This is a genomic window from Cupriavidus sp. 22TCCZM04-2, assembly GCF_057798895.1.
Genome location: NZ_JBYOJS010000020.1, coordinates 56,052 through 109,060, shown reverse-complemented (window position 1 = coordinate 109,060; position 53,009 = coordinate 56,052). Strand labels below are relative to the sequence as shown.

The window sequence follows — 53,009 nt, the reverse complement described above, 5'->3', positions numbered from 1 at the left end:
AAATGGCAAAGGAAAAGTTCGAGCGGACCAAGCCGCACGTGAACGTTGGTACGATTGGTCACGTTGACCATGGCAAGACCACGCTGACCGCAGCGATCGCCACGGTGCTGGCAGCGAAGTTTGGCGGTGCCGCCAAGAAGTACGACGAAATCGACGCAGCGCCGGAAGAAAAGGCACGCGGTATTACCATCAATACCGCCCACGTCGAGTACGAAACGGCCAACCGCCACTACGCGCACGTTGACTGCCCGGGCCACGCCGACTACGTGAAGAACATGATCACGGGTGCCGCCCAGATGGACGGCGCGATCCTGGTTTGCTCGGCCGCTGACGGCCCGATGCCGCAAACGCGCGAGCACATCCTGCTGGCCCGCCAGGTTGGCGTGCCGTACATCATCGTGTTCCTGAACAAGTGCGACATGGTGGACGACGCGGAACTGCTCGAGCTGGTCGAGATGGAAGTTCGCGAGCTGCTGTCGAAGTACGAGTTCCCCGGCGACGACACCCCGATCATCAAGGGTTCGGCCAAGCTGGCGCTGGAAGGCGACAAGGGCGAGCTGGGCGAAGTGGCCATCATGAACCTGGCCGACGCGCTGGACACCTACATCCCGACGCCGGAGCGCGCCGTGGACGGTACGTTCCTGATGCCGGTGGAAGACGTGTTCTCGATCTCGGGTCGCGGCACCGTGGTGACCGGCCGTATCGAGCGTGGCGTGATCAAGGTCGGCGAAGAAATCGAAATCGTTGGTATCAAGCCGACGGTCAAGACCACCTGCACCGGCGTGGAAATGTTCCGCAAGCTGCTGGACCAGGGCCAGGCTGGCGACAACGTCGGTCTGCTGCTGCGCGGCACCAAGCGTGAAGACGTCGAGCGCGGCCAGGTGCTGTGCAAGCCGGGTTCGATCAAGCCGCACACCCACTTCACCGGCGAGGTGTACATTCTGTCGAAGGACGAAGGCGGCCGTCACACCCCGTTCTTCAACAACTACCGCCCGCAGTTCTACTTCCGTACCACCGACGTGACCGGCTCGATCGAGCTGCCGGCGGACAAGGAAATGGTGATGCCGGGTGACAACGTGTCGATCACCGTCAAGCTGATCGCCCCGATCGCCATGGAAGAAGGCCTGCGCTTCGCAATCCGCGAAGGTGGCCGTACCGTCGGCGCCGGCGTCGTGGCAAAGATCCTCGACTAAGCACGCAGCATCAGGCGAACGCGGTACCAACCGGCCGCGTTCGTTGCCAGAGGGATTGGCTTCATTGCTGATCCCAAAGTAGTTTTAGGGGTATAGCTCAACTGGCAGAGCGTCGGTCTCCAAAACCGAAGGTTGGGGGTTCGATTCCCTCTGCCCCTGCCAAATCAATCAGCCGCGTCGCGAAGATCCTTCGTGACGCGGCTTAGTCTCGTTTGCGAAACATGGCCAATCCCAATGTCGAAACCGTAAACGCCAATAGCGGCAAGTGGTTGCTTGGCGTCGCGGTCCTGCTTGTGGTTGCCGGCGTCATCGGTTTCTATGCACTCGCGCAGCAACCGTCTTATGTACGTGGCGCCGCGCTGTTCGCGGGTATCGCGCTGGGCGTTGTCGTGGCGCTGGTGTCGGTGCCGGGCAAGGATTTCATCGGCTTCGCCAAGGAATCGTACCGGGAAGTTCGCAAGGTCGTCTGGCCGACGCGCAAGGAAGCTGGACAGATGACGGGCCTGGTGTTCGCCTTCGTCGTTGTGATGGCCTTGTTCCTGTGGTCGGCAGACAAGCTCATCGAGTGGGTCATCTTTTCGCTCGTACTGGGCTGGAAATAAGAGGTAGCGCATGACGGATAACGTCCAGCAGGAAACCACCGCCGCGGAATCGCCTTCCTCGAAGAAGCGCTGGTATGTCGTGCACGCATACTCCGGTATGGAGAAGAGCGTGCAGCGCGCGCTGCAGGAACGCATCGAGCGCGCCGAGATGCAGGACAAGTTTGGCCGCATCCTGGTGCCTTCGGAAGAAGTCGTGGAAATCAAGGGTGGCCATAAGTCGGTCACCGAGCGTCGTTTCTTCCCGGGCTATGTCCTGGTCGAGATGGAAATGACCGACGAAACGTGGCACCTGGTGAAGAACACCAGCAAGGTGACTGGTTTCGTGGGCGGCGCCCGCAACCGCCCGAGCCCGATCTCGCAGCGCGAAGTCGACAAGATCATGACCCAGATGCAGGAAGGGGTCGAGAAGCCGCGTCCCAAGACGCTGTTCGAAGTGGGCGAAATGGTGCGCGTCAAGGACGGCCCGTTCACCGACTTCAACGGCAACGTGGAAGAAGTGAATTACGAGAAATCGCGCCTGCGCGTCTCGGTCACGATCTTTGGACGTGCAACGCCGGTCGAGCTGGAGTTCGGCCAGGTCGAGAAGGTGTAAGGAATTTGCCGGTTGCCTGCTGCAAGGCGAGCAACCGGCAAAGGCGCAGCCAAACGGCTGAGCCAAGAGGAGCGTGAGGCCGCGCGACAGTGCGGCGACAGCGCGTTACGACTCAACAGGATCATCTCCGTGAAACGGAGTGATCTGGATTGGAGTAGAAATGGCCAAGAAGATTATTGGCTTTATCAAGCTGCAGATTCCGGCTGGTAAGGCAAATCCCTCCCCGCCCGTTGGTCCCGCACTGGGTCAGCGTGGTCTGAACATCATGGAGTTCTGCAAGGCGTTCAACGCCCAGACCCAGGGCATGGAACCCGGTCTGCCGGTGCCGGTGGTGATTACCGCCTTCGCCGACAAGAGCTTCACCTTCGTGATGAAGTCGCCGCCCGCGACCGTGCTGATCAAGAAGGCCGCCGGCATCACCAAGGGTTCGCCGAAGCCGCACACCGACAAGGTTGGCAAGATCACCCGCGCCCAGGCTGAAGAAATCGCCAAGGCCAAGAACGCTGACCTGACCGCTGCCGATCTGGACGCCGCCGTGCGTACCATCGCCGGTTCGGCTCGCTCGATGGGCATCACCGTGGAGGGTCTGTAAATGGCTAAGGTTTCCAAGCGCGTCGCTGCCAACAAGGCAAAGATCGAGCGCACCAAGTTCTACCCGATCGACGAGGCCCTCGGCCTGGTGAAGGGCTGCGCCTCGGCGAAGTTCGACGAGTCGATCGACGTGGCCGTGCAACTGGGCATCGATGCCAAGAAGTCGGACCAGGTTGTTCGTGGCTCCGTGGTGCTGCCTGCCGGTACCGGCAAGTCGGTGCGCGTGGCTGTGTTCGCTCAGGGCGACAAGGCCGAGGCCGCCAAGGCCGCTGGTGCCGACATCGTTGGCATGGAAGACCTGGCTGAGCAAGTCAAGGCCGGCAACCTGAACTTCGACGTCGTGATCGCTTCGCCGGACACGATGCGTATCGTCGGTACGCTGGGTCAGATCCTGGGCCCGCGCGGCCTGATGCCGAACCCGAAGGTTGGCACCGTGACCCCGGACGTCGCCCAGGCAGTGAAGAACGCCAAGGCCGGTCAGGTTCAGTTCCGCGTCGACAAGGCCGGTATTATCCACGCCACCATCGGTCGTCGTTCGTTTGAAGATACCGCCCTGAAGAGCAACCTGGCAGCACTGCTGGAAGCTCTGGTCAAGGCCAAGCCGGCTACGAGCAAGGGTGTGTACCTGCGCAAGATCGCCGTGTCGTCGACCATGGGCGTTGGCGTGCGGGTCGAGCAGGCTTCGCTGTCGGCCTGAGCTGACGGCACTCGGCTGACCGGAGCCCGATAACGCCGGTCAGCAAAAAGAATTGAAGGTTCCTGCCGACGGCAGGAACTGTCTCCGGACCGCAAGGGATGGAGCAAGGCTTTGGGCAGTGATGCCCGTCGCAGGCGCAAGCCGCGGCAGGCATCACTGGTTATCAAAGACCGCTGGTGTCCGCGTTGCTGCAGTCAGGGAACGCGGGCTTAATCGGACGGTACGTACGCGACGGGGCAACCCGCTGCGACGGCTTCCGGCCCGCCAGCGCAGATGGCGCACCCGAAGGGATTGATGAAGCCGGGCCAGACCCGGATGATTCGGGCCAATCGGTCGCCGTTCGTATGGACTGATGTGCGTCGCAAGACAAGCATCGTTTTGGAGCTAAACCGTGCCACTCAATATTGAAGATAAGAAGGCCGTCGTTGCTGAGGTTTCGGCGCAAGTCGCCAAAGCCCAGACCATCGTCGTCGCCGAATATCGCGGCATCGCGGTTGGCGATCTGACCAAGCTGCGCGCGACCGCCCGCCAGCAAGGCGTCTACCTGCGCGTTCTGAAGAACACGCTGGCCCGCCGCGCTGTGGAAGGTACGCCGTTTGCTGGCCTCGCAGAGCAAATGACCGGTCCGCTGATCTACGGTATTTCCGAAGATGCAGTGGCCTCGGCCAAGGTTCTCAACGACTTTGCCAAGACCAACGACAAGCTGGTCCTGCGCGCTGGGTCGTATGACGGCCGTGTGCTCGATGCTGCCGCCGTCAAGGCGCTGGCCTCGATCCCGAGCCGCGACGAACTGATTGCTCAGCTGCTTGGCGTGATGCAGGCACCGGTGTCGGGCTTTGCCCGTCTGCTGGCCGCCCTGGCTGCCAAGAATAGCGAAGGCGCTCCCGCAGAAGCGGAAGCCCCGGCTGCTTAAGGCTGCGTACAGATCGGGCATACCGATCGCAATACCGATACCGAATCAAATTTAGGAGTAATCCAAATGGCAATCACTAAAGACGACATCCTGGAAGCCGTTGGCGCGATGTCCGTGATGGAACTGAACGACCTGGTCAAGGCGTTCGAAGAAAAGTTTGGCGTGTCCGCCGCTGCTATGGCCGTGGCTGCTGCCCCGGGCGCTGGCGGTGCTGCCGCTGCTGAAGAGCAGACCGAGTTCAACGTGATCCTGGCCGAAGTCGGCGCTAACAAGGTTGGCGTGATTAAGGCTGTTCGCGAAATCACCGGCCTGGGCCTGAAGGAAGCCAAGGACCTGGTCGATGGCGCACCGAAGGCTGTCAAGGAAGGCGTGGACAAGGCTGCTGCTGCCGAAGCCAAGAAGAAGCTGGAAGACGCTGGCGCGAAGGTCGACGTCAAGTAATGCATCGCTCGCGTGCCTTTTCGGCACGCGAATGGGGCTGGCAAAGGGAAACTCCCGGCGCCAGCCTTTTTGCGCTTGTGCGAGTGTGTTTGATTGGCCACTCGCGGCAGCCCAATGTGATGAAAAAGGTGTGTGAGGCGGGTTAAAAGCCCGATGTCTCAGCAGACGCCAAACATCAGTGGCAAACTACCGTGTTGCTGCTGATGTTTGTCTTCTGAACCGACTGCAGAAGACAAGTTTGGTCGGGTGTCCCCCGGGCGAGTGCAGGCTTTGCGCTAATGCATTGACCACACCGCCCGCAGCGTGCGGACACCGTCAGCCAGAGGTTGGTAGCGGCCAACCGCCAAATCCCCTCCCAGTCGCTGAACACCTCAGGCGCGGCCAGGTCCAGCTGCCCTGCGATGATTCGGAGATCCCATGGCGTACAGCTTCACCGAAAAGAAGCGCATTCGCAAATCCTTTGCGAAGCGCGCGACGGTTCATCAGGTTCCATTCCTGCTTGCAACCCAGATTGAATCCTACACCCAGTTCTTGCAAGCGGAAACGCCGACCGCGCGTCGCAAGACCGAAGGCCTGCAGGCCGCTTTCAACGCGATTTTCCCGATTGCCTCCCATAACGGGCTTGCCCGTATGGAGTTTGTCTCGTATCACCTGTCCAATCCGCCGTTCGACGTCAAGGAATGCCAGCAGCGTGGCCTGACGTTCCATTCGGCCCTGCGCGCCAAGGTTCGCCTGATCATCAACGATCGCGAGAACCCGGGCAAGGTGAAGGAAGTGAAGGAGCAGGAAGTCTACATGGGCGAGATTCCGCTCATGACTTCCACCGGTTCGTTTGTGATCAACGGCACCGAGCGTGTCATCGTGTCGCAGCTGCACCGCTCGCCGGGCGTGTTCTTCGAGCACGACAAGGGCAAGACCCACAGCTCGGGCAAGCTGCTGTTCTCGGCACGTATCATTCCCTACCGCGGTTCGTGGCTGGACTTCGAGTTCGACCCGAAGGACATCCTGTACTTCCGCGTCGACCGCCGCCGCAAGATGCCGGTGACGATCCTGCTGAAGTCGATCGGCCTGACGCCGGAGCAGATCCTGGCGCACTTCTTCGTGTTCGACAACTTCACGCTGCAGTCGGAAGGTGCGCAGCTCGAGTTCGTGCCCGAGCGCCTGCGCGGTGAAGTCGCGCGCTTTGACATCGCCGACAAGAACGGCCGTGTCGTGGTCGAGAAGGACAAGCGGATCAACGCCAAGCATATCCGTGACCTGGATTCGGCTGGCACCAAGCTGATCAGCGTGCCCGAAGACTACCTGGTGGGCCGCGTGCTGGCGAAGAACATCATCGACCCGGATACCGGCGAGGTGATTGCCAACGCCAACGACGAGCTGACCGAGACCGTCCTCGAAAACCTGCGTGAAGCCGGCGTCAAGCAGATCCAGACGCTGTACACCAACGACCTGGACCAGGGCCCGTACATGTCGCAGACCCTGCGCGTGGACGAGACCGCCGACCAGACCGCTGCGCGTATCGCGATCTACCGCATGATGCGCCCCGGCGAGCCGCCGACCGAAGACGCCGTGGAAGCGCTGTTCCAGCGCCTGTTCTACAGCGAAGAGTCGTATGACCTGTCGCGCGTTGGCCGCATGAAGGTCAACAGCCGTCTGTCGCGCCCGACCGGCGAGGGCAGCATGGTGCTGCAGGACGAGGACATCCTCGAGACCATCAAGATCCTGGTCAACCTGCGCAACGGCAAGGGCGAGGTCGATGACATCGACCACCTGGGGAATCGTCGCGTGCGCTGCGTCGGCGAACTGGCCGAGAACCAGTTCCGTGCCGGCCTGTCGCGCGTGGAGCGCGCCGTCAAGGAACGTCTGGGCCAGGCCGAGACCGAGAACCTGATGCCGCACGACCTGATCAACTCGAAGCCGATTTCGTCGGCGATCCGCGAGTTCTTCGGTTCGTCGCAGCTGTCGCAGTTCATGGACCAGACCAATCCGCTGTCGGAAATCACCCACAAGCGCCGTGTTTCGGCTCTTGGCCCGGGCGGTCTGACGCGCGAGCGCGCCGGCTTTGAAGTCCGCGACGTGCACCCGACCCACTACGGCCGCGTGTGTCCGATCGAAACGCCGGAAGGCCCGAACATTGGCCTGATCAACTCGCTGGCACTGTATGCCCGCCTGAACGAGTACGGCTTCCTGGAAACCCCGTACCGCAAGGTCGAGAACAGCAAGCTGACCGACCAGGTCGACTACCTGTCGGCGATCGAGGAAGGCAAGTACGTGGTGGCCCAGGCCAATGCGACCGTCGACGCCGAAGGCAACCTGACCGACGAACTGGTGTCGGCGCGTGAAGGCTCCGAGCGTGAAACCCGTATGGTGACGCCGGACCGCGTGCAGTACATCGACGTGGCGCCGTCGCAGATCGTGTCGGCCGCTGCGTCGCTGGTGCCGTTCCTGGAACACGATGACGCGAACCGTGCACTGATGGGCGCGAACATGCAGCGTCAGGCCGTGCCTTGCCTGCGTCCGGACAAGCCGCTGGTCGGTACCGGCATTGAGCGCACCGTTGCGGTCGACTCGGGCACCGCCGTGCAGGCGATGCGCGGCGGCGTGGTCGACTATGTCGACGCGATGCGTATCGTGATCCGCGTGAACGACGACGAAGCCGTGGCCGGTGAAGTCGGCGTGGACATCTACAACCTGATCAAGTACACGCGTTCGAACCAGAACACGAACATCAACCAGCGTCCGATGGTCAAGGTGGGCGACCACGTGGCCCGCGGCGACGTCGTGGCCGATGGCGCCTCGACCGACCTGGGCGAGCTCGCGCTCGGCCAGAACATGCTGGTCGCGTTCATGCCCTGGAACGGCTACAACTTCGAGGATTCGATCCTGATCTCGGAGCGCGTGGTGGCCGAAGACCGCTACACCTCGATCCACATTGAGGAACTGTCGGTCGTTGCCCGCGACACCAAGCTCGGACCGGAAGAAATCACGCGCGACATCTCGAACCTGGCCGAAGCCCAGCTGGCTCGCCTGGACGAGTCGGGCATCACCTACATCGGCGCCGAAGTCGAAGCCGGCGACGTGCTGGTGGGCAAGGTCACGCCGAAGGGCGAGACCCAGCTGACGCCGGAAGAGAAGCTGCTGCGCGCGATCTTCGGCGAGAAGGCTTCGGATGTGAAGGACACCTCGCTGCGCGTGCCGTCGGGCATGAGCGGCATCGTGATCGACGTCCAGGTCTTCACCCGCGAAGGCGTGACCCGTGACAAGCGTGCCCAGTCGATCATCGACGACGAACTGAAGCGCTACCGCCTGGACCTGAACGACCAGCTGCGTATCGTGGAAGGCGACGCGTTCCAGCGTCTGGAGCGTCTGCTCGTCGACAAGACCGTCAATGGCGGTCCGAAGAAGCTGGCCAAGGGCGCGAAGCTGACCAAGGAATACCTGGCGGAAATCGACAAGTACCACTGGTTCGACATCCGTCCGGCCGACGAGGAAGTGGCTGCCCAGCTGGAAGCCGTCAAGGAAGCCATCGAGCAGAAGCGCCACGAGTTCGACCTGGCCTTCGAAGAGAAGCGCAAGAAGCTCACGCAGGGCGACGAACTGCCGCCGGGCGTGATCAAGATGGTCAAGGTTTACCTGGCCGTCAAGCGCCGCCTGCAGCCTGGCGACAAGATGGCAGGCCGTCACGGCAACAAGGGCGTCGTGTCCAAGATCACGCCGATCGAAGACATGCCCTACATGGCCGACGGTACGCCTGCCGACATCGTGCTGAACCCGCTGGGCGTGCCTTCGCGGATGAACGTGGGTCAGATTCTCGAGACCCACCTGGGCTGGGCTGCGCGCGGTCTGGGCGAACGCATCGGCAACATGCTCAAGGCGCAAGCCAAGGCAGCCGAACTGCGCAAGCTGCTCACGCAGATCTACAACGAGAGCGGCAAGGTCGAAGACCTCGACAGCCTGTCGGACTCGGAAGTCCTGGAACTGGCCGAGAACCTGAAGAAGGGCGTGCCGTTCGCGACGCCGGTGTTCGATGGTGCGCATGAGGATGAAATCCGCCGCATGCTGGACCTCGCTTATCCGGAAGAGATCGCGAAGGAGAAGGGCCTGACCGCTTCCAAGCAACAGGTCACGCTGTTCGACGGCCGCACCGGTGAGGCGTTCGAGCGTCCGGTTACGCTGGGTGTGATGCACATGCTGAAGCTGCACCACCTGGTCGACGACAAGATGCACGCGCGTTCGACCGGCCCGTACTCGCTCGTCACGCAGCAGCCGCTGGGTGGTAAGGCGCAGTTCGGTGGCCAGCGTTTCGGTGAGATGGAAGTGTGGGCGCTGGAAGCCTACGGCGCATCGTACGTGCTGCAGGAAATGCTGACCGTCAAGTCCGATGACGTGAACGGCCGTACCAAGGTGTACGAAAACATCGTCAAGGGCGAGCACTCGATCGATGCCGGCATGCCGGAATCGTTCAACGTGCTGGTGAAGGAAATCCGCTCGCTGGGTATCGACATCGACCTCGATCGCTACTGATCGAGACGATCGGGCGCCGGCCACGGCGGGCGCCCACCAGCGCAGGATTTCCCACAGGATTGAATGCCGCTGCACCGGACAGACTCCGGGGCGGCGGCGAAACAAGGAGTTGCAATGAAAGCATTGCTCGATCTCTTTAAGCAGGTACAGCAGGAAGAGCAGTTCGACGCGATCAAGATCGGCCTGGCATCGCCCGACAAGATCCGTTCGTGGTCGTATGGCGAAGTAAAGAAGCCGGAAACGATCAACTACCGTACGTTCAAGCCGGAACGCGACGGCCTGTTCTGCGCCAAGATCTTTGGACCGATCAAGGACTACGAGTGCCTGTGCGGCAAGTACAAGCGCCTGAAGCACCGCGGCGTCATCTGCGAGAAGTGCGGCGTTGAAGTGACGCTGGCCAAGGTGCGCCGCGAGCGCATGGGCCACATCGAACTGGCCGCGCCGACCGCGCACATCTGGTTCCTGAAGTCGCTGCCGTCGCGTCTGGGCATGGTCCTGGACATGACGCTGCGCGATATCGAGCGCGTGCTGTACTTCGAGGCATTCGTGGTGCTCGAACCCGGCATGACTCCGCTCAAGAAGAGCCAGATCATGTCGGAAGACGACTACCTGGCGAAGTGCGACGAGTACGGCGAGGGCGAGTTCGTCGCCATGATGGGTGCCGAGGGCATCCGTGAATTGCTGCGCGGCATCGACATCGAGAAGCAGATCGAACAGATCCGCGCCGAACTGCAGGCCACCGGCTCCGAAGCCAAGATCAAGAAGTTCGCCAAGCGCCTGAAGGTGCTCGAGGCCTTCCAGCGTTCGGGCATCAAGCCCGAGTGGATGATCCTCGAAGTGCTGCCGGTGCTCCCGCCCGAGCTGCGCCCGCTGGTGCCGCTGGACGGCGGCCGCTTCGCGACCTCGGACCTGAACGACCTGTATCGCCGCGTCATCAACCGTAACAACCGCCTGAAGCGCCTGCTGGAACTGAAGGCGCCCGAGATCATCGTGCGCAACGAAAAGCGCATGCTGCAGGAAGCGGTTGACTCGCTGCTGGACAACGGCCGTCGCGGCAAGGCGATGACCGGCGCCAACAAGCGTCCCCTGAAGTCCCTGGCCGAAATGATCAAGGGCAAGGGCGGCCGTTTCCGTCAGAACCTGCTGGGCAAGCGCGTCGACTACTCGGGCCGTTCGGTCATCGTGGTGGGCCCGACGCTCAAGCTGCACCAGTGCGGCCTGCCCAAGCTGATGGCGCTCGAGCTGTTCAAGCCGTTCATCTTCCACAAGCTGGAAACGATGGGCATCGCCACCACCATCAAGGCGGCGAAGAAGGAAGTGGAAAGCCAGACGCCGGTGGTGTGGGACATCCTCGAAGAGGTGATCCGCGAGCACCCGGTGATGCTGAACCGCGCGCCGACGCTGCACCGCCTGGGCATTCAGGCGTTCGAGCCGGTGCTGATCGAAGGCAAGGCCATCCAGCTGCACCCGCTGGTCTGCGCAGCGTTCAACGCTGACTTCGACGGTGACCAGATGGCTGTTCACGTCCCGCTGTCGCTGGAAGCGCAGATGGAAGCCCGCACGCTGATGCTGGCCTCCAACAACGTGCTGTTCCCGGCCAACGGCGACCCGTCGATCGTGCCGTCGCAAGACGTGGTGCTGGGTCTGTACTACACGACCCGCGACAAGATCAACGGCAAGGGCGAAGGCATGACCTTCGCCGACATCAGCGAAGTGATCCGCGCCTACGAGAACAAGGAAGTCGAACTGGCTTCCCGCGTGAACGTGCGTATCACCGAGTATGAGCTGGTCGACAAGGACGCCGAAGGCGACGCGCGTTTCGCACCGAAGATCACGCTGCAGGCGACCACGGTTGGCCGCTCGATCCTGTCCGAGATCCTGCCGAAGGGCCTGCCGTTCTCGGTGCTGAACAAGCCGCTGAAGAAGAAGGAAATCTCGCGCCTGATCAACACCGCGTTCCGCAAGTGCGGCCTGCGCGAGACCGTGATCTTCGCCGACAAGCTGCTGCAGTCGGGCTTCCGCCTGGCGACGCGCGCCGGTATCTCGATCGCGATCGACGACATGCTGGTGCCGCCGCTGAAGGAGAAGATCATCTCCGAGGCCTCGGCCAAGGTGAAGGAATACGACAAGCAGTACATGTCGGGTCTGGTGACGGACCAGGAGCGTTACAACAACGTCGTGGACATCTGGGGCGCCGCCGGCGACCAGGTGGGCAAGGCGATGATGGAGCAGCTCCAGCACGAAGACGTGGTCGACCGCAACGGCAACACCGTCAAGCAAGAGTCGTTCAACTCCATCTACATGATGGCCGACTCGGGCGCACGGGGTTCCGCAGCGCAGATCCGCCAGCTGGCCGGTATGCGTGGCCTGATGGCAAAGCCGGATGGCTCGATCATTGAAACGCCGATTACGGCGAACTTCCGTGAAGGCCTGAACGTTCTGCAGTACTTCATCTCGACCCACGGCGCCCGTAAGGGCCTGGCCGATACGGCACTGAAGACCGCGAACTCGGGTTACCTGACCCGTCGTCTGGTCGACGTGACGCAGGACCTGGTCGTGGTGGAAGACGATTGCGGCACCTCCAACGGCGTGGCCATGAAGGCCCTGGTCGAAGGCGGTGAAGTGATCGAAGCCCTGCGCGACCGAATTCTGGGTCGTGTGACAGTGGCCGACGTGGTGAACCCTGAAACCCAGGAGACCGCGATCGAGACCGGCACGCTGCTGGACGAAGACCTGGTCGACCTGATCGACGCGATCGGCGTGGATGAAGTCAAGGTGCGCACGCCGCTGTCGTGCGATACGCGCTACGGCCTGTGCGCCAAGTGCTATGGCCGTGACCTCGGCCGCGGCGTGATGGTGAACTCCGGCGAAGCGGTGGGCGTGATTGCCGCCCAGTCGATCGGTGAGCCGGGCACGCAGCTGACCATGCGTACGTTCCACATCGGTGGTGCGGCATCGCGTGCGGCCGTGGCATCGAGCGTGGAAGCGAAGGCAACCGGTACCGTGCGTTTCACGGCGACCATGCGCTATGTCACCAATGCGAAGGGCGAGCTGATCGTCATCTCGCGTTCGGGCGAAGCGCTGATCACCGACGACCACGGCCGCGAGCGCGAGCGCCACAAGATCCCGTACGGCGCCACGCTGCTGGTGCAGGACGGCCAGGCCATCAAGGCTGGCACGCAGCTGGCTACCTGGGATGCACTGACTCGACCGATCGTTTCGGAATACACCGGCACGACCAAGTTCGAGAACGTGGAAGAAGGCGTGACCGTCGCCAAGCAGATGGACGAAGTCACCGGCCTGTCGACCCTCGTGGTGATCGACGCCAAGCGCCGCACGGCTGCCACCAAGGGCATTCGCCCGCAGGTGAAACTGCTCGACGCGAACGGCCAGGAAGTGAAGATCCCGGGCACGGACCACTCCGTGACCATCGGCTTCCAGGTTGGCGCGCTGATTACCGTGAAGGACGGCCAGCAGGTTCACGTCGGTGAAGTGCTCGCACGTATCCCGACCGAATCGCAGAAGACCCGTGACATTACCGGTGGTCTGCCGCGTGTGGCCGAACTGTTCGAAGCGCGTTCGCCGAAGGACGCCGCCGTGCTGGCGGAAGTCACCGGCACGACCTCGTTCGGCAAGGACACGAAGGGCAAGCAGCGCCTGGTCATCACCGACCTGGACGGCAATGCCCACGAGTTCCTGATCGCGAAGGAAAAGCAGGTGCTGGTGCACGACGGCCAGGTGGTGAACAAGGGCGAAATGATCGTGGAAGGTCCGGCGGATCCGCACGACATCCTGCGCCTGAAGGGCATCGAAGAGCTGGCGCACTACATCGTCGACGAAGTCCAGGACGTGTACCGTCTGCAGGGCGTGAAGATCAACGACAAGCACATCGAGGTGATCGTTCGCCAGATGCTGCGTCGTGTTCAGGTCGCTGACGTGGGCGACACCAAGTTCATCCCGGGTGAACAGGTGGAGCGTTCGGAGCTGCTCGACGAGAACGATCGCGTGATCGCCGAAGGCAAGCGTCCGGCGACCTACGAGAACCTGCTGCTGGGTATTACCAAGGCGTCGCTGTCGACCGACAGCTTCATCTCGGCGGCATCGTTCCAGGAAACCACGCGCGTGCTGACCGAAGCCGCGATCATGGGCAAGACCGACGACCTGCGTGGTCTGAAGGAAAACGTGATCGTTGGCCGTCTGATCCCGGCCGGTACCGGCCTGGCCTACCACCGTGCCCGCAAGGCACGCGAATCGGCCGAACGCGAACGCGCCCAGGCGATCTCCGAAGAAGAGCAGTCGCTCTTCATCGAGCCGCCGCCGGTGGTGCAGGCGACGGAGGGTGAAGGCGACAACGCCTGATCCATGCAGTAGCGCTCCGCCGCCAAGGCGGACCAGAAGCCCGGCTGATCCAGCCGGGCTTTTTTTTCGTCTGGGATATCGCCCCTACGGCCGGTGCTTGCCGGCAGCCTTGTATTGCAGTGCTGACATGGCAGTAAGAAACCTCCGACAGTTGGTCCTGCAAGGGCGGTGCGCCGCGTTCTTAGTGTATGGTTACGGCTTTTCCGGCTACCGCTATTCCGTTGTCCATGTCGCAAGCACTGGCGATCCTCAAGGATGTCTTCGGCTACCACGCCTTCCGCGGACGCCAGGGCGAAATCATCGATCACGTCGCGTCGGGTGGCGATTGCCTCGTCCTGATGCCGACCGGCGGCGGCAAGTCGCTTTGCTACCAGATCCCGGCGCTGCTACGGCAACGCGCCGGCCAGGGCGTCGGTATCGTGGTGTCGCCGCTGATCGCGCTGATGCAGGACCAGGTTGCCGCGCTGACCGAAGCCGGGGTGCGTGCCTCCGCACTCAATTCCACGCTGACCGGGTCAGAGGCTTCCGCGCTCGAGCGCGACCTGCTGGCAGGCCGCCTCGAAGTTCTCTACGTCGCGCCGGAACGTCTCATGACGCCGCGCTTTCTCGATCTGCTTGAACGCACGCGTGTCGGTCTGTTCGCGATCGACGAGGCGCACTGCGTGTCGCAGTGGGGCCATGATTTCCGGCCCGAATACATCCAGCTGTCGGTGCTGCACGAGCGTTTCCCGCACGTGCCGCGCATCGCACTGACCGCCACGGCGGACGCGGTAACGCGCGACGAGATCATCGAGCGCCTGGCGCTGGATGACGCGCGAGTCTTCGTCTCCAGCTTCGACCGCCCGAATATCCGCTACCGGATCGTCGAGAAGGACAATGCCCGGCAGCAGTTGCTGGCCTTCATCAAGGCCGAGCACACCGCCGCAGATGGCACGCATGACAGCGGCATCGTCTATTGCCTGTCGCGCAAGAAGGTGGAGGACACTGCCGAGTGGCTGCAGGGGCATGGCATCAATGCGCTGCCGTATCACGCCGGCATGGAGGCAGCCACGCGACAGCGCCACCAGGCGCGCTTTCGCGAAGAGGAAGGCCTGGTGATGGTCGCTACGATCGCCTTCGGCATGGGCATCGACAAGCCTGACGTACGCTTCGTCGCTCACCTGGACCTGCCCAAGAGCATGGAGGGCTACTACCAGGAGACCGGCCGCGCCGGCCGTGATGGTCTGCCGGCCAATGCCTGGATGGCCTACGGTCTCGGCGACGTGGTGCAGCAGAAGCGCATGATCGACGAATCCGAGGCCGACGACGCCTTCAAGCGCGTGTCATCGTCGAAGCTCGATGCGTTGCTGGGATTGTGCGAGACGGCGGGCTGCCGGCGTGTGCGCATCCTGGCCTACTTCGACGAGGCCAGCGAACCTTGCGGCAACTGCGATACCTGTCTGGAGCCGCCCGCCACCTGGGACGGCACGCGCGAAGCGCAGATGGCGCTGTCCTGCGTCTACCGCACGGCGCAGGCCAGCCGGCTGCATTTCGGCGCTACCCACCTGATCGATGTGCTGCGTGGCAATGCCTCGGAAAAGATCAGGCAGTGGGGCCACGACAAGGTCTCGACCTTCGGCATCGGCAAGGACCGCACCGTCCACGAATGGCACACCGTCTTTCGCCAGCTGATTGCCCAGGGTTTGCTCGTGATCGACCATGGCGGCCACGGCGCGCTGCTGCTGGGCGAGGGCGCGCGCGAAGTGCTCAAGGGTGGGCGGCAGATCATCCTGCGCCGGCAGGCGACGAAACCCGGCAAGTCCGGGGAGCGTGCCGCACGTGGCGCCCGCACCGACCATACCGCCGACATGGACGCCGGCACGCTGGCCAACTGGGAAGCCCTGCGCCGCTGGCGCACCGATGCTGCGCGCGAGCATGGCGTGCCGGCCTACGTCATCTTCCACGACGCCACGCTGGCCGAACTGGCCCGCACCGCGCCGGATTCCCTGTCGGCCATGGAGGGCATTCCCGGGATTGGTGCATCGAAGCTCGAACGCTACGGCCAGGCCATCGTCGATACGCTGAACCGCGTTTAGGCGCGTCGGACAGCATCGGGTATACGGCTTGACCGTATACGATTCCGCTGCTACCATGCCAGATTCGAGTTTTTGGCTTTGGATTTCGCTCGCCCGTCGGCTATGTGGACTTTGATCCGCTGCCCGGCAAGCCTTCCGGATCGCTTCGGCAGTCCGGCGGCGGCAGATGCGGGATCCGGGTGCCGGCTCGCGCTCTTTGGAATGCTGTTACCGCACAGTCCCCTCCCTTGAGCGCCCGCTCACCTCTCCCGCCCAAAACCCGTAGTTGCCTCTTTCCCGGTTCTGCCGGGCGTAAGAGGTGTTTTTCGTAAAACCAAGCTGGATTGAACAATGCCAACTATCAACCAACTGGTTCGCAAGCCGCGCGTCTCTGAAGTCATCAAGAGCAAGAGCCCGGCACTTGAGAACTGCCCGCAGCGTCGCGGCGTGTGCACCCGCGTGTACACCACGACGCCGAAGAAGCCGAACTCGGCACTGCGTAAGGTCGCCAAGGTGCGCCTGACCAACGGTTTCGAAGTTATTTCGTACATCGGCGGTGAAGGCCACAACCTGCAGGAACACTCGGTCGTGCTGATCCGCGGCGGTCGTGTGAAGGACTTGCCGGGTGTGCGTTACCACATCGTCCGTGGCTCGCTGGACCTGCAAGGCGTGAAGGACCGCAAGCAGGCCCGTTCGAAGTACGGTGCGAAGCGTCCGAAGGCTGCCTAAGCTTTTATCGCAAGCAACAAGCGACAGTCGGTGGCAAGTGTCACGGAACTGTCAAAAGGCGGCGGTACAACGGAGCGTTTTTGTGCGCCGTGCCGTCGAGTAAGTGGTCACCCGGCGAATTTGCTGTTCATGCATGCAAGCTAGTTGGTGGCCGGAGAGCGGAGACAACAAACCGCGCTCTCAACTGAATCTAAAGGAAAGAAGATGCCACGTCGTCGTGAAGTCCCCAAGCGGGACGTTCTGCCTGATCCGAAGTTCGGTAACGTTGAAGTTGCCAAGTTCATGAACGTGCTGATGCTGGACGGCAAGAAGTCGGTTGCCGAACGTATCGTGTACGGCGCGTTCGACCAGATCGAAAAGAAGGCAGGCAAGGCCCCCATCGAAGTGTTCTCCGTTGCGATCAACAACGTGAAGCCGGTGGTGGAAGTGAAGAGCCGTCGCGTGGGCGGCGCCAACTATCAGGTTCCGGTCGAAGTCCGTCCGTCGCGTCGTTTGGCATTGGCGATGCGTTGGCTGCGCGAGGCCGCGAAGAAACGCAGCGAGAAGTCGATGGCGCTGCGCCTGGCAGGTGAGCTGCTGGAAGCATCGGAAGGCCGTGGCGGCGCGATGAAGAAGCGCGACGAAGTGCACCGCATGGCCGAAGCCAACAAGGCGTTCTCGCACTTCCGCTTCTAAGGCGCGCGAAAACACTGTTGGTTGCCGGGCGGGCTGTGTTTTTACACATCTCGCCCGTTTGTGTTAAGGGCGCGCGGCATGAGATGCCGGCGCCTCACGAACGAATAGAGGATTAAAGTGGCTCGTAAGACTCCTATTGAGCGCTACCGCAATATCGGTATTTCCGCTCACATTGACGCGGGTAAAACCACCACGACCGAACGTATCCTGTTCTACACCGGTGTGAACCACAAGATCGGTGAAGTGCACGACGGCGCGGCCACCATGGACTGGATGGAGCAGGAGCAGGAGCGTGGCATCACGATCACCTCGGCTGCGACGACTGCCTTCTGGAAGGGCATGGCGGGTAACTACCCGGAGCACCGCTTCAACATCATCGACACCCCGGGACACGTGGACTTCACCATCGAGGTGGAGCGTTCCATGCGCGTGCTGGACGGTGCCTGCATGGTGTACTGCGCCGTGGGTGGTGTGCAGCCCCAGTCGGAAACCGTGTGGCGCCAGGCCAACAAGTACAAGGTGCCGCGTCTGGCGTTCGTCAACAAGATGGACCGTACCGGCGCGAACTTCTTCAAGGTCTACGACCAGCTGAAGACCCGCCTGAAGGCCAACCCGGTGCCCGTCGTGGTGCCGATCGGCGCTGAAGACGGCTTCCAGGGCGTTGTCGATCTGCTGGAAATGAAGGCGATCGTCTGGGACGAAGCCAGCCAGGGCGTGAAGTTCGAATACCAGGACATCCCGGCCGAACTGCAGGACACCGCTGCCGAATGGCGCGAGAAGATGGTCGAGTCCGCCGCCGAAGCCAGCGAAGAGCTGATGGAAAAGTACCTGGGCGGCGAAGAGCTGACCCGCGCCGAGATCGTCAAGGCGCTGCGTGACCGTACCATCGCCTGCGAAATCCAGCCGATGCTGTGCGGCACCGCGTTCAAGAACAAGGGCGTGCAGCGTATGCTGGACGCCGTGATCGACTTCCTGCCGTCGCCGGTCGACATTCCGCCGGTTACGGGTACGGACGAAGACGACAGCGAGAAGAAGCTCGAGCGCAAGGCTGACGACACCGAAAAGTTCTCGGCACTGGCGTTCAAGATCATGACCGACCCGTTCGTGGGCCAGCTGATCTTCTTCCGCGTCTACTCGGGCAAGATCAACTCGGGCGACACCGTCTACAACCCGGTCAAGGGCAAGAAGGAACGCCTGGGCCGTATTCTGCAGATGCACGCCAACCAGCGCGAAGAAATCAAGGAAGTGCTGGCCGGCGACATCGCCGCTGCAGTGGGTTTGAAGGACGCCACCACGGGCGACACGCTGTGCGATCCGGCTGCACCGATCGTGCTCGAGCGCATGGTGTTCCCGGAGCCGGTGATCTCGCAGGCTGTCGAGCCGAAGACCAAGGCTGACCAGGAAAAGATGGGCATCGCCCTGAACCGCCTGGCCGCCGAAGATCCGTCGTTCCGCGTGCGTACCGATGAAGAATCGGGCCAGACCATCATTTCGGGCATGGGCGAGCTCCACCTCGAAATTCTGGTCGACCGCATGAAGCGCGAATTCGGCGTGGAAGCCAACATCGGCGCGCCGCAAGTGGCCTACCGCGAAACCATTCGCAAGACGGCCGAAGGCGTCGAAGGCAAGTTCGTCAAGCAGTCGGGCGGCCGCGGCCAGTACGGTCACGCTGTCATCACGCTGGAACCGCAAGAGCCGGGCAAGGGCTTCGAGTTCATCGACGCCATCAAGGGCGGTGTGATTCCTCGCGAATACATCCCGGCAGTCGAAAAGGGTATCGTCGACACGCTGCCGAACGGCATCCTGGCTGGCTTCCCGGTGGTGGACGTGAAGGTCACGCTGACGTTTGGTTCGTACCACGACGTGGACTCGAACGAAAACGCGTTCCGCATGGCCGGCTCGATGGCTTTCAAGGAAGCCATGCGCAAGGCCAGCCCGGTTCTGCTCGAGCCGATGATGGCCGTGGAAGTGGAAACGCCGGAAGACTACACCGGTACCGTGATGGGCGACCTGTCGTCCCGCCGCGGCATCGTGCAGGGCATGGACGACATGGTGGGCGGCGGCAAGATCATCAAGGCCGAAGTCCCGCTGTCGGAAATGTTCGGTTATTCCACGTCGCTGCGCTCGGCCACGCAAGGCCGCGCCACGTACACGATGGAATTCAAGCACTACGCTGAAGCACCGAAGAACATCGCCGAAGCCGTGATGACGGCCAAGGGCAAGTAATTGGAAGTTCGCCGCCGCGCCAGCCGGTGCGGCGGCGCGATGAAACAACAAGATTGCATTCCTATCAGGAGCTGAAAAATGGCAAAGGAAAAGTTCGAGCGGACCAAGCCGCACGTGAACGTTGGTACGATTGGTCACGTTGACCATGGCAAGACCACGCTGACCGCAGCGATCGCCACGGTGCTGGCAGCGAAGTTTGGCGGTGCCGCCAAGAAGTACGACGAAATCGACGCAGCGCCGGAAGAAAAGGCACGCGGTATTACCATCAATACCGCCCACGTCGAGTACGAAACGGCCAACCGCCACTACGCGCACGTTGACTGCCCGGGCCACGCCGACTACGTGAAGAACATGATCACGGGTGCCGCCCAGATGGACGGCGCGATCCTGGTTTGCTCGGCCGCTGACGGCCCGATGCCGCAAACGCGCGAGCACATCCTGCTGGCCCGCCAGGTTGGCGTGCCGTACATCATCGTGTTCCTGAACAAGTGCGACATGGTGGACGACGCGGAACTGCTCGAGCTGGTCGAGATGGAAGTTCGCGAGCTGCTGTCGAAGTACGAGTTCCCCGGCGACGACACCCCGATCATCAAGGGTTCGGCCAAGCTGGCGCTGGAAGGCGACAAGGGCGAGCTGGGCGAAGTGGCCATCATGAACCTGGCCGACGCGCTGGACACCTACATCCCGACGCCGGAGCGCGCCGTGGACGGTACGTTCCTGATGCCGGTGGAAGACGTGTTCTCGATCTCGGGTCGCGGCACCGTGGTGACCGGCCGTATCGAGCGTGGCGTGATCAAGGTCGGCGAAGAAATCGAAATCGTTGGTATCAAGCCGACGGTCAAGACCACCTGCACCGGCGTGGAAATGTTCCGCAAGCTGCTGGACCAGGGCCAGGCTGGCGACAACGTCGGTCTGCTGCTGCGCGGCACCAAGCGTGAAGACGTCGAGCGCGGCCAGGTGCTGTGCAAGCCGGGTTCGATCAAGCCGCACACCCACTTCACCGGCGAGGTGTACATTCTGTCGAAGGACGAAGGCGGCCGTCACACCCCGTTCTTCAACAACTACCGCCCGCAGTTCTACTTCCGTACCACCGACGTGACCGGCTCGATCGAGCTGCCGGCGGACAAGGAAATGGTGATGCCGGGTGACAACGTGTCGATCACCGTCAAGCTGATCGCCCCGATCGCCATGGAAGAAGGCCTGCGCTTCGCAATCCGCGAAGGCGGCCGTACCGTCGGCGCCGGCGTCGTGGCAAAGATCCTCGACTAAGCAACTTCCTGGGACATGCCCGCGGGCATGTCCCCTTTGATCCGGGCACATTGCCCATCGCTCTTTTAAGGAAATATCATGCAGAACCAGAAGATCCGTATCCGCCTGAAGGCTTTCGACTATCGCCTGATCGACCAGTCGGCAGCCGAAATCGTGGATACCGCCAAGCGTACCGGTGCGATCGTCAAGGGCCCGGTGCCCCTGCCGACCCGCATCCAGCGCTTTGACATCCTGCGTTCGCCGCACGTCAACAAGACCAGCCGTGATCAGTTCGAGATCCGCACTCACCAGCGCCTGATGGACATCGTCGACCCGACCGACAAGACCGTCGACGCGCTGATGAAGCTCGACCTGCCGGCAGGCGTGGACGTCGAGATCAAGGTGTAATGGCTTCGGGCCGCCTGCGGCCCGGTGCAGAAAGAAACGGCGAACTTCGGTTCGCCGTTTTTGTTTTGTGGCTGACGCCACCGTTTGCGATGGTTGGCCGTGCCTATCAGCCACGCCCGCATCGTCGCAAGGACGCGCAGGCGGGGATTTCATTCTGCTCGCGGCCTGAACTGCGTGCTTCGGCGGCCATCATGCCGCCGAAAGTCGACTTTGCGCCGCAATTCCACTGGATGCCGTTGCTCCGAACGCAATTCACGGCGGAATTCGGCAATTCATGTTGCCCTTTCCAAAGCGCTGGGCTATAGTGCAAGGCTACCCGTTTCTCCGGGTAGTGGGTTGGCCATTTTGGCCTCGCGCAGCCTTCTTTAGCGCAGCCCTTTTAAGCGCAAATGCAGCGCAACTGCGCAAACACAGTTTTCGTGTATCAATCAGCCCCGGCCAATCGCAGCTGGGAATGGAGCAAACCATGAGCCTAGGCCTTGTAGGTCGCAAGGTTGGCATGACCCGTATTTTCACGGACGACGGTGATTCGATTCCCGTTACCGTGGTCGAGGTCGGCGACAACCGCGTGACGCAAATCAAGACGGACGAGACCGACGGTTATACCGCCGTTCAAGTCACCTTCGGCGCCCGACGCGCAAGCCGCGTTACCAAGCCGCTGGCGGGTCACCTCGCCAAAGCCGGTGTGGAAGCTGGCGAAATCATCCGCGAATTCCGTATCGATGCAGCCAAGGCTGCCGAACTGCAAGCTGGCGGTTCGCTGTCGGTCGACCTGTTCGAAGTCGGTCAGAAGATCGACGTGCAGGGCGTGACGATCGGTAAGGGCTACGCCGGTACCATCAAGCGTCACCACTTCGCATCCGGCCGTGCCACCCACGGTAACTCGCGCTCGCACAACGTGCCGGGCTCGATCGGTATGGCGCAGGATCCGGGCCGCGTGTTCCCGGGCAAGCGCATGACCGGTCACCTGGGCGATGCCACCCGCACCGTGCAGAACCTGGAGATCGCCAAGATCGACGCAGAGCGCAAGCTGCTGCTGGTCAAGGGCGCGATCCCTGGCTCCAAGGGCGGCAAGGTCATCGTTACCCCGGCCGTCAAGGCCAAAGCCAAAGCTTAAGGAGCGGAAGCAATGGAACTCAAGCTCCTCCAGGACAATGGCCAGATCGGCGCGGGCGTAGACGCCTCTGCCGAAGTGTTCGGCCGTGACTACAACGAGGCCCTCGTTCACCAGATCGTCGTCGCTTACCAGGCCAACGCTCGCAGCGGCAACCGTAAGCAGAAGGATCGTGAAGAGGTCAAGCACACGACCAAGAAGCCGTGGCGCCAGAAGGGTACGGGCCGTGCTCGTGCCGGTATGTCGTCCTCGCCGCTGTGGCGTGGGGGTGGTCGTATCTTCCCGAATTCGCCGGAAGAGAACTTCACCCAGAAGGTCAACAAGAAGATGTTCCGTGCCGGCATGCGCTCGATTTACTCGCAGCTCGCACGTGAAGGCCGTATCAATGTGGTGGACGGTTTCACCGTCGAAGCGCCCAAGACCAAGCTCTTGGCCGACAAGTTCAAGGCCATGGGCCTGGACTCGGTGCTGATCATCACCGACAGCCTCGACGAAAACCTCTACCTGGCTTCGCGCAACCTGCCGCACGTGGCAGTTGTCGAGCCGCGCCAGGCCGACCCGCTGTCGCTCGTGCACTACAAGAAAGTGCTGGTGACCAAGGCAGCCGTCGCGCAGATCGAGGAGTTGCTGAAATGACGCAAGTAGCCAAGAACGATCATCGTTTGATGCAGGTGCTGCTCGCGCCGGTGGTTTCCGAAAAGGCAACCCTGGTCGCCGACAAGAACGAACAAGTCGTGTTCGAAGTGGCTCGCGATGCCAACAAGGCAGAAGTGAAGGCCGCCGTCGAACTGCTGTTCAAGGTCGAGGTGCAGTCCGTTCAGATCCTGAACCAGAAGGGCAAGCAAAAGCGCTTTGGCCGTTTCATGGGGCGTCGCAACCACGTGAAGAAGGCCTACGTTTCGCTGAAGCCGGGTCAGGAAATCAATTTTGAAGCGGAGGCCAAGTAATCATGGCACTCGTCAAGACCAAGCCGACTTCCCCGGGTCGTCGCTCGATGGTGAAGGTGGTCAACAAAGACCTTCACAAGGGCGCACCCCACGCTCCGCTGCTGGAAAAGCAATTCCAGAAGTCGGGCCGTAACAACAACGGTCATATCACCACCCGCCACAAGGGCGGTGGTCATAAGCACCACTACCGCGTGGTGGACTTCAAGCGCAACGACAAGGACGGCATCGCCGCCAAGGTCGAGCGCCTGGAATACGATCCGAACCGCAGCGCGAACATTGCGCTGGTGCTGTTCGCCGACGGCGAGCGCCGCTACATCATCGCGACCAAGGGCATGATTGCCGGTCAGGCGCTGATGAACGGTGCAGAAGCCCCGATCAAGGCTGGCAACAACCTGCCGATTCGCAACATTCCGGTTGGTACCACGATCAACAACGTGGAAATCATGCCGGGCAAGGGCGCTCAGGTTGCCCGTGCCGCTGGCGGTTCCGCCGTGCTGCTGGCTCGTGAAGGTCTGTACGCCCAGGTGCGTCTGCGCTCCGGTGAAGTGCGTCGCGTGCATATCGAATGCCGCGCCACCATCGGTGAAGTGGGCAACGAAGAGCACAGCCTGCGCGTCATCGGCAAGGCCGGTGCGACCCGTTGGCGCGGTATCCGCCCGACGGTCCGCGGCGTTGTGATGAACCCGGTCGACCACCCGCACGGTGGTGGTGAGGGCAAGACCGCTGCTGGTCGCGATCCTGTGTCGCCGTGGGGTACCCCGGCCAAGGGCTACCGCACCCGCAGCAACAAGCGCACGGACAGCATGATCGTCCAGAAGCGCCACAAGCGCTAATCGGTAGGTAGGAGCTAAAGATATGACTCGTTCCGCTAAAAAGGGTCCGTTCTGCGACGCCCACCTGCTGAAGAAGGTGGAAGCGGCTGTAGGCGGCAAGGACAAGAAGCCCATTAAGACATGGTCGCGCCGCTCGACCATCATGCCGGATTTCATTGGCCTGACGATCGCCGTGCACAACGGCCGTCAACACGTGCCGGTGTATGTCACGGAAAACATGGTTGGCCACAAGCTCGGCGAATTTGCGCTCACCCGCACGTTCAAGGGCCACGCGGCTGACAAGAAAGCGAAGAGGTAAGGTGCCATCATGGAAGTGAAAGCGATTCATCGCGGTGCCCGCATCTCCGCCCAGAAGACGCGCCTGGTCGCTGACCAGATCCGTGGTCTGCCGATCGAGCGTGCGCTCAACGTCCTGGCCTTCAGCCCGAAAAAGGCTGCCGGGATCGTGAAGAAGGTGGTCGAATCGGCCATCGCCAACGCCGAGCACAACGAAGGCGCCGACATCGACGAACTCAAGGTCAAATCGATCTACGTCGACAAGGCAACCTCGCTCAAGCGCTTCACGGCACGGGCAAAGGGCCGCGGCAACCGCATCGAGAAACAAACGTGTCACATCACTGTGACGCTCGGCAACTAAGGAGTCACGATGGGACAGAAGATTCATCCGACTGGCTTCCGTCTGGCCGTCAGCCGTAACTGGGCTTCGCGTTGGTACGCCAACAACACGAAGTTTGCCGGCATGCTGAAGGAAGACATCGAAGTTCGCGACTTCCTGAAGAAGAAGCTGAAGAACGCATCGGTTGGCCGCGTGGTCATCGAGCGTCCGGCCCGCAATGCACGCATCACCATTTACAGCTCGCGTCCGGGCGTGGTGATCGGCAAGAAGGGCGAGGACATCGAACTGCTGAAGGCCGAACTGCAGCGTCGCATGGGCGTGCCCGTGCACGTGAACATCGAGGAAATCCGCAAGCCGGAAACCGATGCTCAGCTGATCGCCGATTCGATCACCCAGCAGCTCGAACGCCGCATCATGTTCCGCCGCGCCATGAAGCGCGCCATGCAGAACGCCATGCGTCTGGGCGCCCAGGGCATCAAGATCATGAGCGCCGGCCGTCTGAACGGTATCGAAATCGCACGTACCGAGTGGTACCGCGAAGGCCGTGTGCCCCTGCACACCCTGCGCGCCGACATCGACTACGGCTTCTCCGAAGCAGAAACCACCTACGGCATCATCGGTGTCAAGGTGTGGGTCTACAAGGGTGATCACCTCGGCCGCAATGACGCGCCGGTGGTGGAAGAGCCGCAAGACGACCGTCGTCGTCGTCCGGGTCGTCCGGAAGGCCGCCGCCGTGAAGGCGAAGGCCGCCCGGGTGGCAACCGTCGCGGTGGCGCCGGTGCCGGTCGCCGCGCTGCGCCTGGCGCAGATGCGAAGAGTGGAGAATAACGATGCTGCAACCTAAGCGCAGAAAGTACCGCAAGGAGCAGAAAGGCCGCAACACGGGTAAGGCTACCCGTGGCAACGCCGTGTCTTTCGGCGAATTCGGCCTGAAGGCCATGGGCCGTGGCCGCCTGACCGCTCGTCAGATCGAGTCGGCACGTCGTGCGATGACCCGTCACATCAAGCGTGGCGGCCGCATCTGGATCCGTATCTTCCCGGACAAGCCGATCTCGAAGAAGCCCGCTGAAGTCCGTATGGGTAACGGTAAGGGCAATCCGGAGTACTACGTGGCTGAAATCCAGCCGGGCAAGATGCTCTACGAGATGGATGGTGTGAGCGAAGATCTGGCACGTGAGGCGTTCCGCCTCGCCGCTGCCAAGCTGCCGATCGCCACCAATTTCGTGGTGCGCCAGGTCGGGACGTAAGGAGAGCAGGGATGAAAGCATCCGAACTTCGCGGCAAGGACGCCGCAGGCCTGAACCAGGAGCTCTCCGAGCTGCTGAAGGCCCAATTTAGCCTGCGCATGCAAAAGGCAACCCAACAGCTGCAGAATTCCAGCCAGCTGAAGAAGGTTCGCAAGGACATCGCGCGAGTGCAAACCGTGCTGACTGAAAAGGCGAACGCGAAATGACTGAAGCTGCAAAAACGGAAACGTCGCTTCGCCGCACCCTCGTCGGTCGTGTGGTAAGCGACAAGATGGACAAGACCGTTACGGTCTTGGTTGAAAACCGCGTCAAGCACCCCCTGTACGGCAAGTACGTGCTGCGTTCCAAGAAGTACCACGCACACGACGAAGCCAACCAGTACAAGGAAGGCGACAAGGTCGAAATCCAGGAAGGCCGTCCGCTGTCGCGGACCAAGTCCTGGGTGGTTTCCCGGCTGGTAGAGGCTGCACGCGTCATCTAAGAACCACACGTTCTTAGCTTGACTTGCAAGTCCAGGATTATGTAGCTATAATCCTGGACTTCCGCTTTATTGCGTTCGCCTTAGCTGTACCACCCGGGCGGACCTGTTGAGCGAGCCAGGGCCAGGTGGCCCGACGTCAGTCGGGAGTGCCAGGTTCCTACCGACTCAAAGTTGATCAACCCATACGGAGCTGGCGCAAAGCCGGAGCCTACGGGACCAAGACTGACCGGCAGGCGTTTTTGCACCTGGCGGATTAAGTTGGGAAGACAAACACCATGATTCAGACAGAAAGCCGGCTCGAAGTGGCCGATAACACTGGTGCGCGCGAAGTGCTGTGCATCAAAGTGCTGGGTGGGTCCAAGCGCCGCTACGCGAGCGTGGGCGACATCATCAAGGTGACCGTCAAGGACGCAGCGCCTCGCGGTCGCGTGAAGAAGGGCGACATCTACAACGCCGTTGTCGTGCGTACTGCCAAGGGCGTGCGCCGTGCAGACGGTTCGCTCGTCAAGTTCGACAGCAATGCCGCCGTCCTGCTGAACAACAAGCTCGAGCCGATCGGCACCCGTATCTTCGGGCCGGTGACTCGTGAACTCCGTACCGAGCGCTTCATGAAGATCGTGTCGCTCGCTCCGGAAGTGCTGTAAGGAGCCGACATGAACAAGATTCGCAAGGGCGACGAAGTCATCGTCCTGACCGGCAAAGACAAGGGCAAGCGCGGTACCGTGCAAGCCGTGCTCGGCGACAAGGTTGCAGTGGAAGGCGTGAACGTTGCGAAGAAGCACGCCCGCCCGAACCCGATGCTGGGCACCACCGGTGGCGTGGTCGACAAGGTCATGCCGCTGCATATTTCCAACGTTGCGCTCGTGGATGCCAATGGCAAGCCGTCGCGCGTCGGCATCAAGGTGGAAGACGGCAAGCGCGTGCGCGTGCTGAAGACCACCGGCGCCGTCGTGGCAGCTTGATTCTGGGCACGTTTAGGAGTTGAGCATGGCAGCACGTCTGCAAGAGTTCTACAAAGATAAGGTTGTGCCGAAGCTGATCGAGCAGTTCGGTTACAAGTCGGTCATGGAAGTGCCGCGCATCACCAAGATCACCCTGAACATGGGTCTTGGCGAAGCCATCAATGACAAGAAGATCATTGAAAACGCCGTTGGCGACCTGACCAAGATCGCTGGTCAGAAGCCCGTGGTGACGAAAGCCAAGAAGGCCATCGCCGGCTTCAAGATCCGCCAGGGCTACCCCATCGGTGCGATGGTGACCCTGCGTGGCGAGCGCATGTTCGAATTCCTCGATCGTTTCGTCACCGTGGCCCTGCCGCGCGTGCGTGACTTCCGTGGTGTGTCGGGCCGTTCGTTCGACGGTCGTGGCAACTACAACATCGGTGTGAAAGAGCAGATCATTTTCCCCGAAATCGAGTACGACAAGATCGACGCACTGCGTGGTCTGAACATCAGCATCACGACGACGGCAAAGAACGACGAGGAAGCCAAGGCACTCCTCGGTGCGTTCAAGTTCCCGTTCCGCAATTAAGGGGTAACCGTGGCTAAACTGGCTCTGATTGAACGTGAGAAGAAGCGCGCCAAGCTGGTGGCGAAGTATGCCGCCAAGCGCGCCAACCTCAAGGCCATTATTGACGACCAAGAAAAGTCGGAAGAAGAGCGTTACATGGCGCGCCTGGAGCTGCAACAGCTCCCGCGCAACGCGAACCCGACCCGCCAGCGTAACCGCTGCGCGATCACCGGTCGTCCCCGCGGTACCTTCCGCAAGTTTGGCCTGGCGCGTAACAAGATCCGCGAAATCGCCTTCAAGGGCGAAATCCCGGGTCTGACGAAAGCCAGCTGGTAATTACGCACAGGCTACAGGAGAAACAGTATGAGCATGAGCGATCCTATCGCCGATATGCTGACGCGCATCCGCAACGCCCAGGGCGTGCAGAAAGCGTCGGTTGTCATGCCGTCGTCGAAGCTGAAAGTGGCAATCGCCAAGGTCCTGAAGGACGAAGGCTACATCGACGACTACGCCGTCCAGGAAGATGGCGGCAAGGCACAACTGAGCATCGGCCTCAAGTACTACGCCGGCCGTCCGGTGATCGAGCGCATCGAACGCGTCTCGAAGCCCGGCCTGCGCGTGTACAAGGGCCGCAGCGACATCCCGCAAGTGATGAACGGCCTCGGTGTGGCGATCATCTCGACCCCGCAGGGTCTGATGACCGACCGCAAGGCTCGCGCCACTGGCGTGGGTGGCGAAGTTCTCTGCTACGTCGCTTAAGGAGAGAACATGTCCCGTGTAGGTAAGGCTCCCATCGCGCTGCCCAAAGGCGCGGAAGTGAATGTGGCAGCTGGCGTGCTCTCCGTGAAGGGTCCGCTGGGTACGCTGTCGCAACCGATTCACAGCCTGGTCAAGGTCAATGTCGAGAACGACACGCTGACCTTCGCACCGGCTGACGAGTCGCGTGAAGCAAACGCCCTGCAAGGCACCATGCGCGCCCTGGCGGCAAACATGGTCAAGGGTGTGACCACCGGTTTCGAGCGCAAGCTGAACCTCGTTGGCGTGGGCTACCGTGCCCAGCTGCAAGGCGCTGCGCTGAAGCTCCAGCTTGGTTTCTCGCACGACGTGATCCATGAGATGCCGGAAGGCGTAACGGCTACGACGCCGACGCAGACCGAGATCATCATCAAGGGTGCGGACAAGCAGAAAGTCGGTCAGGTTGCCGCGGAAGTTCGCGCGTACCGTCCGCCTGAGCCCTACAAGGGCAAGGGTGTTCGCTACAGCGACGAGCGCGTCATCCTGAAGGAAACCAAGAAGAAGTAAGGGGTGCAATGATGAACAAGAAAGACGCTCGTTTGCGCCGTGCACGTCAGACCCGCGCCAAGATCGCGGAGATGAAAGTCAATCGTCTGACCGTGTTCCGTACGAATTCGCATATTTACGCCCAGGTCTTCTCGGAGTGCGGCACCAAGGTGCTGGCTTCGGCTTCGACCGCGGAGGTGGAAGTGCGCAAGGAACTGGATGGCAAGGGCGCTACCGCCGCTGCCGCTACCGCAGTGGGCAAGCGCATCGCCGAGAAGGCGAAGGCTGCCGGCGTGGAAACCGTCGCGTTCGATCGCGCCGGCTTCCGTTTCCATGGCCGCGTGAAGGCCCTGGCAGACGCCGCCCGCGAAGCCGGCCTGAAGTTCTAAGCGCATAAAGAGAGATACGTCATGGCAAAGATGCAAGCAAAAGTCCAACAGGACGAACGCGACGACGGCCTCCGCGAGAAGATGATCTCGGTCAACCGTGTCACCAAGGTGGTGAAGGGTGGCCGGATTCTCGGTTTCGCAGCGCTGACCGTGGTTGGTGACGGCGATGGCCGCATCGGCATGGGCAAGGGCAAGGCCAAGGAAGTGCCGGTGGCAGTTCAGAAGGCAATGGACGAAGCCCGTCGCAAGATGGTCAAGGTCTCGCTGAAGAACGGCACGCTGCAACACGAAGTCGTTGGCAAGCATGGCGCCGCCAAGGTGCTGATGATGCCCGCGAAGGAAGGTACCGGCGTGATCGCCGGCGGCCCGATGCGCGCGATCTTCGAAGTGATGGGCGTCACCAACGTGGTGACCAAGTCGCACGGCTCCACCAACCCGTACAACATGGTTCGCGCCACGCTGGACGGCCTTCAGAAGATGAGCACGCCGGGCGAAATCGCCGCCAAGCGTGGCAAGTCGGTCGAAGACATCCTGGGTTAAGGTGAACGCAATGTCGCAGAAAACCGTAAAAGTGCAACTCGTGCGCAGCCTCATCGGCACGCGCGAGGATCATCGCGCCACCGTGCGTGGTCTGGGCCTGCGCCGCATCAACTCGGTGTCGGAGCTGCAGGACACGCCCGCCGTGCGCGGCATGATCAACAAGGTCTCGTACCTGGTCAAGGTTCTGGCCTGATACCGGGACTTCGGAGAGCAAGATGCAACTGAACAACCTGAAACCGGCCGCCGGTTCGAAGCACGCCAAGCGTCGCGTCGGCCGCGGTATCGGCTCCGGCCTGGGCAAGACTGCCGGCCGCGGTCACAAGGGTCAGAAGTCGCGTTCGGGCGGCTTCCACAAGGTGGGCTTCGAAGGCGGTCAAATGCCGCTGTATCGTCGTCTGCCGAAGCGCGGCTTCACGTCGCTGACCAAGGCCTTCACGGCCGAAGTCTCGCTGCGTGACATCGAGCGCCTGGAAGCGACCGAAGTCGACCTGCTGGTCCTGAAGCAAGCTGGCCTGGTAGGCGAGCTGGTCAAGAGCGCCAAGGTCATCAAGGCCGGTGAACTGACCCGCAAGGTGTCGATCAAGGGTCTGGGCGCCACCGCTGGCGCCAAGGCAGCGATCGAAGCCGCCGGCGGCCAGATCGCAGCCTGACAGGCATTTATCGCAGCATAGGCAGTCATAGTCGGAGCATCGTTTGGCCACGGCGAAACCCAATGCAAGCGCGCAAGCCCGGAACACGGCGAAGTACGGCGACCTCAAGCGCCGGCTGATGTTCCTGGTGATGGCCCTGATCGTTTACCGCATCGGTGCACATATTCCGGTGCCGGGAATCGATCCGGATCAGCTCGCGAAGCTTTTCCAGAGTCAGTCGGGTGGCATCCTCGGGATGTTCAACCTGTTCTCGGGCGGGGCGCTGTCGCGCTTTACCGTCTTCGCGCTCGGCATCATGCCGTACATCTCGGCATCGATCATCATGCAATTGCTGACGATCGTGCTGCCGCAGCTGGAGTCGTTGAAGAAGGAAGGGCAGGCAGGGCAGCGCAAGATCACGCAATACACGCGTTACGGCACCGTGGTTCTGGCCACGTTCCAGGCGCTGTCGATTGCGGTCGCACTGGAGTCGCAGCCAGGGTTGGTGATCGATCCGGGCCTGTTGTTCCGGGCGACCGCGGTGATCACGCTGGTGACCGGCACGATGTTCCTGATGTGGCTGGGTGAGCAGATCACGGAACGTGGTCTGGGCAACGGCATCTCGATCATCATTTTCGGCGGTATCGCGGCGGGCTTGCCCAACGCGATCGGCGGGCTGTTTGAACTGGTCCGCACGGGTTCCATGAGCATCATCGCGGCGATATTCATCGTGGCGATCGTGATCGCTGTGACCTTCGCCGTGGTGTTTGTCGAGCGTGGCCAGCGCAAGATCCTGGTGAACTATGCCAAGCGTCAGGTCGGCAACAAGGTGTACGGCGGTCAGTCGTCGCACCTGCCGCTGAAGCTGAACATGGCAGGGGTGATTCCGCCGATCTTCGCATCGTCGATCATCCTGTTCCCGGCGACGATTGCAGGCTGGTTCACGTCCCAGTCGACCGGTGCGGTTGGCAGGTTCATCAAGGACCTGGCTGCCACGCTGTCGCCGGGCCAGCCGGTCTACATCCTGCTGTACGCTGCTGCGATTATATTTTTCTGCTTCTTCTATACGGCTCTGGTGTACAACAGTCGTGAAGTAGCGGACAACCTGAAGAAAAGCGGTGCCTTCATTCCGGGCATTCGTCCGGGCGAGCAGACGACGCGCTACATCGACAAGATTCTGGTGCGTCTGACGCTGGCTGGTGCGATCTACATCACACTGGTCTGCCTGTTGCCGGAATTCCTGGTGCTGCGCTGGAACGTTCCGTTCTATTTTGGCGGGACTTCGCTGCTGATCATCGTGGTCGTCACGATGGATTTCATGGCCCAGGTTCAGTCCTACGTCATGTCGCAGCAGTATGAATCGTTGCTGAAGAAAGCGAACTTTAAGGGCAACCTGACCCTGCGCTGATTCAGATCGGGACAGACAAGGTATGGCGCGCACGGATCGTCTTCCGGACGAAGTGAGCGAACAGGAATTGAAGGAAGAGGAAATATTATGAAAGTGCTGGCTTCTGTTAAGCGCATTTGCCGCAACTGCAAAATCATCAAGCGCAACGGTGTCGTGCGCGTGATCTGCTCGTCGGATCCCCGCCACAAGCAACGCCAAGGCTAATCGGAAAGAGGATTGACGAATGGCACGTATCGCAGGGGTTAACATCCCGAACCACAAGCACACCGAAATCGGCCTGACGGCTATTTATGGTGTCGGCCGCTCGCGCGCTCGCAAGATTTGCGAGGCCACCGGTGTACCGTTTGACAAGAAGGTCAAGGATCTGACCGACGCCGACCTGGAAAAGCTTCGTGACGAAGTGGGCAAGGTCACGGTCGAGGGTGACCTGCGTCGTGAAACCACGATGAACATCAAGCGTCTCATGGACCTTGGTTGCTATCGTGGCATGCGTCACCGCAAGGGCCTGCCCATGCGCGGTCAGCGTACCCGTACCAACGCACGTACCCGCAAGGGTCCGCGCAAGGCCGGCGTGGCTCTGAAGAAGTAAAGCCGAAGGCAGAGGAAGAAACTAATGGCAAAAGGTCCGAATAACGCCGCTCGCGCGCGTAAAAAGGTCAAGAAGAACGTTGCCGACGGCATTGCGCACGTCCACGCCTCGTTCAACAACACCATCATCACGATCACCGACCGCCAGGGCAACGCCCTGTCGTGGGCGACCGCCGGTGGCCAGGGCTTCAAGGGTTCGCGCAAGTCGACCCCGTTCGCTGCCCAGGTTGCTGCCGAGAATGCCGGCCGCGTGGCGCAAGACCAGGGTATCAAGAACCTGGAAGTGCGTATCAAGGGCCCCGGCCCGGGGCGTGAATCGGCTGTCCGTGCGCTGAACGCGCTGGGCATCAAGATCGCTATCATCGAAGACGTCACGCCGATTCCGCACAACGGCTGCCGTCCGCCGAAGCGCCGCCGCATCTGAGCGTTGGCGTGTCCGGGCCGGCGGGTTTACCTGCCGGTTTCGGATATGGTAGTATCGCGCGTTGACCTGCTGCATCTGATGCGGCAGGTTTTCGTTTTGCGCGGCGGGAATGCTGCATTCAGCGCATTCAGAATGCCTGCGCATTGGAAAATGCTTTTTGCGTCGTACCCGGCAACGGGGCGCGCGTCATAAGCCCACCGTCCGTCACGGTCTCCGGGATTCCCGGTAGCACAGCGTTGGCGGACTCGCGGCGCGTCAAGACAGGCGCCGTGATCGAACAAAGGAAGACAACGTGGCACGTTATACCGGCCCGAAGGCCAAACTTTCCCGCCGTGAAGGCACCGACCTGTTCCTGAAGAGCTCGCGCCGTTCGCTGGCCGACAAGTGCAAGCTGGACAGCAAGCCGGGCCAGCATGGCCGCACCTCGGGTGCCCGCACCTCCGACTACGGCAACCAGCTGCGCGAAAAGCAGAAGGTCAAGCGCATCTACGGTGTGCTCGAGCGCCAGTTCCGCCGCTACTTCGCTGAAGCCGACCGCCGCAAGGGCAACACCGGCGAAAAGCTGCTGCAACTGCTGGAATCGCGTCTGGACAACGTGGTGTACCGCATGGGCTTCGGCTCGACCCGCGCTGAAGCGCGTCAGCTGGTGTCGCACAAGGCGATCCTGGTGAACGGCCAGGCCCTGAACGTGCCGTCGGCCCAGGTCAAGTCGGGCGACGTGATCTCCATCCGCGAGCAGTCGAAGAAGCAGGTGCGTATCGCTGAAGCTCTGTCGCTGGCCGAGCAGTCGGGCTTCCCGACCTGGGTTGCCGTGGACGCCAAGAAGTTCGAAGGTACCTTCAAGCAGGCTCCGGATCGCGCCGACATCGCCGGCGACATCAACGAAAGCCTGATCGTCGAACTGTACTCGCGTTAATCCGCCGGACCGCCGAACAGAACGGTTCGAGCTTGCGATTCCCGCAAGGCCTCTCTTACAGCCCGCCGCGCTATATGCGCGGTCGGGCTTATTGCCCATCGCGCGATGGGTCTTTCAGGTTCCAAACGTCAGCCTTATCGGTGTAACGAGCCGAGGGTATTGAAAAGGACAACCTAATGCAAACAGCACTCCTCAAGCCAAAAATCATCGCCGTCGAGCCGTTGGGCGATCATCACGCCAAAGTCGTGATGGAGCCGTTCGAGCGCGGCTACGGCCATACGCTCGGTAACGCCCTGCGTCGCGTGCTGCTGTCATCGATGGTCGGCTATGCCCCGACCGAAGTGACGATCGCTGGGGTGGTCCATGAATATTCCACCATCGACGGTGTGCAGGAAGACGTCGTCAACCTGCTGCTCAACCTGAAGGGTGTCGTGTTCAAGCTGCACAACCGCGACGAAGTCACGGTTTCGCTGCGCAAGGACGGTGAAGGCATCGTAACGGCGGCCGATATCGAGCTGCCGCACGATGTCGAGATCATCAACCCGAACCACGTCATCGCCCACCTGTCTGCCGGCGGCAAGCTGGACATGCAGATCAAGGTCGAGCAAGGCCGCGGCTACGTGCCCGGCAACGTGCGCAAGTTCGGCGACGAGTCGAGCAAGGTGATCGGCCGTATCGTGCTGGACGCCTCGTTCTCGCCGGTGCGCCGCGTGTCGTACGCCGTCGAGTCCGCTCGCGTGGAGCAGCGTACCGACCTGGACAAGCTGGTGATGAACATCGAAACCGACGGCGTGATCTCGCCCGAGGAAGCGATTCGCCAGTCGGCCCGCATCCTGGTTGACCAGCTGTCGGTGTTCGCCGCGCTGGAAGGCACCGAGTCCGCCGCCGAGGCCGCTTCGAGCCGCGCACCGCAGATCGATCCGATCCTGCTGCGCCCGGTCGACGACCTGGAGCTGACGGTGCGTTCGGCCAACTGCCTGAAGGCCGAAAACATCTACTACATCGGCGACCTGATCCAGCGTACCGAGAACGAGCTGCTGAAGACCCCGAATCTGGGTCGCAAGTCGCTCAACGAGATCAAGGAAGTCCTCGCCTCGCGTGGCCTGACTCTGGGCATGAAGCTCGAGAACTGGCCGCCTGCAGGGCTGGACAAGTAATTGCGGCGCGAGGCCCTGGCCTCGCGTTGCGGTAACCGCCCCGGTTTCGGCCGGGGCATGTATGACTACCGGCCCGCGTCCCGAGGTTTGCGCCAGGGGGCGATAGAAGAGCTGGTCAAACACTTCATCTGAAAGGAATCATCATGCGTCACCGTCATGGTTTGCGGAAACTGAACCGCACCTCGTCGCACCGTCTCGCGATGCTGCGCAACATGTCCAACTCGCTGTTCCAGCACGAGCTGATCAAGACCACCCTGCCCAAGGCCAAGGAACTGCGCAAGGTTGTCGAGCCGCTCATCACGCTGGCCAAGAAGGACACCGTTGCCAACCGCCGTCTGGCTTTCGCCCGTCTGCGCGACCGCGACATGGTCACGAAGCTGTTCAACGAACTGGGCCCGCGCTACAACGCTCGTCCGGGCGGCTACACCCGTATCCTGAAGTTCGGCTTCCGTCAGGGCGACAACGCGCCGATGGCGCTGGTCGAGCTGGTGGATCGTCCGGAAATCACCGAAGCTCCGGCCGAAGAAGCCGCTGAGTAAGGTCGAGTTCCAGCCCGTCTTCCGACGGGTTCGGACACACCGCTTACAATCGAGCCAGGCAATTTGCCTGGCTCTTTTGTTTTGTGCGCCAGGATTCGGAGGGGCCGCATGAAAGCCAGTGCCAGTTCACAACACGCCGCCGAGGGCGACGATGCGGCGGTCATCGCCGTACTGACCAACCTGCCCGATGCGGACACCGCGACGCGGCTTTCACGGGCCTTGCTCGAGGCGCGTGTGTGCGCGTGCGTGAACCGTCTTGCTCCGGTGCAATCCGAGTACTGGTGGCAGGGCAAGCTGGAGCAGGCGACTGAATGGCCTCTGCTGGCCAAGACGACGCGGGCGCGCTATGCGGCGCTTGAGGCGGTCATCCGGGCGAACCACCCCTATGATGTGCCCGAGATCATTGCGTGGCCCATCAGCCAGGGTTTCGGGCCTTATCTGGCGTGGGTGCGTGACGAAGTCGCCTGCGCCGTGGATGGTGCGGAATGAAAGCAGCGCCCCGCGTTACGAAAGCGACTGAAAAGATTCGGGACGGTCTATGAATATGGGTTTTGCTCTCTCCGAGCGATCAAACCGGTTGAGCTGGGCGCGGCATATTGCCGCAGTGCTGGCGATGATGGTGGCCTGGCTGTGCCTGGCTGCCGGTGCCAACGCGGCCACGGAAGAGGACTTCCTGCCGCCCGAGCAGGCCTTCCGCTTCGCCGCCCGGCAAGTGGACGCACGGACCATCGAAATCCGCTTCGACGTGGCCAGCGGGTACTACCTGTACCGCGAGCGCTTCGCCTTTGCCGTCCAGCCCGAAGCCGTACGCCTGGGCCAGCCCGAATTTCCACCCGGCAAGGTCAAGTTCGATGAGACCTTCGGCAAGGAGATGGAAACCTATCGCGACACCGTCGTCATCCGCGTGCCGGTGGAGTCTGCGCCCGCCGACGGCAAGTGGTCGCTGGTCGTGACGTCTCAGGGCTGCGCCGACAAGGGGCTGTGCTATCCGCCGATGGAGAGCGTCTACAAAGTGGGCGCCGTGTCGCTCGGCAGCCTGTTCGGCGGCACCCCGCGCAGCGAGTCGACGACTCCGCCGCGGGCTGTTGAGCCGGGTATCGCCGGTGCCACGCCCGCCGCACGCATCGACGAGAACGATCGCATTGCCGGTGTGCTTGCCAGCCGCAACCTCGGCATCGTCGCGGCACTCTTCTTCGGCCTGGGCCTGCTATTGACCTTCACGCCCTGCGTCCTGCCGATGGTACCGATCCTGTCGTCCATCGTGGTCGGGGAGCACGCCACGCGCAGTCGGGCGCTGGTGGTATCGCTGGCTTATGTCCTCGGCATGGCCGTGGTCTACACGGCGATCGGCGTGGCCGCGGGCCTGCTGGGCGAGGGCCTGGCCGCCGCCCTGCAGACGCCCGCTGTGCTCGTCGCGTTTGCAGGGTTGATGGTGGCACTCTCGCTGTCGATGTTTGGCCTCTATGAACTCCAGCTGCCGCAGCAGTGGCAGAACCGCCTGACGGCCACGTCGAACCGCCGGCGCGGCGGCCAGGTGGTCGGAGCCGCGGCCATGGGCGCGATCTCCGCGCTGATCGTGGGCCCTTGCGTGACGGCGCCACTGGCTGGTGCGCTGGCCTATATCGCCCAGACGCGCGACGCGCTGACCGGCGGCAGCGCGCTGCTGGCCATGGCGCTGGGCATGGGGGTTCCGCTGGTGCTGGTCGGGGTCGGCGCGGGCAATCTGCTGCCGCGCGCGGGGCGCTGGATGGAAGCCACCAAGCGCTTCTTCGGATTCCTGCTGCTGGGTGTGGCGATCTGGATGGTGACGCCCGTGCTGCCGGCATGGCTGATCATGGCGTTGTGGGCGGCGCTGTTGCTCGTTGCGGCGGTATTCCTCGGCGCGTTTGATGCACTGGGTGCTGAAGCGCGCGGCGTGGCACGGCTCGGAAAGGGGCTTGGCGTGCTGGCGGCGCTCGCTGGCGCCATCTTGCTACTGGGCCTGGCCTCTGGCGGACGCGATCCGCTGCAGCCGCTGGCGCATCTGAACCTGGCGCGCGGGACCGGCGCCGCGGCAGAAGCACCGGCTGGTCCTCAGGCGGTGCGTTTCGAGCGCGTCCGAAGCGTGGCGGAACTCGATGCGCGCGTGGCGCAGGCCGCAGCCGCAGGCAAGCCGGTGCTGCTCGATTTCTACGCAGACTGGTGTGTGAGCTGCAAGGAGATGGAGCGCATGACGTTCACCGATACCCGTGTGCGTTCGCGCATGTCGGAGATCGTGCTGCTGCAGGCCGATGTCACGGCCAACAACGCCGACGACAAGGCTCTGCTCAAGCGCTTCGGCCTGTTCGGGCCGCCTGGCATCATCCTGTTCGGCGCCGACGGCCGTGAACGGCCGGTGCGCGTGATCGGCTACCAGTCCGCCGGTCGCTTCCTCGAAAGCCTGGAGCGCGCGCTTGGCACGCGCCCCAGCACCTGAGCACTAGCGCTCCAACTGCCGCCCGAGCGCCCACACGGCGCCCAGTACCACCACGACCGCGCCCATCAACCCAAGCGACCACCAGAAGCCGTCGGGCTCGCGCAGCCACGGCATGCGTTCGAAGTTCATGCCGAAGACGCCGGTGATCAGCGTCAGCGGCATGAACAGCGCGGTGATCAGCGTCAGCGTGCGCATGGTGCGGTTGGTCCGGTGGGCCACCGCCGAGAAATGGATCTGGACGGCGGACTCGATCGAATCCTCCAGTCGCCGCGCGTGCGCCAGCACGCGCTGGATGTGTTCCATCAGGTCGTTGATGCGTACCAGCAGCATCTCATCGCGGCCTGGCGCCTTGCCGGCGGGATCGGTCGGGTCGCCGCTGTAGCGGTTGTCCAGGACGCTGTCGCGGAATTCCTGCAGGGCATCGCGCTGCTCTTCGCTCAGGTGCTCCAGCTTGCGCAGCTGGATGCGGGCATCGAGCAATCCTTCCCAGCTTGAAAAACTGCGGCGCGAATTGAGCAGCGCGCGCTGCCAGCGGTCCAGTTGCCGTGTGAGCGGCGCGCGCAACTCCAGGTAGCGGTCGACCATGGCGTTGAGCAGGCGCAGCATCAGGTCTTCGGGCCGGCTCGGCGGCCGCACGCCGTGCAACAGCGGCGCCTGTCCGTTTGCCCGGGGCGCGGCTTGTGGCCTTGGCGCCTGGCAAAGCTCCAGCAGGCGCTGGCGTACCTGGTCGATCGTGCGCGACGGACCGGGCCGGACGGTGACCAGCACATTGTCGAAGACGAAGAACGTGACCGGTTGCGTGTCGATCCGGGCCAGTGCCGGCAGGAAGCCGGGCGGATGGCGGCGCGGCTTTGGCGCGGCCCCGGCGGGAGCCGGTGCCGAACCTTCAGCCTCGGCAATGGCGCGGCTGGTCTCGAAAGTCAGCTTGCGGAAGATCACCATGTCGTACGCATGCGTCGTATCGAAGTACGACGGATGCGCGGTGTTGGTGGCGTCTACCAGATGCAGGTCCAGGATAGGCGCGCCGGTGAGCTGCCGCACGCTCTCGCGCCAGCTTTCCGGGGCCGCCGCGACCTCTTCGATCGGAAAATCGGCCCAGACGAAGCGGGCCGACGCGCTACCGGCGAGGAACGTGCCCGCCTCGGCCAGCGAGGCGAGCGGGTGAACCTGGCTGGCCGAGAAGCCTAGCAGCTCCATGTGGGCGACGTCGCTTCAGCCGGCAAGCAGGCGCGCGGCATCGCGCGCGAAATAGGTGAGGATGCCGTCGGCACCGGCGCGGCGGAAGGCCAGCAGCGATTCCATCATGACCTTGTCGTGGTCCAGCCAGCCGTTTTGCGCGGCGGCCTTGAGCATCGCGTACTCGCCGCTGACCTGGTAGACGTAGGTCGGGAAGCGGAACTCGTCCTTCACGCGGCGCACGATATCCAGATAGGGCATGCCGGGCTTGACCATCACCATGTCGGCGCCTTCCATGATGTCCTGGGCGACTTCGCGCAGGGCCTCGTCGGTGTTGGCCGGGTCCATCTGGTAGGTCATCTTGTTGCCCTTGCCCAGGTTGGCGGCCGAGCCCACGGCGTCGCGGAACGGGCCGTAGAACGCCGACGCGTACTTGGCCGAGTAGGCCATGATGCGCGTGTGGATGTGGCCTGCATCCTCCAGCGCCAGGCGCACGGCGCCGATGCGGCCGTCCATCATGTCGGACGGGGCGACGATATCCACGCCGGCTTCGGCCTGCACCAGCGCCTGGCGGACCAGGATCTCGACGGTCTGATCGTTGATCACGTAGCCGTTCTCGTCGAGCACGCCGTCCTGGCCGTGGCTAGTGTACGGATCGAGCGCCACGTCGGTGAGCACGCCAAGTTCGGGGAAGCGGTCCTTCAGGGCGCGCACCGCGCGCGGAACGAGCCCTTCGGCGTTAGTCGCTTCAATGCCGTCAGGGGTCTTCAGAGAGGGATCGATGACCGGGAACAGCGCGATGACCGGAATGCCCAGCTTCACGCAGTCTTCCGCCACCGGCAGCAGCAGATCGACGGAAACACGCTCCACGCCCGGCATGGACGCCACGGACTGGCGCTGGTTCTGCCCGTCCAGGATGAAGACTGGGTAGATCAGGTTGTCCGGCGACAGGCGGTGCTCGCGCATCAGGCGCCGCGAGAAGTCATCGCGACGCATGCGGCGGGGACGGTACTCTGGAAAGGCAGACATGGCAGCTTGAAGGGGGAGTTCAGGGAGGAATTATGCGCAAAGCGGCTCGTCCCCGGCGGGCGGCGGACGCGCCGGAGCGCGTAATGCAGAAAAACTAAACTTTTGAGTGTGCCCGCTATCATACTCGCGGACACCTTGCGTTGCGCCTCGCGCGGCGCGGTGTCCCCCGCTACTCCTCCCTGAGCGGGTACCCGCCCTGACCGGCGGGAAAGTTCGTCCCCGTTGCTTGCAACGGGGCTTTTTTTGTCCGTGCGAAACGCGTGCGTTACTCGGGCTTGCGTTGCTCGGAGGTGCCCGGCTCCGCAGGTGGCTGAGCCGGCGTCTGGGGTTGCGCTTCGGGCAGCGACAGCCAGCCTGCGATGACGCGCTGCGCTTCTTCGATGCCGCGGCGCTTCAGGCTGGAGAACAGCTGCGCGGTGAGCGGCACCGGCGTGCCCAGTTGCTCCGAGTAGCCGGCCAGGATCTGCCGCGTCTCGCGCAGGGCCTTGGCGTTTTCGCTGTTGGTCAGCTTGTCGGCCTTGGTGAGCAACACGTGAATCGGCTTTCCGGTGGGCAGGAACCACTCCACCATCTGGCAATCGAGATCGGTGAAGGGGCGGCGCGCATCCATCATCAGGATCAGGCCGGACAACTGGGTGCGGCTCTGCACGTAGTCGCTGAGCAGTCCTTGCCAGTGGAACTTGGCGGAGCCCGAGACCTCTGCGTAGCCATAACCCGGCAGGTCGACCAGGAAGGCAATCGGATCCGGCGCCTTGACCGGGGCCACCGTGAAGTAGTTGATATGCTGCGTGCGTCCCGGCGTGCGCGACGAAAAGGCCAGGCGCTTCTGGTTGCACAGGATATTGATGGCCGTCGACTTGCCGGCGTTGGAACGACCGGCGAACGCGACCTCCGGCACCGCGGTGGCGGGCAGGTCGCGCAGGTGGTTGACGGTCGTGAAGAAACGGGCCTGGTGTAGGAGGGACATGCGTCGAAGCGGGTGGGGCGGGTAGTTGCGGCCGGCGCGAATCGCGCGGGAGTGCAACGACGGTCACGCCGAGGTGGTAAGGCTGGCGGCACGGAATCGGCCAGGCCACCGGAGGTTGATCTTGCACAGGCACAGGGCGGCCATGGCATCAATCCGGCACATTATTTATTGTACAATACGCCGGTTTACGGTCTCCTGAACGGGTGACGCAGGGCATCCATGGCCGCGTTGCCGGTGACCCGATCCATCCGGACGGGAGCCGTGTTTGCCGTTTCATCGCGAGCGGCGCCAGGAAAGGCGGGGTCTGCTGCCTGGCGCACCGGTTAACCTGGAATTTCCGGTTGCCACGACCACGATGCCAGGCCTTGCAAGGGTGCGTCCTCACCGCCCGCAAAGCGCCTGCCGGCATGCACTACGGTATTCAAAAACAATTCAGACAAGGTGTGCGAATGAACCGCATTGCGAAGCTTCTGGGTGTCCTGGTGCTGGCCCTGCCTGCAACCGCCATGACCGGTCTGGCTTTTGCCTCCGAGCAAGCCGCCGTGAAGGCGGATCCGGCAAAGGGCGAAACGCTTTATACGCAGGGTGCGCCCGATCGCAATGTTCCCGCCTGCCTGAGCTGCCACGGCGCCAACGGCAACAGCGGTGCCGCCGCTAATCCCAAGCTGGCGGCGCAGCATCCTGAATACGTCCACAAGCAACTCGCCAACTTCAAGGACAAGTCGCGCAACAACGCGATCATGTCGCCGCTGGCTGGTTCGCTGAACGATCAGGAAATGAAGGACATCGGCGCCTATCTCGCCAAGCAGCCGATCAAGCCGGCCACGGCCAAGAACAAGGACACCATCGAGGCAGGCCAGAAAATTTACCGCGCCGGTATCGCCGCCAAGGGCGTGCCGGCCTGTGCCGCCTGCCATGGCCCCACCGGCGCCGGCATTCCGGCCCAGTACCCGCGCATTGGCGGCCAGTGGTCCGATTACACCGAAGCCCAGCTCGTGGCATTCCGCCAGGGCACCCGCAAGAACAATCCGGTGATGACAACGATCGCCGCCAAGATGTCGGACGCCGAGATCAAGGCCGTGGCGGACTACGTCGCCGGCGTTCGCTAAGTCGTTCCGCGCCGGCCCGACGGTTGGCCTGCCGCTCCGCGCATGCGGAGCATGAAGCAGGATGCAACCGATGGCCTCGGCAACAATCGAAGAGGGTGGCCTGCTTGCAAAGCATGTCCACCCTTTTTTATTTCAAAGCTTATTGCTGCACATCACATGTCGACCGCTTCCACTTCAGGCCTGCACCTGAAGACCCCACACCGCGTGTTGCGCGACGCGGTCGAATTGTTGTCCTCGATGCGCTTTGCGATCACCCTGCTGACGGTGATCGCCATTGCCAGCGTGGTCGGTACCGTACTCAAGCAGAACGAGCCGTACCCGAACTATGTGAACCAGTTCGGGCCGTTCTGGGCCGATGTCTTCCACGCATTGTCGCTGCAGAAGGTCTATGGCTCGTGGTGGTTCCTGCTGATCCTGGCCTTCCTGGTCGTGTCGACGTCGCTGTGCCTGGTGCGCAACGCGCCCAAGATGATCGTCGACATGCGCTCCTGGAAGGATCATGTGCGCGAGCGCAGCCTGCGCGCCTTCCACCACCGCGGCGAATTCGAGGCGGCACGTCCGCGTACCGAAGCCGTCGCCCGCGTGAATGCGCTGCTGCAAAACCGCGGCTACCGCACCCGACAGGTCCAGCATGAGGGCGCGACGCTGCTGGCCGCAAAGGCCGGTGCGGCCAACAAGCTCGGCTATATCCTGGCGCACACCGCGATCGTGGTGATCTGCATTGGTGGCCTGCTCGACGGCGACATGCTGATCCGCGCCCAGATGTGGTTCGGCTGCAAGACGCCGATCCGCGGCAACGCAGTCATCAGCGAGATTCCGCCGGAGCATCGCCTGTCGGCGGCCAACCCGGGCTTCCGGGGCAATGCCTTCGTGCCCGAAGGCTCGACCGTATCCACGGCCATCCTGAACATTGCCGATGGCGCGCTGGTACAGGACCTGCCGTTCAACATCACGCTCAAGAAGTTCACGGTCGATTTCTACCCGACCGGCATGCCCAAGCTGTTCGCGTCGGATGTGATCGTGACCGACCGCGCCACCGGCAAGCAGACGCATGCGACGGTGAAGGTCAACGAGCCGCTGATCGTCGATGGCGTGGCGATCTACCAGTCGAGCTTCGAGGACGGCGGTTCGCAGTTGAAGTTCGTTGGCTATCCGATGCAAGGCAACAGCCACGGCACGTTCCCGTTCGCCGGTACCGTCGGTGGCAACACGCCGCTGACCACCACGGGTACGGCGGCCGACAAGGACGGCCTGACGGTGGAGTTCAGCGACTTCCGCCTGATGAATATCGAGAACGTCACCGATGCCTCGGGCAAGCCCGATGCACGTGGCGTGGCGCGCAAGTCGTTCAACGAGACGCTCGAGTCGCACCTCGGCGCCGCGGCCAACACGCAGAAGGAAAAGACGCTGCACAACGTCGGCCCGTCGGTGCAGTACAAGCTGCGCGACCGCAATGGCCAGGCGCGCGAGTACAACAACTACATGGTGCCGGTGCAGCTCGACGGCCAGTCCGTGTTCCTGGCCGGCATGCGGGAGTCGCCGAACGAGCCGTTCCGTTACCTGCGCATCCCCGCCGACGACCAGGGCAGCGTGGCCGACTGGATGCGCCTGCGCGCCGCCCTGCAGGACCGCGGACTGCGTGGCGAGGCGGCACGCCGCTTCGCGCTGGCGTCGATGCCCGGCGCGGATAAGGCCGACCTTCGCGGCCAATTGGCGGAAAGCGCCCTGCGCGCGCTGGACCTCTTTGCCGGCGCCACCCGCCCCAGCCCGGACGCTCCGCCGGGCGGCTTCACGGCGATCGCCGCGTTCCTCGAAAAATCGGTCCCGGCGGCAGAGCAGCAAAAGGCAGCCGATGTCCTGCTGAAGATCCTCAATGGCTCGATGTGGGAACTGTGGCAACTCGCCCGCGCGCAGGACAAGCAGCCGGTGGTGCCCAACAGCGCCCAGAGCGGGGCGTTCCTGCAGCAGTCGATCAACGCCCTGTCGGACAGTTTCTTCTATGGCGCGCCGGTTTTCCTGCAACTCGACGACTTCAAGGAAATCAAGGCCAGCGTGTTCCAGATGACCCGTGCGCCGGGCAAGAACATCGTGTATCTTGGGTGTCTGCTGCTGGTGCTGGGCGTGTTCTCGATGTTCTATATCCGGGAGCGCAGAGTGTGGGTCTGGATCAAGGATCCTGGACATCATGCGGATGCCACTGCACCGGCCGCGCCAACGGCGCCATCCGATGCGGCAGTGCCTGGCAGCCATGTGCTGATGGCCATGTCGACCCAGCGCCGCACCCTGGACTTCGAGAAGGAATTCGTCGCCTTGCGCGACGACATCGGCCGCGCGGCCGGGGCCGACCAGGACGCCCCGGCGCAGGCGCAGCATTGAACCCGTCGGGCCGGGCGGTGGCGATCCTCGCCAGCCGCCGCCCGGCCTTCGTTGCGCAGCCAAAGGCTGTGCGCAGATCGCAGGTAACGCTATGTCTTCAAACGTGAACCAGGCCGCCCGGCCGGCCATGCGGCCGGCAACCCCTGCCGCTTCCGGCGCCGCGGACGAGGCCTATCTTGAACCTTCCTTCCTGCGCCGCCTCACGTGGCTCGACTGGGCCTTTGCGGTGCTGCTCGCGGTCGGTGCCGGCGTGGCGCTGTCGCGCTATGGCCAGTGGATGAACGGCTATGACAAGGCCGTGCTGATCGCGTCGGTGCCGACGTTCGCTCTGCTCGGCTGGCACTGGAAGCCGGTGCGAGCCCTGATGCCTGGGCTGGCCATCCTGGCGCTGTTCGCCGTGCAGCTCTATCAGGGCCAGCTCGCGCGGGCCGACCAGGCTTTCTTCCTGAAGTACTTCCTGTCGAGCCAGTCGGCCATCCTGTGGATGAGCGCGCTGGTGTTCCTGTCCACGCTGTTCTACTGGGTGGGCCTGGCGACGCGCTCGGCCACCGGCTACAGCATCGGCAGCAAGCTGTGCTGGGCGGCCGTGGTACTGGGCTTCACCGGTTTGCTCGTGCGCTGGTACGAGTCGTACCTGATCGGCACGGACATCGGGCATATCCCCATCTCGAACCTCTATGAAGTGTTCGTGCTGTTCACGCTGATCACGTCGCTGTTCTACCTCTACTACGAAGGGCGCTACGCCACGCGCGCGCTCGGCCCGTTCGTGATGCTCGTGGTATCGGCCGCGGTCGGCTTCCTGCTGTGGTACACGGTCAGCCGCAATGCGCAGGAGATCCAGCCGCTGGTGCCGGCGCTGCAAAGCTGGTGGATGAAGATCCACGTACCGGCCAACTTCATCGGCTATGGCACGTTCGCGCTGGCGGCGATGGTCTCGGTGGCCTACTTGCTCAAGCAGCGCGGCATCCTGGCCGAGCGCCTGCCCTCGCTCGAAGTGCTGGACGACGTCATGTACAAGGCGATCGCGGTCGGCTTTGCCTTCTTCACCATCGCGACGATCCTCGGCGCGCTCTGGGCTGCCGAGGCCTGGGGTGGCTACTGGAGCTGGGATCCGAAGGAGACCTGGGCCCTGATCGTCTGGCTGAACTACGCGGCATGGCTGCACATGCGGCTGATGAAGGGACTGCGCGGCACGGTGGCGGCATGGTGGGCGCTGACGGGCCTGCTGGTGACTACCTTTGCCTTCCTGGGCGTCAACATGTTCCTGTCGGGCCTGCATAGTTACGGCGAATTGTGATGATTGCGCTGCTTGCTTAGCAAAAAGACCTGTCCGATGGGCAGGTTTTTTTTGCCCTCATGGAATAAAGGCATCACATCCGGTGTTTACTTGAGGAACGGTGCCGGCTGGCGGCACCGGTCCGCATGGAGAAAAACATCATGGCAAGTCTGCGTCGTCCTATCGCTGCATCGCTGGTTCGTCCTGCCGCACTGGCCCTTGGCTGTGCATCCGTCCTGCTGGCCGCCTGTTCGGGCATGGGTGGCATGGGCGGTGCCGGAAGCATGCCTCCCACCGTCAAGGTGACCGACGGCGTGCTGACCGATCCGCAAGGCCTGACGCTGTACACGTTCGACCGCGATATGAAGGACAGCGGCAAGAGCGCCTGCAACGGCCCATGCGCGACCAACTGGCCGCCGCTGATGGCGGCACCCGGCACCGCTGCTTCGGGCAGCTACACCATCATCACGCGTGATGATGGCGGCAAGCAGTGGGCCTACCGCGGCATGCCCCTGTATCGCTTTGCCAAGGATGCCAAGCCCGGTGACCGCGTGGGCGACAACGTCAACAACGTCTGGCACGTCGCCAAGCCCTGACGGTCAGCAACGGATTGAGTCCGGCACGGCATGGACGGGTTTGAAGGCCAGCTGGTAGCGCTGGCGCCGCGGCTGCGGCGCCACGCGCGTGGCCTGACCAGGGACGCGGCGCTGGCTGACGACCTGGTGCAGGACACGCTGGAGCGCGCGTTGCGCTACCGCTGGCGTTTTCGCTTGCGCCCGGGAGCGTGGTGGGGCGATGGCGCCGATGGCCTGCTGCCCTGGCTACTCACGCTGATGCACCGCTTGCGCCTGAACACGGTGCGGCGCAAGGAGTTGGTGGTGAGCACCGAGACCCTGCCGGACGTCAGTGCCCCGGTTACCGACCCCGGCCTGCGGCGCGACTTGCTGCAGGCGCTCGCGGAACTGCCCGAGGCCCAGCGCGCGGTGTTGTTGCTGGTCAGCCTTGAGCAGTTCACCTATGCCGAGGCCGCACAGGTGCTGAATGTTCCGGTGGGCACCGTGATGTCCCGCCTGGCACGAGCGCGCGAGCACATGCGCGCCCTCCTGGACGGCGCGCGTCAGCCGGCACCAGCCGCGGAGGCCGGTACGACGCTGCAGCGAGTGAAATGATGTCCCCGATCCACGAAGCTGACCTGCATGCCTACGCCGACGGCCAACTGAGCGGCCGCCGCCGCGCGGCCGTGGAGGCGTATCTCGCTGAACGGCCCGAGGTTGCGGCACGCGTGGCGGCGTGGCGCCGCCAGGGCGAGGCATTGCATGGCGCGCTCGATGGCGTGCTCAATGAGCCTGTGCCACTCGCGGCCTTGCCGGAACCGCTGCGCAATGGCACCCCGAGGCGAGATAGCGCAGGAAGTGGCTGGCGCACGGCATGGATCGCCGCGTGCGCCTCGGTTGCCTCGCTGGCCATGGGCGGCGCGGTTGGCTGGCTCGCGCACGGCCGCATGGCTGATGGTGTCAGCGTGGCCATGGCGCCGGGCGAGCGCTTCGCGCGCGACGCGTTGGTGTCACACGTGGTCTATGCGCCCGAAGTCCGCCATCCTGTGGAGGTGCCGGCCAGCGACGAAGCCCATCTGATCGCATGGCTGTCCAAGCGGCTCGGCGCTCCGCTTCAGGTGCCGGACCTGCGTCCGCAGGGTTTTCACCTGATCGGTGGCCGCCTAGGCGTGGCCGAAGGCGGCCCATCCGCCATCCTGATGTACGAATCCGATGACGGTACGCGCCTGTCGCTGCAGCTGCGCCGCATGGCGCAAGGCACGCCAGATACCGGCTTCCGACTTGAGCGGATGCCCCAGGCTGCTCCCGCCAAGGGGGCCGGCGCCATGGCGTTCTACTGGATTGACCGCAGCCTGGGCTTCGCGCTGGCCGGGCAGGTCGATCGCGCGCGGCTGCTGACCGTGGCGCAGTCCGTGTACCAGCAATACCAGAGCCAGGGAGGATAGGCATACCGGCCTCGAACCCACAGCAAAAAGACTGTCAGGAATGGCCTGCACTATCCGACCAAGGGAAAGTCCAATTCCCGGGCCGTTCGAAGCATCAAGGATCAACCATGCTGATTCCCTCCCCGAAGTGGTTGCGCGGTGACGATATCGCCGCCTCCGACATCACGCCGCGCCACGTGTTCGCCGCACGTCGTCGGCTGCTGGCGCTCGCGGCTGCCGGTACCGCCGGTACCGCGCTGGGCCCGTGGTTTGCGCGCGAAGCGCGCGCCCAGCAGGGCCAGCACGGGGCGAAGCTGGCTGCCACCGTCAACAAGGCCTACGTCGTGACGGAGAAGCGCACGCCCTTCGAGGACGTGACGACGTACAACAATTTCTACGAATTCGGCACCGACAAGTCCGACCCGTCGCGCAACGCCGGCACGTTGCGGCCACGCCCCTGGCAGGTGGCGGTGGAAGGGCTGGTGAAGAAGCCCAAGGTCTACGACCTCGATGAGCTGCTGAAGCTTGCGCCGATGGAAGAGCGCGTCTACCGCCTGCGCTGCGTGGAGGGCTGGTCGATGGTGATTCCGTGGATCGGCTATCCGCTGGCCGAGCTGATCCGGCGCGTGGAGCCGCAGCCGGGTGCGAAGTACGTGCAGTTCATCACGCTGGCCGACAAGAAGCAGATGCCCGGCGTCAGCAGCTCGGTGCTGGACTGGCCCTACAGCGAAGGTCTTCGTATGGACGAGGCCATGCACCCGCTCGCGCTGCTGACGTTTGGTCTCTATGGCGAAGTCCTGCCGAACCAGAACGGCGCACCGGTGCGCATGGTGCTGCCGTGGAAGTATGGGTTCAAGAGCGCCAAGTCGATCGTGAAGATCCGCTTTCTCGACAAGCAGCCGCCGACGAGCTGGAACCTGGCGGCGCCGCAGGAGTACGGCTTCTACTCCAACGTAAACCCGGAAGTGGATCATCCACGCTGGAGCCAAGCCACCGAAAGGCGCATTGGCGAGGACAGTGGCGGTGGCGGCTTTGCTGCGTTGTTCGCGCCCAAGCGCAAGACGTTGCCGTTCAACGGCTACGGCCAGCAGGTGGCGTCGCTGTATCAGGGCATGGATCTGAGGAAGTTTTTCTGATGGGCCGCGCTGACATGACGGTCTCGCAGCCGGCTTCCCCGCGTACGGCGGGCGCGGCACCGGGCGGCAATTCCAGCGGTCTGGCAGCGCTGCCGCAGTCGCAGGTGCGCATCATCAAGGTCGCCATCTGGCTGCTGGCGATGCTGCCTTTTGTGCGTCTGCTTTACCTCGGCGCGACCAGCCAGTTCGGCGCGAACCCGCTGGAGTTCGTCACGCGATCCACCGGCACCTGGACGCTGGTGATGCTGTGCGTGACGCTGGCGGTTACGCCGCTGCGCCGCCTGACAGGCTGGAGCTGGCTCGTGCGGATGCGGCGTATGCTGGGCCTGTTCGCGTTTTTCTATGGCCTGCAGCACTTCCTGCTGTGGATCGGCGTCGACCGTGGGTTTGACCTCGCCTACATGCTGAAAGACGTGGCCAAGCGGCCGTTCATCACGGTGGGCTTCACGGCCTTTGTGCTGATGATTCCGCTGGCGCTGACGTCGACCAACGGCATGGTGAAGCGTCTGGGCGGCAAGCGCTGGCAGGCGCTGCACAAGTCGGTGTATGCGATCGCGGTGCTGGCCATCCTGCACTACTGGTGGCATAAGGCCGGCAAGAACGACTTTGGCGAGGTGTCGATCTACGCCGCGGTGGTATTCGTGCTGCTCGGGCTGCGCCTGTGGTGGCGCTGGAGGCCGGCCGCCCGCTGATGGGGCGGGCCGGGACCGCGGGCAGAATCAGTCCTGCAGCAGGCGTTCGTCGCGGAACAGGTCTTCCACCAGTTCGCGCTCGCGCACCACGCGGACCTTGTTGCCGTCGACCATGACTTCGGCCGCGCGCGGACGGGTGTTGTAGTTGGAGCTCATCGTGAAGCCGTAGGCACCCGCCGACATCACCGCCAGCAGATCGCCGGGCTGCACGGCCAGCGCGCGGTCGCGGCCGAGCCAGTCGCCCGATTCGCACACGGGGCCCACGATGTCGTAGGTCACCGCCGGCGCGCTGCTGGCCAGCACCGGTTCGATACGGTGGAAGGCCTCGTACATGGCCGGGCGCGCCAGGTCGTTCATCGCGGCATCGACGATGCAGAAGTTTTTGGCCTCGCCGGGCTTGAGGAATTCCACCTGGGTCAGCAGCACCCCGGCGTTGCCGACGAGCGAGCGGCCCGGCTCGAACAGCACTTCACGATGACCATGGCCGCGTGCCGCCACGCGATCGAGCAGCGTGGTGGCAAAGGCCGTGATGTCCGGCGGGGTCTCGTCGTCGTAGGTGATGCCAAGGCCGCCGCCGACGTCGATGTGCTCGAGGACGATGCCCTCGCGCTCCAGCGCTTCGACCACGTCGAGCACCTTGTCGAGTGCTTCCAGGTACGGCGCGACTTCGGTGATCTGTGAACCGATGTGGCAGTCGATGCCGGTGACTTCGATATGCGGCAGTGCCGCGGCCGTGCGGTACGTGGGCAGCACCTGCTCGAACGCGATGCCGAACTTGTTGCCCTTCAGGCCCGTGGAGATGTACGGGTGCGTCCTGGCATCGACATCCGGGTTGATGCGCAGCGACACGCGCGCGCGCTTGCCAACCTGTCCGGCCACCGCATTGAGGCGATCCAGTTCGGGGATCGACTCGACGTTGAAGCAGCGCACGTCATGCGCCAGCGCCAGTTCCATTTCCGCCGCGCTCTTGCCTACGCCCGAGAACACCACCTTGCGCGGATTACCGCCGGCGGCCAGCACGCGCTTGAGTTCGCCGCCCGAGACGATGTCGAAGCCCGCGCCGAGTTTGGCGAAGACCTGCAGGACCGCCAGGTTCGAGTTGGCCTTCATGGCGTACTGTACCTGCGCCTTGCGGCCCTGGCAGGCGGCGGCGTAGGCCTGGTAGGCGGCCGTCAGCGCCGCGCGCGAGTACACGTAGGTCGGCGTGCCGAACTCTGCGGCGATCTGTGCCAGCGGTACCTGCTCGGCAATAAGGGCGCCGTCCTGGCGATGGAAAAATGCGGTCATGGTTACCTGGTGGTGGGGGCGTCGGACTCGGACTTGCCCGGGGGCGTGGCGGGGGCTGCCGGGACCGGCAGCGTCGCGTCGGCATGGCCGAGGCCCGGGTCGGGCACCGCCGGAGCGGTCGGCTCAGGCGGCCGCTTGGGCATGGTCAGCGGCCCGCGAATGCCGCATCCGCCCAGCAGGGGCATCGCAAGGCCGGCGGCAAACGCCGATACAATCGCAACACGACGGAGCATCGGGTCGTCCTTGAAAGCGGTTGGGAAAGCTGTCGGACCGGCAGCCGGCGTGTCGTACGCGGCCGCCGCCAGAGTTCCAGGGCATGGCCGGAATCCGGAAATCCTCAACAAAAAAGCCGGTCACTGCAAGTGCTCCATGCGATGTCCCCCGTGGCATGGCAAGGCGGACAGCGCTGGCGCCGGCGGTCTTGGAGTTTAGCATGCCCCCCTTGAGCGAAAGCGAGTTCCTGGCCCTGGCGGCCAGGGAGCTGGACCGCATCGAAGCCACGGTGGAAGCCGCAGCGGACGCGGCCGACGCCGACATCGAAATCAGCCGGACCGGCAACGTGATGGAACTGGAATTCGAGAACGGCTCCAAGATCATCATCAACAGCCAGGCGCCGATGCAGGAGCTGTGGGTTGCGGCGCGTTCGGGCGGCTTCCATTTCCGCCGCGATGGCGAGCGCTGGGTCGATACGCGCAGCGGTAACGAGCTGTACGCCGCGCTGTCCGGCTACGTGAGCCAGCAGGCGGAAGCCACGCTCAAGCTCGGCTGACGCGCAGCGAAGCGAGTCGCCCAATGAAAAAGCCGGCCCAGTGTGGCCGGCTTTTTCTTGCCTGGTTGGCCGCGCTCAGGCGCCGCCGAACATCTCCAGGATCTTCTTCTTCTCTGCCTCGACATCGGCCGGCGAACGCGTGCTTTCCTCCGGCTTGCCCGGCCACGGATCGCCCAGGCCGACCGAAGCCACGCCGGCGCCGCTGGCATTCTCCTCGAAGGTCCAGTCGCCGCCAGCCATGACGACGCCTTCCGGCGCCGGCCGTTCGGGACTTTCCGGCACGCCCTTGAGCATCTTGCCCATGTAGCCAACCCAGATCGGCAAGGCCAGGCCGCCACCGGTCTCGCGCACGCCCAGGCTCTTGGGCTGGTCGTAGCCCATCCAGGCGATCGCCACCAGGTTTGGCGTGTAGCCGGCGAACCAGGCATCCACGGCATCGTTGGTCGTACCGGTCTTGCCGGCGAGGTCGTTGCGGCCCAGGCGCTGCTTGGCGGCGTTGGCCGTGCCCATGCGCACCACGTCGCGCAGCATGGTGTCGGCGATGAACGCCGTGCGTGCGTCGAGCACGCGCACCGCATCGCTGCCGGCACGTTGCGGCTGCGTTTCGGAGAGCACCTTGCCGCGCGCATCGACCACCTTCTGGATCAGGTACGGGTTGACGCGGTAGCCGCCGTTGGCGAAGACCGAGTAGGCGCCCGCCATCTGCAGCGGCGTGACGCTGCCCGCGCCAAGCGCCATCGGCAGGTAGGCCGGATGCTTGTCGGCCTCGAAGCCGAAGCGGGTAATGAAGTCCTGCGCGTATTGCGTGCCGATCGCACGGAGGATGCGCACCGACACCAGGTTCTTCGACTTGGCCAGCGCGCGGCGCATGGTCATGGGGCCTTCGAAC

At 63.2% G+C, this 53,009-nt stretch carries 59 protein-coding genes and 1 tRNA gene (1 of these 60 only partly in view); 54 read left to right on the top strand and 6 right to left on the bottom strand.

Annotation, left to right across the window (positions count from 1 at the left end):
* The first annotated feature begins 2 nt into the window (after positions 1–2).
* The 45 genes from tuf (AC3FKG_RS24640) (at position 3) to dsbD (ending at position 38,325) form a co-directional block, all read left to right on the top strand.
* Positions 3–1,193 carry an elongation factor Tu gene (tuf, locus tag AC3FKG_RS24640; RefSeq protein WP_464221500.1) on the top strand — a complete coding sequence of 397 codons (1,191 nt, stop codon included), beginning with the start codon at positions 3–5 and terminating at the stop codon, positions 1,191–1,193.
* An 86-nt stretch (positions 1,194–1,279) separates the two neighbouring features.
* Positions 1,280–1,355: transfer RNA gene (locus tag AC3FKG_RS24635), tRNA-Trp, on the top strand.
* Between the two features lie 59 nt (positions 1,356–1,414).
* Positions 1,415–1,795, top strand: coding sequence for a preprotein translocase subunit SecE (gene secE / locus AC3FKG_RS24630; protein ID WP_483709659.1), 381 nt, complete (start codon positions 1,415–1,417; stop codon positions 1,793–1,795).
* Between the two features lie 10 nt (positions 1,796–1,805).
* Positions 1,806–2,387, top strand: coding sequence for a transcription termination/antitermination protein NusG (nusG, locus tag AC3FKG_RS24625; protein WP_039011257.1), 582 nt, complete (start codon positions 1,806–1,808; stop codon positions 2,385–2,387).
* Between the two features lie 160 nt (positions 2,388–2,547).
* Positions 2,548–2,979: a 50S ribosomal protein L11 gene (gene rplK / locus AC3FKG_RS24620; protein ID WP_010810467.1), complete on the top strand. Its 432-nt coding sequence runs from the start codon at positions 2,548–2,550 to the stop codon at positions 2,977–2,979.
* Entirely contained in the window at positions 2,980–3,675 is a 696-nt protein-coding gene (rplA, locus tag AC3FKG_RS24615) for a 50S ribosomal protein L1 (protein ID WP_483709657.1), read from the top strand. It begins immediately after the preceding gene.
* 391 nt (positions 3,676–4,066) lie between these two features.
* Positions 4,067–4,588, top strand: coding sequence for a 50S ribosomal protein L10 (gene rplJ, locus AC3FKG_RS24610; protein WP_483709656.1), 522 nt, complete (start codon positions 4,067–4,069; stop codon positions 4,586–4,588).
* Between the two features lie 66 nt (positions 4,589–4,654).
* Positions 4,655–5,029 (top strand): 50S ribosomal protein L7/L12, encoded by a 375-nt coding sequence (rplL, locus tag AC3FKG_RS24605; RefSeq protein ID WP_011299320.1) that lies wholly within the window; start codon positions 4,655–4,657, stop codon positions 5,027–5,029.
* A gap of 417 nt (positions 5,030–5,446) precedes the next feature.
* Positions 5,447–9,553, top strand: coding sequence for a DNA-directed RNA polymerase subunit beta (gene rpoB, locus AC3FKG_RS24600; protein WP_483709654.1), 4,107 nt, complete (start codon positions 5,447–5,449; stop codon positions 9,551–9,553).
* A gap of 114 nt (positions 9,554–9,667) precedes the next feature.
* The gene (rpoC, locus tag AC3FKG_RS24595; protein WP_483709653.1) at positions 9,668–13,912 is read left to right on the top strand and encodes a DNA-directed RNA polymerase subunit beta'; all 4,245 of its coding nucleotides are present in this window, start codon (positions 9,668–9,670) and stop codon (positions 13,910–13,912) included.
* 227 nt (positions 13,913–14,139) lie between these two features.
* Entirely contained in the window at positions 14,140–15,987 is a 1,848-nt protein-coding gene (gene recQ / locus AC3FKG_RS24590; RefSeq protein WP_488744365.1) for a DNA helicase RecQ, read from the top strand.
* 330 nt (positions 15,988–16,317) lie between these two features.
* Complete coding sequence (gene rpsL / locus AC3FKG_RS24585; RefSeq protein WP_006576501.1) at positions 16,318–16,695, top strand: 30S ribosomal protein S12; 378 nt, start codon at positions 16,318–16,320, stop codon at positions 16,693–16,695.
* 204 nt (positions 16,696–16,899) lie between these two features.
* Positions 16,900–17,370: a 30S ribosomal protein S7 gene (rpsG, locus tag AC3FKG_RS24580; protein ID WP_010810459.1), complete on the top strand. Its 471-nt coding sequence runs from the start codon at positions 16,900–16,902 to the stop codon at positions 17,368–17,370.
* Positions 17,371–17,487: 117 nt separating this feature from the next.
* On the top strand, positions 17,488–19,596 hold the full coding sequence (fusA, locus tag AC3FKG_RS24575; protein WP_483709650.1) for an elongation factor G: 2,109 nt from the start codon (positions 17,488–17,490) through the stop codon (positions 19,594–19,596).
* A 78-nt stretch (positions 19,597–19,674) separates the two neighbouring features.
* Positions 19,675–20,865: an elongation factor Tu gene (gene tuf, locus AC3FKG_RS24570; protein ID WP_464221500.1), complete on the top strand. Its 1,191-nt coding sequence runs from the start codon at positions 19,675–19,677 to the stop codon at positions 20,863–20,865.
* A 78-nt stretch (positions 20,866–20,943) separates the two neighbouring features.
* Positions 20,944–21,252 (top strand): 30S ribosomal protein S10, encoded by a 309-nt coding sequence (rpsJ, locus tag AC3FKG_RS24565; protein ID WP_006160488.1) that lies wholly within the window; start codon positions 20,944–20,946, stop codon positions 21,250–21,252.
* Positions 21,253–21,718: 466 nt separating this feature from the next.
* The gene (gene rplC / locus AC3FKG_RS24560; protein ID WP_483711562.1) at positions 21,719–22,369 is read left to right on the top strand and encodes a 50S ribosomal protein L3; all 651 of its coding nucleotides are present in this window, start codon (positions 21,719–21,721) and stop codon (positions 22,367–22,369) included.
* A gap of 12 nt (positions 22,370–22,381) precedes the next feature.
* Complete coding sequence (gene rplD, locus AC3FKG_RS24555) at positions 22,382–23,002, top strand: 50S ribosomal protein L4 (protein WP_483709649.1); 621 nt, start codon at positions 22,382–22,384, stop codon at positions 23,000–23,002.
* Positions 22,999–23,313, top strand: a complete 315-nt coding sequence (gene rplW, locus AC3FKG_RS24550; RefSeq protein WP_006576245.1) for a 50S ribosomal protein L23 — start codon at positions 22,999–23,001, stop codon at positions 23,311–23,313. The genes rplD and rplW overlap by 4 nt, the downstream gene beginning before the upstream one ends.
* 2 nt (positions 23,314–23,315) lie before the next feature.
* A complete protein-coding gene (gene rplB, locus AC3FKG_RS24545; protein ID WP_483709648.1) occupies positions 23,316–24,146 on the top strand; it encodes a 50S ribosomal protein L2 in 831 nt (276 codons plus the stop codon).
* A 22-nt stretch (positions 24,147–24,168) separates the two neighbouring features.
* The gene (gene rpsS / locus AC3FKG_RS24540; protein ID WP_483709647.1) at positions 24,169–24,444 is read left to right on the top strand and encodes a 30S ribosomal protein S19; all 276 of its coding nucleotides are present in this window, start codon (positions 24,169–24,171) and stop codon (positions 24,442–24,444) included.
* Between the two features lie 9 nt (positions 24,445–24,453).
* The gene (gene rplV, locus AC3FKG_RS24535; protein WP_224081396.1) at positions 24,454–24,783 is read left to right on the top strand and encodes a 50S ribosomal protein L22; all 330 of its coding nucleotides are present in this window, start codon (positions 24,454–24,456) and stop codon (positions 24,781–24,783) included.
* 9 nt (positions 24,784–24,792) lie between these two features.
* Positions 24,793–25,590 carry a 30S ribosomal protein S3 gene (rpsC, locus tag AC3FKG_RS24530; RefSeq protein WP_483709646.1) on the top strand — a complete coding sequence of 266 codons (798 nt, stop codon included), beginning with the start codon at positions 24,793–24,795 and terminating at the stop codon, positions 25,588–25,590.
* A gap of 2 nt (positions 25,591–25,592) precedes the next feature.
* The gene (gene rplP, locus AC3FKG_RS24525) at positions 25,593–26,009 is read left to right on the top strand and encodes a 50S ribosomal protein L16 (protein WP_010812391.1); all 417 of its coding nucleotides are present in this window, start codon (positions 25,593–25,595) and stop codon (positions 26,007–26,009) included.
* A gap of 11 nt (positions 26,010–26,020) precedes the next feature.
* Positions 26,021–26,215, top strand: coding sequence for a 50S ribosomal protein L29 (gene rpmC, locus AC3FKG_RS24520; protein ID WP_483709644.1), 195 nt, complete (start codon positions 26,021–26,023; stop codon positions 26,213–26,215).
* Positions 26,212–26,490 carry a 30S ribosomal protein S17 gene (gene rpsQ / locus AC3FKG_RS24515; RefSeq protein ID WP_011299307.1) on the top strand — a complete coding sequence of 93 codons (279 nt, stop codon included), beginning with the start codon at positions 26,212–26,214 and terminating at the stop codon, positions 26,488–26,490. The genes rpmC and rpsQ overlap by 4 nt, the downstream gene beginning before the upstream one ends.
* Positions 26,491–26,765: 275 nt before the next feature.
* The gene (gene rplN / locus AC3FKG_RS24510) at positions 26,766–27,134 is read left to right on the top strand and encodes a 50S ribosomal protein L14 (protein WP_019451025.1); all 369 of its coding nucleotides are present in this window, start codon (positions 26,766–26,768) and stop codon (positions 27,132–27,134) included.
* Between the two features lie 9 nt (positions 27,135–27,143).
* Positions 27,144–27,452, top strand: a complete 309-nt coding sequence (gene rplX, locus AC3FKG_RS24505) for a 50S ribosomal protein L24 (RefSeq protein WP_011299306.1) — start codon at positions 27,144–27,146, stop codon at positions 27,450–27,452.
* A 25-nt stretch (positions 27,453–27,477) separates the two neighbouring features.
* Positions 27,478–28,020, top strand: a complete 543-nt coding sequence (gene rplE / locus AC3FKG_RS24500; RefSeq protein WP_211949839.1) for a 50S ribosomal protein L5 — start codon at positions 27,478–27,480, stop codon at positions 28,018–28,020.
* Between the two features lie 9 nt (positions 28,021–28,029).
* The gene (rpsN, locus tag AC3FKG_RS24495) at positions 28,030–28,335 is read left to right on the top strand and encodes a 30S ribosomal protein S14 (protein ID WP_483709643.1); all 306 of its coding nucleotides are present in this window, start codon (positions 28,030–28,032) and stop codon (positions 28,333–28,335) included.
* Positions 28,336–28,362: 27 nt separating this feature from the next.
* Complete coding sequence (gene rpsH / locus AC3FKG_RS24490; RefSeq protein ID WP_010812384.1) at positions 28,363–28,758, top strand: 30S ribosomal protein S8; 396 nt, start codon at positions 28,363–28,365, stop codon at positions 28,756–28,758.
* Positions 28,759–28,767: 9 nt separating this feature from the next.
* On the top strand, positions 28,768–29,301 hold the full coding sequence (gene rplF / locus AC3FKG_RS24485) for a 50S ribosomal protein L6 (RefSeq protein WP_171516800.1): 534 nt from the start codon (positions 28,768–28,770) through the stop codon (positions 29,299–29,301).
* 11 nt (positions 29,302–29,312) lie between these two features.
* Positions 29,313–29,669: a 50S ribosomal protein L18 gene (gene rplR / locus AC3FKG_RS24480; protein WP_211949841.1), complete on the top strand. Its 357-nt coding sequence runs from the start codon at positions 29,313–29,315 to the stop codon at positions 29,667–29,669.
* A 21-nt stretch (positions 29,670–29,690) separates the two neighbouring features.
* Positions 29,691–30,209 (top strand): 30S ribosomal protein S5, encoded by a 519-nt coding sequence (gene rpsE, locus AC3FKG_RS24475; protein ID WP_006160449.1) that lies wholly within the window; start codon positions 29,691–29,693, stop codon positions 30,207–30,209.
* Between the two features lie 10 nt (positions 30,210–30,219).
* Positions 30,220–30,402 carry a 50S ribosomal protein L30 gene (rpmD, locus tag AC3FKG_RS24470; protein WP_010812381.1) on the top strand — a complete coding sequence of 61 codons (183 nt, stop codon included), beginning with the start codon at positions 30,220–30,222 and terminating at the stop codon, positions 30,400–30,402.
* Positions 30,403–30,424: 22 nt separating this feature from the next.
* Positions 30,425–30,859 carry a 50S ribosomal protein L15 gene (gene rplO / locus AC3FKG_RS24465; RefSeq protein WP_483709640.1) on the top strand — a complete coding sequence of 145 codons (435 nt, stop codon included), beginning with the start codon at positions 30,425–30,427 and terminating at the stop codon, positions 30,857–30,859.
* A gap of 43 nt (positions 30,860–30,902) precedes the next feature.
* A complete protein-coding gene (gene secY / locus AC3FKG_RS24460) occupies positions 30,903–32,246 on the top strand; it encodes a preprotein translocase subunit SecY (RefSeq protein WP_483709638.1) in 1,344 nt (447 codons plus the stop codon).
* A gap of 87 nt (positions 32,247–32,333) precedes the next feature.
* Complete coding sequence (rpmJ, locus tag AC3FKG_RS24455) at positions 32,334–32,450, top strand: 50S ribosomal protein L36 (protein ID WP_008642959.1); 117 nt, start codon at positions 32,334–32,336, stop codon at positions 32,448–32,450.
* A gap of 19 nt (positions 32,451–32,469) precedes the next feature.
* Positions 32,470–32,835 (top strand): 30S ribosomal protein S13, encoded by a 366-nt coding sequence (gene rpsM, locus AC3FKG_RS24450; protein ID WP_010812377.1) that lies wholly within the window; start codon positions 32,470–32,472, stop codon positions 32,833–32,835.
* Positions 32,836–32,859: 24 nt separating this feature from the next.
* A complete protein-coding gene (gene rpsK, locus AC3FKG_RS24445) occupies positions 32,860–33,258 on the top strand; it encodes a 30S ribosomal protein S11 (protein ID WP_010812376.1) in 399 nt (132 codons plus the stop codon).
* Between the two features lie 292 nt (positions 33,259–33,550).
* Positions 33,551–34,174: a 30S ribosomal protein S4 gene (gene rpsD, locus AC3FKG_RS24440; RefSeq protein ID WP_483709637.1), complete on the top strand. Its 624-nt coding sequence runs from the start codon at positions 33,551–33,553 to the stop codon at positions 34,172–34,174.
* A 176-nt stretch (positions 34,175–34,350) separates the two neighbouring features.
* Positions 34,351–35,331: a DNA-directed RNA polymerase subunit alpha gene (locus tag AC3FKG_RS24435; RefSeq protein WP_011299297.1), complete on the top strand. Its 981-nt coding sequence runs from the start codon at positions 34,351–34,353 to the stop codon at positions 35,329–35,331.
* A gap of 143 nt (positions 35,332–35,474) precedes the next feature.
* The gene (gene rplQ, locus AC3FKG_RS24430) at positions 35,475–35,870 is read left to right on the top strand and encodes a 50S ribosomal protein L17 (protein ID WP_130393142.1); all 396 of its coding nucleotides are present in this window, start codon (positions 35,475–35,477) and stop codon (positions 35,868–35,870) included.
* Between the two features lie 108 nt (positions 35,871–35,978).
* Positions 35,979–36,359: a divalent-cation tolerance protein CutA gene (gene cutA, locus AC3FKG_RS24425; protein WP_488744364.1), complete on the top strand. Its 381-nt coding sequence runs from the start codon at positions 35,979–35,981 to the stop codon at positions 36,357–36,359.
* A 49-nt stretch (positions 36,360–36,408) separates the two neighbouring features.
* Complete coding sequence (gene dsbD, locus AC3FKG_RS24420) at positions 36,409–38,325, top strand: protein-disulfide reductase DsbD (RefSeq protein WP_488744363.1); 1,917 nt, start codon at positions 36,409–36,411, stop codon at positions 38,323–38,325.
* Positions 38,326–38,328: 3 nt separating this feature from the next.
* Here dsbD and AC3FKG_RS24415 read toward each other — a convergent pair whose 3' ends face one another.
* The 3 genes from AC3FKG_RS24415 to yihA all read right to left on the bottom strand — a co-directional run bounded on the left by AC3FKG_RS24415 (position 38,329) and on the right by yihA (position 41,497).
* Positions 38,329–39,522 (bottom strand): magnesium transporter CorA family protein, encoded by a 1,194-nt coding sequence (locus AC3FKG_RS24415; protein ID WP_483709634.1) that lies wholly within the window; start codon positions 39,520–39,522, stop codon positions 38,329–38,331.
* A gap of 15 nt (positions 39,523–39,537) precedes the next feature.
* A complete protein-coding gene (gene hemB, locus AC3FKG_RS24410; RefSeq protein WP_483709633.1) occupies positions 39,538–40,530 on the bottom strand; it encodes a porphobilinogen synthase in 993 nt (330 codons plus the stop codon).
* A gap of 265 nt (positions 40,531–40,795) precedes the next feature.
* Positions 40,796–41,497, bottom strand: coding sequence for a ribosome biogenesis GTP-binding protein YihA/YsxC (yihA, locus tag AC3FKG_RS24405; protein ID WP_483709631.1), 702 nt, complete (start codon positions 41,495–41,497; stop codon positions 40,796–40,798).
* Between the two features lie 449 nt (positions 41,498–41,946).
* On the opposite strand from yihA, the gene AC3FKG_RS24400 reads away from it, so the two are divergent.
* From AC3FKG_RS24400 to msrQ, 8 genes are all read left to right on the top strand, one after another.
* Positions 41,947–42,606, top strand: coding sequence for a c-type cytochrome (locus tag AC3FKG_RS24400; RefSeq protein WP_483711561.1), 660 nt, complete (start codon positions 41,947–41,949; stop codon positions 42,604–42,606).
* A gap of 156 nt (positions 42,607–42,762) precedes the next feature.
* A complete protein-coding gene (locus AC3FKG_RS24395) occupies positions 42,763–44,982 on the top strand; it encodes a cytochrome c biogenesis protein ResB (protein WP_488744362.1) in 2,220 nt (739 codons plus the stop codon).
* Positions 44,983–45,073: 91 nt separating this feature from the next.
* On the top strand, positions 45,074–46,279 hold the full coding sequence (ccsB, locus tag AC3FKG_RS24390) for a c-type cytochrome biogenesis protein CcsB (RefSeq protein ID WP_483709628.1): 1,206 nt from the start codon (positions 45,074–45,076) through the stop codon (positions 46,277–46,279).
* Positions 46,280–46,419: 140 nt separating this feature from the next.
* A complete protein-coding gene (locus tag AC3FKG_RS24385) occupies positions 46,420–46,854 on the top strand; it encodes a COG4315 family predicted lipoprotein (RefSeq protein WP_483709627.1) in 435 nt (144 codons plus the stop codon).
* Between the two features lie 30 nt (positions 46,855–46,884).
* Positions 46,885–47,427 carry an RNA polymerase sigma factor gene (locus AC3FKG_RS24380; protein ID WP_483709626.1) on the top strand — a complete coding sequence of 181 codons (543 nt, stop codon included), beginning with the start codon at positions 46,885–46,887 and terminating at the stop codon, positions 47,425–47,427.
* On the top strand, positions 47,424–48,257 hold the full coding sequence (locus tag AC3FKG_RS24375; protein ID WP_488744361.1) for an anti-sigma factor family protein: 834 nt from the start codon (positions 47,424–47,426) through the stop codon (positions 48,255–48,257). Before AC3FKG_RS24380 ends, AC3FKG_RS24375 begins: the two co-directional genes overlap by 4 nt.
* Before the next feature lie 107 nt (positions 48,258–48,364).
* A complete protein-coding gene (gene msrP, locus AC3FKG_RS24370) occupies positions 48,365–49,372 on the top strand; it encodes a protein-methionine-sulfoxide reductase catalytic subunit MsrP (protein ID WP_483709622.1) in 1,008 nt (335 codons plus the stop codon).
* 14 nt (positions 49,373–49,386) lie between these two features.
* Positions 49,387–50,064: a protein-methionine-sulfoxide reductase heme-binding subunit MsrQ gene (gene msrQ / locus AC3FKG_RS24365; RefSeq protein WP_488744366.1), complete on the top strand. Its 678-nt coding sequence runs from the start codon at positions 49,387–49,389 to the stop codon at positions 50,062–50,064.
* 27 nt (positions 50,065–50,091) lie between these two features.
* Here msrQ and lysA read toward each other — a convergent pair whose 3' ends face one another.
* The gene (gene lysA / locus AC3FKG_RS24360; protein ID WP_483709620.1) at positions 50,092–51,351 is read right to left on the bottom strand and encodes a diaminopimelate decarboxylase; all 1,260 of its coding nucleotides are present in this window, start codon (positions 51,349–51,351) and stop codon (positions 50,092–50,094) included.
* A 2-nt stretch (positions 51,352–51,353) separates the two neighbouring features.
* Complete coding sequence (locus AC3FKG_RS24355; RefSeq protein WP_483709619.1) at positions 51,354–51,584, bottom strand: hypothetical protein; 231 nt, start codon at positions 51,582–51,584, stop codon at positions 51,354–51,356.
* A 200-nt stretch (positions 51,585–51,784) separates the two neighbouring features.
* Here AC3FKG_RS24355 and cyaY point away from each other — a divergent pair, with 200 nt between their 5' ends.
* Positions 51,785–52,120, top strand: coding sequence for an iron donor protein CyaY (cyaY, locus tag AC3FKG_RS24350; protein ID WP_483709618.1), 336 nt, complete (start codon positions 51,785–51,787; stop codon positions 52,118–52,120).
* A gap of 75 nt (positions 52,121–52,195) precedes the next feature.
* Here cyaY and AC3FKG_RS24345 read toward each other — a convergent pair whose 3' ends face one another.
* Positions 52,196–53,009, bottom strand: the 3' portion of a protein-coding gene (locus AC3FKG_RS24345) for a penicillin-binding protein 1A (protein WP_483709616.1). It continues 1,562 nt past the right edge of the window; the window shows 814 of its 2,376 coding nt (coding positions 1,563–2,376); its start codon lies beyond the right edge, outside the window — the gene reads right to left on this strand; its stop codon occupies positions 52,196–52,198.

Excerpts from the sequence above, each read along its gene's own strand:
- rpmD (WP_010812381.1), top strand. The coding sequence starts at position 30,220 with ATGTCGCAGAAAACCGTAAAAGTGCAACTCGTGCGCAGCCTCATCGGC.
- msrP (WP_483709622.1), top strand. The coding sequence starts at position 48,365 with ATGCTGATTCCCTCCCCGAAGTGGTTGCGCGGTGACGATATCGCCGCC.
- lysA (WP_483709620.1), bottom strand. The coding sequence starts at position 51,351 with ATGACCGCATTTTTCCATCGCCAGGACGGCGCCCTTATTGCCGAGCAG.
- dsbD (WP_488744363.1), top strand. The coding sequence starts at position 36,409 with ATGAATATGGGTTTTGCTCTCTCCGAGCGATCAAACCGGTTGAGCTGG.
- rpsS (WP_483709647.1), top strand. The coding sequence starts at position 24,169 with ATGACTCGTTCCGCTAAAAAGGGTCCGTTCTGCGACGCCCACCTGCTG.
- rplA (WP_483709657.1), top strand. The coding sequence starts at position 2,980 with ATGGCTAAGGTTTCCAAGCGCGTCGCTGCCAACAAGGCAAAGATCGAG.
- rplX (WP_011299306.1), top strand. The coding sequence starts at position 27,144 with ATGAACAAGATTCGCAAGGGCGACGAAGTCATCGTCCTGACCGGCAAA.
- rplV (WP_224081396.1), top strand. The coding sequence starts at position 24,454 with ATGGAAGTGAAAGCGATTCATCGCGGTGCCCGCATCTCCGCCCAGAAG.
- secE (WP_483709659.1), top strand. The coding sequence starts at position 1,415 with ATGGCCAATCCCAATGTCGAAACCGTAAACGCCAATAGCGGCAAGTGG.
- rplP (WP_010812391.1), top strand. The coding sequence starts at position 25,593 with ATGCTGCAACCTAAGCGCAGAAAGTACCGCAAGGAGCAGAAAGGCCGC.
- rplO (WP_483709640.1), top strand. The coding sequence starts at position 30,425 with ATGCAACTGAACAACCTGAAACCGGCCGCCGGTTCGAAGCACGCCAAG.
- AC3FKG_RS24400 (WP_483711561.1), top strand. The coding sequence starts at position 41,947 with ATGAACCGCATTGCGAAGCTTCTGGGTGTCCTGGTGCTGGCCCTGCCT.
- rpmC (WP_483709644.1), top strand. The coding sequence starts at position 26,021 with ATGAAAGCATCCGAACTTCGCGGCAAGGACGCCGCAGGCCTGAACCAG.
- cyaY (WP_483709618.1), top strand. The coding sequence starts at position 51,785 with ATGCCCCCCTTGAGCGAAAGCGAGTTCCTGGCCCTGGCGGCCAGGGAG.
- ccsB (WP_483709628.1), top strand. The coding sequence starts at position 45,074 with ATGTCTTCAAACGTGAACCAGGCCGCCCGGCCGGCCATGCGGCCGGCA.
- hemB (WP_483709633.1), bottom strand. The coding sequence starts at position 40,530 with ATGTCTGCCTTTCCAGAGTACCGTCCCCGCCGCATGCGTCGCGATGAC.
- rpoB (WP_483709654.1), top strand. The coding sequence starts at position 5,447 with ATGGCGTACAGCTTCACCGAAAAGAAGCGCATTCGCAAATCCTTTGCG.
- rplK (WP_010810467.1), top strand. The coding sequence starts at position 2,548 with ATGGCCAAGAAGATTATTGGCTTTATCAAGCTGCAGATTCCGGCTGGT.
- rplL (WP_011299320.1), top strand. The coding sequence starts at position 4,655 with ATGGCAATCACTAAAGACGACATCCTGGAAGCCGTTGGCGCGATGTCC.
- rpmJ (WP_008642959.1), top strand. The coding sequence starts at position 32,334 with ATGAAAGTGCTGGCTTCTGTTAAGCGCATTTGCCGCAACTGCAAAATC.
- rpsL (WP_006576501.1), top strand. The coding sequence starts at position 16,318 with ATGCCAACTATCAACCAACTGGTTCGCAAGCCGCGCGTCTCTGAAGTC.
- rplD (WP_483709649.1), top strand. The coding sequence starts at position 22,382 with ATGGAACTCAAGCTCCTCCAGGACAATGGCCAGATCGGCGCGGGCGTA.
- rplC (WP_483711562.1), top strand. The coding sequence starts at position 21,719 with ATGAGCCTAGGCCTTGTAGGTCGCAAGGTTGGCATGACCCGTATTTTC.
- rpsK (WP_010812376.1), top strand. The coding sequence starts at position 32,860 with ATGGCAAAAGGTCCGAATAACGCCGCTCGCGCGCGTAAAAAGGTCAAG.
- rpsM (WP_010812377.1), top strand. The coding sequence starts at position 32,470 with ATGGCACGTATCGCAGGGGTTAACATCCCGAACCACAAGCACACCGAA.
- rplR (WP_211949841.1), top strand. The coding sequence starts at position 29,313 with ATGAACAAGAAAGACGCTCGTTTGCGCCGTGCACGTCAGACCCGCGCC.
- rplE (WP_211949839.1), top strand. The coding sequence starts at position 27,478 with ATGGCAGCACGTCTGCAAGAGTTCTACAAAGATAAGGTTGTGCCGAAG.
- AC3FKG_RS24395 (WP_488744362.1), top strand. The coding sequence starts at position 42,763 with ATGTCGACCGCTTCCACTTCAGGCCTGCACCTGAAGACCCCACACCGC.
- rpsC (WP_483709646.1), top strand. The coding sequence starts at position 24,793 with ATGGGACAGAAGATTCATCCGACTGGCTTCCGTCTGGCCGTCAGCCGT.
- tuf (WP_464221500.1), top strand. The coding sequence starts at position 19,675 with ATGGCAAAGGAAAAGTTCGAGCGGACCAAGCCGCACGTGAACGTTGGT.
- rplW (WP_006576245.1), top strand. The coding sequence starts at position 22,999 with ATGACGCAAGTAGCCAAGAACGATCATCGTTTGATGCAGGTGCTGCTC.
- tuf (WP_464221500.1), top strand. The coding sequence starts at position 3 with ATGGCAAAGGAAAAGTTCGAGCGGACCAAGCCGCACGTGAACGTTGGT.
- rpsH (WP_010812384.1), top strand. The coding sequence starts at position 28,363 with ATGAGCATGAGCGATCCTATCGCCGATATGCTGACGCGCATCCGCAAC.
- AC3FKG_RS24415 (WP_483709634.1), bottom strand. The coding sequence starts at position 39,522 with ATGGAGCTGCTAGGCTTCTCGGCCAGCCAGGTTCACCCGCTCGCCTCG.
- AC3FKG_RS24385 (WP_483709627.1), top strand. The coding sequence starts at position 46,420 with ATGGCAAGTCTGCGTCGTCCTATCGCTGCATCGCTGGTTCGTCCTGCC.
- rpsJ (WP_006160488.1), top strand. The coding sequence starts at position 20,944 with ATGCAGAACCAGAAGATCCGTATCCGCCTGAAGGCTTTCGACTATCGC.
- cutA (WP_488744364.1), top strand. The coding sequence starts at position 35,979 with ATGAAAGCCAGTGCCAGTTCACAACACGCCGCCGAGGGCGACGATGCG.
- rplB (WP_483709648.1), top strand. The coding sequence starts at position 23,316 with ATGGCACTCGTCAAGACCAAGCCGACTTCCCCGGGTCGTCGCTCGATG.
- AC3FKG_RS24375 (WP_488744361.1), top strand. The coding sequence starts at position 47,424 with ATGATGTCCCCGATCCACGAAGCTGACCTGCATGCCTACGCCGACGGC.
- nusG (WP_039011257.1), top strand. The coding sequence starts at position 1,806 with ATGACGGATAACGTCCAGCAGGAAACCACCGCCGCGGAATCGCCTTCC.
- rplN (WP_019451025.1), top strand. The coding sequence starts at position 26,766 with ATGATTCAGACAGAAAGCCGGCTCGAAGTGGCCGATAACACTGGTGCG.
- AC3FKG_RS24435 (WP_011299297.1), top strand. The coding sequence starts at position 34,351 with ATGCAAACAGCACTCCTCAAGCCAAAAATCATCGCCGTCGAGCCGTTG.
- rpsQ (WP_011299307.1), top strand. The coding sequence starts at position 26,212 with ATGACTGAAGCTGCAAAAACGGAAACGTCGCTTCGCCGCACCCTCGTC.
- msrQ (WP_488744366.1), top strand. The coding sequence starts at position 49,387 with ATGACGGTCTCGCAGCCGGCTTCCCCGCGTACGGCGGGCGCGGCACCG.
- yihA (WP_483709631.1), bottom strand. The coding sequence starts at position 41,497 with ATGTCCCTCCTACACCAGGCCCGTTTCTTCACGACCGTCAACCACCTG.
- rplQ (WP_130393142.1), top strand. The coding sequence starts at position 35,475 with ATGCGTCACCGTCATGGTTTGCGGAAACTGAACCGCACCTCGTCGCAC.
- AC3FKG_RS24380 (WP_483709626.1), top strand. The coding sequence starts at position 46,885 with ATGGACGGGTTTGAAGGCCAGCTGGTAGCGCTGGCGCCGCGGCTGCGG.
- recQ (WP_488744365.1), top strand. The coding sequence starts at position 14,140 with ATGTCGCAAGCACTGGCGATCCTCAAGGATGTCTTCGGCTACCACGCC.
- rpoC (WP_483709653.1), top strand. The coding sequence starts at position 9,668 with ATGAAAGCATTGCTCGATCTCTTTAAGCAGGTACAGCAGGAAGAGCAG.
- AC3FKG_RS24355 (WP_483709619.1), bottom strand. The coding sequence starts at position 51,584 with ATGCTCCGTCGTGTTGCGATTGTATCGGCGTTTGCCGCCGGCCTTGCG.
- rplF (WP_171516800.1), top strand. The coding sequence starts at position 28,768 with ATGTCCCGTGTAGGTAAGGCTCCCATCGCGCTGCCCAAAGGCGCGGAA.
- rpsG (WP_010810459.1), top strand. The coding sequence starts at position 16,900 with ATGCCACGTCGTCGTGAAGTCCCCAAGCGGGACGTTCTGCCTGATCCG.
- rpsE (WP_006160449.1), top strand. The coding sequence starts at position 29,691 with ATGGCAAAGATGCAAGCAAAAGTCCAACAGGACGAACGCGACGACGGC.